Origin of the sequence: Vibrio sp. S234-5 (assembly GCF_000960595.1) — a bacterium.
Taxonomy (GTDB): Bacteria; Pseudomonadota; Gammaproteobacteria; order Enterobacterales; family Vibrionaceae; genus Vibrio.
The window spans coordinates 57,258-114,928 of the sequence record NZ_JZAM01000195.1; the positions used below are offsets into that span (position 1 = coordinate 57,258).

The window sequence follows — 57,671 nt, forward strand, 5'->3', positions numbered from 1 at the left end:
CCCCTTTGAACTATCACGGTTTTCCTAAATCCATTTGTACCTCCATCAATCACATCGTTTGTCACGGTATTCCAGCCAGCAAAGATGAGATTGGTAGTAACGGTCAACTAAAACCTGCTGTGCTGAAAAACGGGGACATCCTCAACGTCGACATTACCGTCATCGTTCCTGACGACGAAAATGCGGATCTCTCAGTTCGACCACAAGGTTTCCACGGTGATACATCGAAAATGTTTCTAGTCGGTGAGGTTTCACCAGCCAACAAACGTCTATGTATGGTTGCTCAAGAAGCGCTGTATGTTGGGATGCGTCAAGTGAAACCTGGCGCAACGGTCGGTGATATCGGCACAGCGATTGAGAAGTACATTAAAGACAACAACAAGAACAATCCACGTAACAAGTTCTCTATTGTCAAAGATTTCTGTGGTCACGGCATTGGCGATGAGTTCCACGAAGATCCCCAAGTCGTGCACTACCGCAATAGTGACCGCCGCGTACTCAAAGAAGGGATGTGTTTCACTATTGAACCGATGATTAACGCAGGAAAGTTTGGTTGCACTGTCGATGCACAAGACGACTGGACAGTCTACACTGGCGATGGCAAAAATTCGGCGCAGTGGGAACACACCATTGTGGTGACCAAAGAAGGCTGCGAAGTACTCACTCTACGCAGCGAAGAAACCATTCCACGTTTGATGAAAAACGTCTGATCTCTCAATATCCCCGCCTCGCGGGGATATTTTTTATCGTCCGCAACTCTGTTACAGTCTCCTGCAGATGATGATTGCACGGACAGCACAGTATGCCTTTTCACTCTCCTTTAGCCTTCAGTGACGAACAACTGGTGGTGCCGGATTTAAAAAACCAGCTCGAACAGTTTGCCGAATCGCAAAAGCACGCCTTTCTCAACCACCATCCGGTCACCGATCTGGTCCTCGCCAGAGCGGAATACATGGATCTACTGCTGACTCGCTTGTGGCGCTACTACGGTTTTGCCAATATTCACAACATCGCTTTGGTGGCCGTTGGCGGATATGGACGAGGCGAACTCCATCCCTTATCGGATATCGATATTCTGGTGCTGTCCCAACACAAGCTCGCTAGCGAACTTGAAAGCAAAGTCAGTGAGTTCATCACCCTGCTGTGGGACTTGCGCTTGGAAGTGGGCCATGCGGTGCGAACGGTTGTAGAGTGTGCCAATGTTGGCCGAGAGGACCTCACCGTGGCCACCAACCTACAAGAAGCACGCCTCGTTTGTGGGTGTGAGAATACCTTTCAAGCGTTGAAAAAAGTCGTCCTGTCGGACTCTTTCTGGCCGAGCGAAACCTTTTACCAAGCGAAAATCCAAGAACAGCGTGAGCGGCATGCCCGCTACCACGACACCACCTATAATCTCGAACCAGACATCAAATCTACCCCTGGCGGACTGCGTGATATTCATACCCTCAGTTGGGTCGCGCGCCGCCATTTTGGTGCGACCTCTTTGCTTGAGATGAGCCGCTATGGTTTTCTCACCGACGCTGAGTATCGTGAACTGGTGGAATGTCAGGACTTTCTCTGGCGTGTGCGCTTTGCGCTGCACATTGAACTGAGACGTTATGACAACCGCCTGACATTTGCTCATCAGGCCCAAGTGGCCGAACATTTGGGTTTTCACGGCGAAGGCAATCGCGGTGTAGAAATGATGATGAAAGAGTTCTACCGCACGCTGCGTCGTGTCGCTGAACTCAATAAAATGCTGCTCAAACTGTTTGATCAAGCGATCATCAACGGTGGCGAGACGGAACCTGCCATCATTATTGATGAAGATTTTCAGCGCCGCGGACGCTTGATTGAAGCGCGTAAACCGGCCTTGTTCCAAGCCCGTCCTGAAACCATTCTCGACATGTTTTTGCACATCGCCAACGACTCCACCATTGATAGCGTCAGCCCTCCGACCTTACGCCAACTGCGCACCGCCAGACGCCGCCTGAACAAGTTTCTCCACACCTTACCCGAAGCTAGAGAGAAGTTCATGGAACTGGTGCGCCACCCCAACGCGCTGCACCGTGCCTTTAGTTTGATGCACAAACTCGGCGTGCTTGCCGCTTATTTACCGCAGTGGAGCCAGATCGTCGGGCAGATGCAGTTTGACCTGTTCCACGTTTACACCGTGGATGAGCACAGTATTCGCCTGCTTAACCACATCAATACCTTCGGCTACGCCAAAAATCACGAAAAGCATCCGATCTGCTGTGAAATATACCCAAGACTACAGAAAAAAGAGCTACTGATTCTCGCAGCGATTTTCCACGACATCGGTAAAGGGCGCGGCGGCGATCACTCTGAAATTGGTGAAACCGAATCCTACGAGTTCTGTATTGAACACGGCTTGTCCAAACCAGAGGCCAAGCTAGTCGCTTGGTTAGTACGTAATCACCTACTGATGTCCGTCACCGCACAGCGTCGTGACATTTATGATCCAGACGTGATCACCGAATTCGCCAAACAAGTGCGTGATGAAGAACGCTTGGAATATCTGGTGTGTCTGACAGTCGCGGATATCTGCGCCACCAATCCTGAGCTGTGGAACAGTTGGAAGCGTACTCTGCTTGCCGAACTGTTTTACTCCACCCAAAGAGCTTTGCGTCGTGGATTAGAAAATCCAGTCGATGTACGCGAGCGTATTCGTCACAATCAGCAACTCGCTTCAGCCTTGCTGCGCAAAGAAGGCTTCAGTGCGCGTGAAATCGAAGTGCTGTGGCAACGTTTCAAAGCGGACTACTTTTTGCGCCACACCCATCAGCAGATCGCTTGGCATTGCGAGCATATTTTACGTATGGAAGACCCCGAGCAACCCTTGGTGCTGATGAGTAAAAAAGCCACCCGCGGCGGCACGGAAGTGTTTGTGTATACCAAAGACCAACATGCCCTGTTTGCCACTGTGGTGGCCGAGCTGGATAGACGCAACTTTAACGTGCATGACGCGCAAATCATGAGCAGCAAAGATGGCTATGTACTTGATACCTTTATGGTACTGGATCAAAACGGCGAAGCGGTGGACGAAAACCGTCACAAAGCTGTGGTCAAACATCTCACTCATGTACTGACTGACGGACGGCCGACTAAGATCAAAACCCGCCGCATACCGCACAAGTTGCAACATTTTAAAGTCAAAACCAAAGTCGATTTTCTACCGACCAAGAGTAAAAAACGCACCTTAATGGAGTTGGTGGCACTCGATACCCCCGGGTTACTGGCTGTGGTTGGCGCAACCTTTGCCGACATGGGCTTTAATCTGCACGGGGCGAAAATCACCACCATTGGCGAGCGAGCGGAAGACTTGTTTATTCTTACCGGCGATTTGGGTGGTCGACTCAACGAAGAGCAGGAGCAATTGCTGCGCGAGAGACTGGTGCAAAATATTGCCGAGCTCGCACCTTAAACAGTTGCAATCATACGCTTCCCGTCGCATACACGGTGGGGAGCGTCCATCCTCAATCGAGCGCGATCTTGTCCACAAGTTAAACAATTTGGTGAGATATCAGCTATCTACTCTATGCACTGGCTGCTACATTGAAGCTTGTCAGTCATACATCAACAGAGGTCGCCTATGTATCCACACCTCACCGGATTAGGTATTCACGATCCAAACCAAATTGAACGTTACTCACTGCGTCAAGAAGCTCACAAAGACGTACTTAAGATCTATTTTCACAAGCAAAAAGGGGAACTGTTCGCCAAGAGCGTTAAGTTCAAATACCCGCGCCAGATAAAAAATGTGTTAGTGGATAGCGGCAGTCACCAATATAAAGAGGTGACGGAGATTAACCGTAATTTGACGTTGGTGATTGACGAGTTAAATCGCATCACCAAACCGCCGAAGCAGAGCGAAAGCGACATTAAGCAGAAAATCCTAACCGACCTAAAACACTTAGAAAAAGTCGTATCAAGCAAGATTGCCGAAATTGAAGCCGACTTAGAAAAGCTAAAGTAACCTGCCACTGAGAAGGGTTGACTGCTCAACCCTTGTTTGACTCACTAGGCCTTGTTAAGCACAGCTAAATCCCATGCAAATCGAGTAAATAACTGCTTCCACACCGCGTCAACGCCCGCGCGAATCACCACCATTTGCTGAGTAAACGGATGGACAAAACGCAGCTCTGAAGCGTGCAATAACAACCTTGGCGCTGCAAATTCCTCGCGAAACAGCTTGTTGTGCTTGCCATCACCGTGGGTAGTGTCACCGACGATCGGATGACGCAAGTGCGCCATATGGCGTCTCAGTTGATGCTTGCGCCCTGTCTTCGGTTTTAACGCCATCAAGCAATAACGCGTAGTGGGGAATTTTCCGGTCGAATAAGGCACCTCAACACGGCACAGCGGCTGATAGTGTGTAATCGCTTCCTGCGCTTCTTTTTCTTGAGAGGCAAACTTATCGGCAATTTTGTCCAGCTCGACTTTGAGTGGGTAATCGAGCTCGCCCCCTTCCTCAATCCAACCGCGCACAATCGCATGGTAAGTTTTCTCCATTGCTTGTCCGGCAAACATCGGCATCACCTGCGAGGCTACTTCAGAGGATAAAGCAAACATCAATACCCCCGATGTTGGGCGATCAAGACGATGCAACGGAAACACATGCTGACCCAGTTGATCACGCAGTGTCTGCATGACAAATTGCGTCTCATGCTTATCCAGCCAACTACGATGCACCAACATACCTGCGGGTTTGTTAACCGCCACAAAGTGCTCGTCCTGATAAATTATCTCCAACATTAACAGCTTACCTCATCAATTTTTCTCAGTACGTCAATCACTCGATTGTGCTCTGGCTGCGCTTGCCACACCTGTTCAAAATAAGGGGTGATAGCAAAACCCGTTGGCGTCGCGCTTTGTGCATCGAGCAGCGCCTGCATACGCGGGATAAAAATCCACTGCAACCATTGCTCAGGGGCCAAGGTATCCAGCGAAAAAGGTTCAACACTTTGCAACGCCTTGGCGGGCGGCATGCGTTCTTGCCACAGTGCGACGGTTTTCAGCTCCGCTTGCAACTCAACCAATAAAGAGAGCAAAAGTGTGCGACTGGTCATTAATCTTTCCATCCTCACCTTGAATTAGCCGCGAATGATACCATCTAATGGGGAAAGAAAGTTAGGACATCAGTGTTAATGGATACCATTCATACCCTTACTCAGTTGCTGCAAAACAGCCACTGCGAGTACACCGTCTTTGATTTAGGACGCCGAATCAAAACCATCACCAATCACGATTTCGCTCACATTGAGCAAGGCGCGGCGGCCTACCCTTATCCGCTGCAGAGAAAAGCGCATTTAGCCATTGCCTACTGGAACGAACAAAAACAACCGTGGGTGTGGTTTTTAAAGTTTGAACTCGATGAGCGCGGCTTGCTCAAACAAGCAGACATCGGCAACTTCATCAAATATATCATTGAGGCGATGGGTACTCGCTTATCGCAAGAAATGTCAGAAGAGCAGCAGCAAAAACTGGCGAATAACCCCTACACCTTCAAGCCAGCAGACGACAAAATGGCGGTATTTCATAGCCAACTTCGCGCTCAGCTCGACCTCCCAGCCAGCCAATACTATGAACACGCACAGGCTTATTTCGCCGGTTCATTGGGCTGGGATAATTGGCAAACTGTGGGTTTGCAAGGGATAACCGATCTCTGCGCCCGGCTGGATCGTGAGCAAAATGGCGTACTGGTGCGAAAAGCGCTCGCTCATCTGCCCAGTCAGCCACTGTACGCCTTGTTAGGTGCTTTGGAACACACTGAGCTACCCGACAAGCTGGCGGCCCGTTTAATTGACCTGACCCAATCGGCCCTTTCGCAGCCCAACCCAGATCTTTTTCTGATTTCCGCTTACGCCCGCGCCCTCGCAGGAGCGAGACCCTCAGAGATAAAACCGCTGTTGGAGACCATTTTATCCAGTGCCCGATTAAGCCACCAAGAAGTGTTAATTGGCATTGCTGGTCGCGCTTGGCACTGGCTCAGCGATAGCCAAACGGCGGAGCGCTTTTTGACCCGTTTGGCGCAAACAGGAAATCAGCTTCTGTTCAACCAGCTATTTGCTGATCTGGTGATGTTGCCAGAACTTCGCATGGTGCTATTGCCACTATTGCATTCAAGTCCAAGTGAAGAACTCTCCTCTGCACTACGCAAGCTGCAACAGGCAACGAAAGGATAACGTTAAATGATGGGTGATCTTTTGGCCATTCTCGGCTTAGCGCTCTTTTGCTTTCTGTTTTGGCAACAACGGCAACAGTCGGAGCTAGCCAAATCAGCGATTGTGCGCAAGTGTGAACAACTGGATTTGCAGCTCATCAGTGTGGCTTTTGGCGCGCATAAACTGAAAACGCCAGACGGTGTCTGGCGTTGGCATACAGTCTATCACTTTGAATTTTCATCGCTTGGTGATGATTGTTATCAAGGTCACCTCATCATGAGCGGTTTTAGGCCGCTGAACTTTTTCCTGCCACCACATCGGATGTAAACAGCATCTGCCATGCTTCTTCTCGCTGGCCGCTTTGTGGCTGGCGATAGAAACCGAGTTTACTCAGCAGCGCGATTGCCGCCTTGTTGCTCGGTTTAACCCAAGCAGTGACTTGTTCAAGTTGCAAATCGTATACCGCTTTGGGCAGAAACGCTTTCAAAGTTTCCGTCGCAATCCCTTGGCCCCAATAGGCTTTGTCAAATAGAAACCCAAGTGTCGGCTGAGAATCAAGATCAGCGATATACACATGTCCCATGTATTCGCGATTGTAGTTATCCAAGACCGCCATGGCATGAATGTTGGGATCATTGAGCACTTTATCAAACAGCAGTTTCGCATTCGCGACCGTATAGGGCCCGCCTAACTCAGCGCGATTCTTCGCACAGCAATTGAGCATGACAAACTCGAGCTTTAATGAATCATTGTAAGGAAGAAGCAGCGTTCTTCTGGTTACTATGGTCACATCGTATCCTTGATAGCCTTGACATCGGCACACTAAGCGGCCGTGAGTGTCAAAAGAGAGAAGCCGAAATTAAACCAACTTGCACAATAGGTTATTGATCCAGATTGTTTTTTAGACGTTGTTTGTGAATTTTTTATAAGAGGCCAAACCATTGGTTCGGCTTAAAGGGCTGGGGATAAGAAAAGCCCCGATACAGAGTATCGGGGCTATAGTCTTACTCGCAGCAGTCCGGCTACTAATAATGCTCCCTGCATCATCCATAATAGTGGCTGAATCCTTCAGCTATTCCTTACGTCGCCGTCCTAGCGGTGTCCTGTGTCTTCCCGACTGCTAACATTCCTCGTTAGCGCACATCACTTGTTCCCTGAGCGGTGTCCCTTGCTTCATCCTGAAGCGGTCCTTACCTCAATCCTTAGAGGGGTCCATTGTCATTCCTTGCTCACTAACATCCTATTAGTGATTGCGTCCGTACAATGTCCTGCGCTCCTTGCTTGATTCCTCTTCCTGAGCAACCAAATCGTCATCCTGACGATAACCAAGTCCTTGGCGTTTCCTGTTCCGTGTCAGCATCCTTCCGACAAGGCCTAATTTACCTTTTTTCCTTATCGGAGCAATCGTTTAACTAAGAAAAAACACCATGATATCCATTACATTTCATTTACAACCTTTTATTATCAGTAAGTTACCATAGAACATTCATGAAATGACGTACGCTGAATTCGCTTTTTCTTACAAAGCGTGTGAGATATCTCTTACAAGCAATTACCGAAATTGCCATTCGCCAAACGCTAAACCTCAACGTATGATGAGGGATATATCGTTATTAGAGACCGATTATGTTAACTCAAGACGTTACCGAACAGTTGCAAGCCGTGCTGGAGCAGTTGCAACAACAAGGCAAAGAGCCTACCGTCGCCCTAGTGCGAGCGCGCATGAACACGTTAGTGCCGATGCCTGCCCTAATCGCCGCAATCAAAAGTTGGAAGAGTGCCCAGCGCGTACCCAAAGTGGAAGTGGCAGCGTCTCAAACAGAAACCGACCAAGCCGAACGTATTGCCCAATTGGAAAAAAACGTGGCCGAACTGGCCGCGCGTCTTACTTCTCTAGAGGCACAACTCAACACGGGGACAAGCGCATGAAACTTTGGGTTGATGCGGACGCCTGTCCGAAAGTGATTCGTGAGACCATCGTCCGCGCCGCAGAGCGCACCGGCGTTGAGTGCACCTTTATCGCCAATCATGTGGTGCCTGTACCCAAAAGGCAAAATATCCACTCCATTCAAGTTCCAGCTGGATTTGATATTGCTGACAATGAGATAGTCAAACGCACCGAAGCGGGTGATTTGGTGATTACGTCAGACATTCCACTGGCTGATGAGGTGATCAGTAAAGGCGCGCTGGCATTAAGCTCCAGAGGTGAGCTCTACACCAACGACACCATCAAGGCGCGGCTTAATATCCGCGATTTTATGGACACCATGCGCTCAAGCGGTATCCAAACGGGTGGACCAGCGGCACTGTCGCAAACCGAACGACGCGAGTTTGCCAATCATCTCGACAGAATTTTGGCCAAGCGCTGAATCAATGCGAAGCGCTGCTTCAATGAGAATAAAAAAAGCCTGCGAAATTGCAGGCTTTTTCTTTCGTTCAGCGCGTTAAGGCGTGTAGTACGTCGCTGCGCCCGGACCAACAGGCAGGCCAAAGACGAACACCCACACGTAGAAGAGCAAGCTCCAACCAACAATGAACACTAAGGAGTACGGCAGCATTACCGCAATCAAGGTACCGATGCCAAGGTTCTTCATATAGCGGGTGGCAACGGCAAGGATCAAGCCAAAGTAGCTCATCATTGGCGTGATGATGTTCGTGGTCGAGTCACCGATACGGTAAGCGGCCTGAATCACTTCTGGCGCATAACCCACCAGCATCAGCATAGGTACGAAAATGGGTGCAGTCACGGCCCATTGCGCAGAGGCTGAGCCAATCATCAGGTTGATAAAACCACACATCAAGATGAAGGCAAAAAACAGCATTGGACCGGTTAAGCCAATCTCTTGCAGGAATTCTGCGCCCGCAACGGCAAACACTTGACCAAAGTTAGTCCATTTAAAGAAGGCAACAAACTGCGCGGCAAAGAATACCAGCACGATGTACATGCCCATCGACGACATCGATTTCGACATCGCATTGATCACATCACGGTCGCTTTTCATCGTGCCGACGACTTTACCGTAGACAAATCCCGGTACGGCGAAGAAGACGAAAATGAACGCGACGATGCTTTTCAAAAATGGGGAGCCAGCAATCGTGCCCGCATCAGAGCGCAGAATGCCGTCGGCAGGAACCACGGTCCACGCCAAAAGTGCCGAGACCACCAGCGTTGCCAGACCTGCAAGCTTAAGGGCTTTTTTCTCCAGCGCCGTCAATGAGCCCATTTTGTCTTGGCTAAGATCTTCTGAGGCCTCTTCATCGTTGTATTTGCCCAGTTTTGGCTCGACGATTTTCTCTGTCACGAACGCGCCCAAACCCGCAATCACAAACGTCGAGACAAACATGAAGTACCAGTTGACTTCCGGACCAACGGTGTAACTCGGATCAATCATTTGTGCAGCGGTTTCGGTAATGCCCGACAGCAGTGGATCCACGGTACCAATCAACAGGTTTGCCGAGTAACCACCCGACACACCGGCAAATGCCGCAGCGAGGCCCGCCAATGGATGACGACCAAGAGAATGGAATAACATTGCTGCCAGTGGGATTAAGACCACGTAGCCAAGCTCAGAAGCGGTGTTGGAGATGATGCCCGCGAATACCACCGTGACCGTCACCATCCGCTTTGAGGCACCCATGACCAGACCACGCATTGCCGCAGACAATAAACCCGAATATTCGGCAATCGCCACACCCAGCATCGCCACCAGAACCGTCCCTAGTGGCGCAAAGCCAACAAAGTTTTTCACCAGATTGGTGACGATCAGTTCAAGACCATCCGCATTGAGCAGGCTGACCACGTGGATCATGCCATCGGCGGCGCGACCTTTCGCACCTTCTGGGCGAGGGTCGACAACAGAAACCTCGAAATAGCCGGCAATGCCAGATGAAATTAAGATCGCCAAACAGAAAAGGGCAAATAGAGTGATGGGATGGGGTAGCAAGTTCCCCAAATATTCCACCGAATCAAGAAAACGCGTAAACAGCGACTTCTTTGGTGAAGAGTGATTTATTGAAGCAGATGAACTCATCTGTTCCCTCCTTGTAGTTTTTCCTGAGCAAATGTGACAGAAATGTCAAAATCTGGCGCAGGGTACTTGAGCAAGGAGGGAAATAAAAATTACAAATGTTACAATTTATTGCAAAATAGCCGTATTTATAACCAGATTGTGACCCAAAAATGGTCGCATCATCTATAAAACAAATATTTACCAGAATTATAATCAAGAGAAAATCATTACTGCGTGCGATATCTGTTTACAACTAACCATTTGATACTTAGCCTACTTTTGCACCGCTTTAAAACGAGGATTGGATTTGCAAATCACATACAAGCGCCCTCTGCGTTTGACGATTTGGCAATCAGGGTGGCGGCTTTTGGCACTTTTCAGCGACGATAATACTTTCATGTTACTGCTCCGTTTCTTTGTTAAATTGGCCAAAACGACGGTTGAAATTCGCCACTCGACCCTCTTTTTGCACCACACGCTGCTTGCCGGTGTAAAACGGATGTGATTCCGATGACACCTCAATGGTGAAATAGGGGTACGTCTGGCCATCTTCCCACTCAATGGTGCGATCGGTTTGCAATGTTGACCCGATCAAGAAATATTTATCGACGCTGGTGTCATGAAACACCACTTGGCGGTATTGAGGATGGATTCCCGGTTTCATTTAATTTCCTTCGCAATTAAGTGTTACAATATAACATAACAAATGATAGTTATTATCAAAAAGAGTTGCAAGTAAAAAAGTGTGGTAGCTTTGCTCCATTCTCTATTCAGCCGCCACAAACGCTATGTACACCATCGAACCCATCGGTATTATCCAAAGCCCATATAAAGAAAAATTTGCCGTCCCTCGTCAGCCAAGGTTGGTGCCTGCAGCCAGTGCCAGAGTCAAACTGAGTGGCACGGCCAATAGCCCAGAAGCGGTCAGAGGAATAGAGCAGTTCTCACACCTTTGGCTGCTGTTTCTGTTTGATCAAAACCTTGAAGCTGGCTGGAAGCCGACTGTGCGTCCACCGCGTTTAGGGGGCAATGAACGGGTTGGCGTGTTTGCTTCGCGTTCAACGTTTCGCCCCAATGGCATCGGCATGTCAGCCGTCGAGCTTAAAGGCGTGAGCAAACAGGGCGAGCAGATCTATCTTGAGTTGGGGAGTGTCGATCTGGTTGATGGTACGCCAATTGTCGATATCAAACCCTACATCCCCTACTCCGATTCCATTCCCGAGGCACTGGGTGGGTACGCAGAACAAGCGCCCGAACAGGCTTTGGTGCAATTTAGCGCCCAGGCAGAACAGACGCTGCAAAAGAGAGCCACTGGCGCACACGAGCGTGACGTTATCGCTCAGGTTTTAGCGCAAGATCCGCGCCCGGCTTATAAGAAAAATCGCGCCGATGAGAAGCAATACGCGGTAAATTTGTTCGATTTGAACGTGAAATTTATCGTAACCGACAAGTTAGTGACGGTTACCTCTATCGAAGGCTTTTGACATTGAGCAATGGCTGATATCATAGTCAGCTTAATTTTACTCCCTCTTTGGTGAGGGGCTTTTAAACATGATGAAACGGATACCATAGAATGCGTACCAGTAAATATCTTCTTTCTACTCTGAAGGAGACTCCAAACGACGCAGAAGTAGTGAGCCACCAGCTCATGCTACGTGCAGGTATGATCCGTAAGCTGGCTTCAGGTCTATATACTTGGCTGCCTACCGGTCTGCGTGTGCTGCGTAAAGTCGAAAACATCGTTCGTCAAGAGATCGACAATGCAGGTGCAATCGAAACCTTGATGCCCGTTGTGCAGCCGTTTGAACTATGGGAAGAGACAGGCCGCTCTGAAAAAATGGGCCCGGAACTGCTTCGCTTTACTGATCGCCATGTTCGTCCGTTTGTCCTAAGCCCGACCGCAGAAGAAGTGATTACCGCGTTGGTTCGCAACGAAGTGAGCTCGTACAAGCAGCTTCCTCTCAATCTGTACCAGATCCAGACCAAATTCCGTGACGAACGTCGCCCTCGTTTTGGTGTGATGCGTGCACGTGAATTTTGCATGATGGATGCGTACAGCTTCGATATCGACAAAGCTGGCTTAGAAAAATCTTACCAAGCGATGCACGATGCTTACTGTAAAGCATTCGACCGCATGGGCCTTGAGTACCGTCCAGTACTCGCAGACTCAGGTGCGATCGGTGGTAACGGCTCTCAAGAGTTCCACGTACTGGCTGAAAGTGGTGAAGACCTCATCGCCTTCTCGACTGAATCCGATTACGCCGCCAACATCGAGAAAGCAGAAGCCGTCGCTCCTGCGGTTGAGCGTGCAGCGCCAACTCAAGAGATGACGCTAGTAGATACGCCAAACGCCAAAACCATCGCTGAACTGGTTGAACAGCACGGTATCGCAATCGAGAAAACCGTTAAGACGCTATTCGTTAAAGCGTCGGACGCAATTGAAGCGCCTATCGTTGCACTGATCATCCGTGGTGACCACGAACTCAACGAAATCAAAGCAGAAAACCTTGCTGAAGTTGCAACGCCTTTAGAGATGGCAACGGAAGAAGAGATGCGTGAACTGATTGGTGCCGGTGCAGGTTCTCTTGGCCCTGTCGGCCTTAAGTTACCATTTATCGTTGACCGCTCGGTTGCTGTCATGAGCGATTTCGGCGCGGGCGCAAACATCGATGGCAAACACTACTTCGGTATTAACTGGGGTCGTGATGTAGAGCTTGGCCAAGTTGCTGACCTCCGTAACGTCGTCGAAGGCGATCCAAGCCCATGTGGAAAAGGCACATTGATGCTCAAACGTGGTATCGAAGTGGGTCACATTTTCCAACTCGGCAATGTCTACTCTGAAGCGATGAACTGTGGCGTGCTCGATTCCAACGGTAAAAACGTCATCCTAGAGATGGGTTGTTACGGTATCGGTGTTTCTCGCGTTGTTGCAGCGGCTATCGAACAAAACAACGACAAATACGGCATCATTTGGCCAGACGCACTCGCGCCTTTCCAAGTCGCTATTGTACCAATGAACATGCACAAATCTGAGCGCGTTCAAGAAGCGGCTGAAAAGCTTTACGCTGAACTGACCGCTATGGGTATCGAAGTGCTGTTCGATGACCGTAAAGAGCGCCCAGGTGTGATGTTCTCTGATATGGAACTGATCGGTATCCCTCACACTATCGTGATTGGCGATCGCAGCATGGACGAAGGTCACTTCGAATATAAAAACCGTCGTTCTGGTGAAAAAACACCAGTAGCGATGGCCGATATCGTTGAGCACATCAAAGCGCAGCTGAAATAAGATTGCTGACGAAGAGTTGAGAAAAGGGGATTGGCCAAGCCACTCCCCTTTTTATTTGCCCGTTTGACGTCACCGATGAACCGGCGATATTTCTTAGTATCGTCACTCTCGGTTGTTCAATCTTTACCCGCCCCCACCTAAACGTTGCGCCAAGACAATTCTCTACTTTGAGTTTCAAAAGCGCTGTGTGTATAGTCGAGAGCAGTTATCATTTATTCAACATTGAGGAGAGAACCATGCAAGTATACGGTTGTTGTGAAATGGTTCGCGAGCTTTACGCGCAAATTGGCAGTGGCGATCAAGCCTACATTCCCCAAGCCATTGCTTGTGCGGTGAAAACGTTAAATGACATCGCGGCCGATGAAACCCTACCGAAAGAGACACGAGAGAAAGCGGCTTTTGCTGCCGCCAATTTACTGATCTCGGATTTTGAGGACAGCTAATCTCCCGCCTTTTTGCACACATTTGTTCGCTTGATGAGAGCCCTTTTCGCAAGCGAACAAACCTCTGGACGACCTATCTCACGGTAATATTGACAACACTGTCGCTGCGCGGATGCGCCACGCCCGAGGACAAAATGTTGTTGCTCCATAGCAGTTGGTTATTTTGATTCGCGGCAACGCGCACATAATATTTGCCGTTTTTCTTTAGTAAGCGGGTGTCGTATTGCAACTGGTAACTGGCTAAAAATCCCTCTTCATAACTCGCTTTGACTAAAGTGGAAGCGATCACTTTCGCTTCACCGCCATGGTTCAACTCTTCCAAGGTCACCACCGCAGGCACTTCAACAAAGGGCACTTCGCGGTTGGCGGGTTTAATTACACCTTGTAGTGTCACGATTTTATGCTGCATTTCAACCTGCGAATCCGCAGCCAATAGCGTAGATTCGGATGGTGCTTGTGAGCCACTTTGAACGGCATCATTCTCACAGCCGAGCAGCAAGAGTGCCAGCAAGCTCGGCAACCATAAATAGGATTTACGTTTCATTGTATCTTCTCTGATATTGCAGGGTGCAAGGCACCCTGCTTCGGTTTGCTCGGCCGACATTAACTGACGTTGTGGAAAATATTCGGCACCACGTTGGTATTACCGCTATAAGGCACACGGGTGCCCATCGCTTCTGCAAGCGTCGCCCAGATTCGTTGCTGGTCAACCTGACCACCCGTCGCCCAGTGGCTTCTGTCGGCATGCTGCTGAATGTTGTAATAACGTCCAGAGCCTGTGCCATGGTTGAGCAGCCCAGATGCGCCACCCACTAAGAGCATTGGCTGGTTATACTGATGCTCAGGCGCGCCATCAGACATTTCCGAAGTCACCACCACTAAGGTGTGTGCCAGCAAAGAATCAGAAGGCACATCTGGGTCTGAGTGACGAGCAAGCTCATCCAAAAACAGTTTTGCTTGGCGTGCGTACCATTTCCGGCTCTCTTTCCACTCTTGCTGGCTCTTGTAACGATGCGCCAAGTCATGAGGGTTGGCTTTCAAGCTGGCCTCTTTGATAACCACCTGGTCAGCAGAGCGTCCAACCTGTATCGTCGCTACCCGAGTAATTCCGCAGCTCAATGCCGTCGCTACAACTTGACTGTGGCTTGATTGCACTTGATTACGAAAATCCGCAGACATAATTGGGTTGTCTTCCGGTTTTATCGGGCTACATTCAGCCGTAACTGGCACCGTAGAGTCCATGTCATGAACCACTTGTTCAACAGAGTCTAAATGCGTATCCAGTTTTTGACGCTCTCGCCCAGAAAGGGCCGAACGTAGGGCTTGGATGTCATCGTTGATCGGGTCAAACAAATGAGTGCCATTATTATTTGCTGGTGAACTGGCTTTAGCTCCGCTGTAATTCGTACCAAAAATATTTTCAAACAACAAACGAGGGTTTCCTTGTGGCGTTCGCTTGTTTTTGCCATCCCAAGAGACATACCAGTTCACGCTGTCAGTTGCGTGTGGGCCGGCAAATATCGCTCGCTGCGATGGATCAGTTCCTGGCATCACATCGCCTAGCAACACATCTATCGAGCTATTATCCTTCTCTTTGTCTCGTAATACTTCTGCCCAGCCACCGTGGCCCGCATTACCATTACCAAGAATGATACCTTGTAAGTAAAGAGATTTTTCTCTGTAAGCTCCAAGCTCTTTACTTACTTCATTTAAAGTAAATTCTTCTGTATCTAAGGCACCAGCAAGATATGTGGTAGGAAACCACAAGCCTTTATTGTGTTGACCAGAGAAACTATCCGTTGCTAGCCCATCAGGGACGACAAAAAAGACGACTTTAGTTTTTGCCTGCCCCGTCGTGCCTGCATGGGCGATACGGCTTAAACCCGGTAGAGAAAGTGGAGCAAGCACACTTGCCCCTGCGGCCGCTTGTAGAAAACGTCGACGGCTTTTTAGAAAAGACATTAGTTACTCTCCTTTTTAAATTTAAACATTTGCGAGGTCGCGAGGACTTCAAGCATTTCACGTACAGAGCCCGTTTTTTCTAGTTGGGCAGTCATCTCTTGTACCCCGGCTAGCGAGTCTTCATCCACTTTTTGTCCCATCGCATAGCGGAAATAGCTGTCTGCCAAGCATTGCAGCACGGTGGCGTTGGTTGGGAAGTGGGCGGAAATATCCCGCGCGTTGTTAAACTCCAACCACACTTGCGAACCTGTGTTGTCGACCAGTGGACCTGAGGCATCAATCGCCAGTGTCACGCTCGGGTCGTTGTACGCTTGTTCTTGCACTCGCCATTGCCCAGTCTGGCTGTAGTTTTCCAGCGATGCTCCAGTGTCATTCATGAACTGGTGACATTGCCAACATTGACCATCGGACGCTTGCTCGCCGTTGATCGTGTCCCAACGCTCACGGGTAGTGATTGGCGTATCAGGCAGTTCAATCGAATCCGGATCCACATTCACTGGTACCCCAATGGTACGACACAGCAGATTCTGGCGAATCATCAGGCCACGTTTGACCAGCGAGGTTGCGGCATAATCTGAGTTCACCACTTGGGTTAAACCTTGATGCAACAAACCGCCGCGCTGACCGTTATCAACCGTCACTTTCTGGAACTCATCGCCTGTCACACCGGCAATACCGTAGTGCTGGGCCAGCGTGCCATTGACAAAAGTAAAGTTCGGATTGAACAATTCTTCAACTGTACCTTGTCCCTCAGTTAGGAAGTGGCGAATAAACTCCACCTGTTCTTGCACCATAGCTTCGACTACTTCGCTGGAAAGGCCCGGTTTTTCTGGCAACTCTTGCACTTGCGTATGCACATAATAGCCTATGAAATCGGTAAAGCGTTCAATCCCACGAGCGCTCTGCAGCATGTCGGCGACTTCATTGACGATCTGTTCATCAGTCGCCAGCTCACCACGCTGCGCTTTAGCCAGAAGCGAGGCACTTGGTGTGGTACCCAGGAAGCTGTATGAGAGCGCCGCCGCAACCTCATACTGAGAGAGCTCATACACGCCCGCTTGGTCCGTCACCTTACCCAGCTCAGAGCGGTAGAGATAATTGGGCGACAGCAGCATTGAGGCCACCAAGTCACGCACACCGTACTGATTCAAGAAGCCAGTAAATCGGCTCAGTTCATCAGCATTCAGTGGGCGACGGTAAATCTTAAGCCCCATATCGGCGACAAATTGACCTTTATCCACGTTGTCGCCATAGCCAATATTCTCGAGATTCAACGCTTGAGAAATCTCAACAGCCATGGAGTGATACAGCTTCATGTCATCTGCCAGAACCACACCTTGCTCCGACTGGCCGGCAAACTTAAACTCACGCTCGTACTTGTCTTTCGGCAACTTGTTTTTGTCGACCGTCAGGCCAAACAAATCTTTGATACTGTTGGCGTACTCGTAGCTGGTCAGCAATCTGATTTGGCGTTCCCCAAATGCTTCCTCTACGTTCAGATACTTATCCCACACTTCATCAAACAGATAGTCAGCAATAGATTTTGCACAAGTGACATCGCAATGCTCAGCAACCTTCATTTTTACAATCTGCTCAACTAAGAGATCGTAACCACTGTCATTCCACTTGTTTGCAATAGCCGGAGCATCAAAGTAATCAGATGAATGGCACGCGAAACATTGCCCCATCAAATCGCCGCCATTCTCGAAACCGATATACACCACGTTTAAAGTATGCTCTAGGCTTGATTCATTGACTTCCACGATTTGCATTGCAGGTTGCGGGTAGTGATTGTCCAGATACGGGAACCGGACCTTGTATTTTCCGTAACCCAATGTCTCTTCGACTTGGCTTCCCCAAGCTACTTCACGCTCAAATGTTTGTTTACTGGCTACGTCTTCGATGGTCAGCACTAAGCTCTCTTCACTTTCCCCAGTCGGTTTGGCGGGGGCGACAAACTTCACCACACCTTGCAGTTGCGGCATTTCCATGTACTTGAGCGTAATGCTTTCACTCGGATGTTGATCTGAGATGGTGATGTCAAATAGACGCTGCTCTGGAATGTAATCGCCCACGTCATTCAAACGCACTTTATACGTGCCGTTCTCTAGACCATCGATGTTCATCTCTGGTGCGCCCCAAGCGACATGGAATTTACTCTCATGACCATTAGGGTGGATCAACGCGCCGCTCACCAGTTGGTCGCTGACACTCTCATCCGGTGCTGGCGTGCTAGTCAAGGTCACTTGCTTGAGGTTTGCACCGCTTGGGTCATACGACACACGATAGAGCACATTGGCTTTATCATCGGAAACCAGCAACGAGCCATCTTGCAGTTCTAAAAATTCCGCTGGTCGGCCAATACAAGCGTCGGTTAAACAGGTGTAAGATTCCACTGCCGCGCGATCACGCATCCAGCCTGTCACCAGAGGACGTTCATGGATCACTTTGTCGCCATTTTCAATCGTCAACATGCGCAGTTCCAGACCCGGATGCTCAGCCTCACTGCTGCCGTGAGTGATGTAAATCAGATTTTGTACCTTGTCCGATGGCGAATACGCTGGCCAAAACTTCACCCCAAGCGGCGCACTGTTGGTAAAAATATTGAACTCTGCACCGGCAAAATCCGTCGGTTTGACCACGTCATAGTCGATTTGCGGCAAAATCGCTTTTGGCGGAATGATCGGGTGACGGCCCAGCAACATCTCTTGCCAATTAGCCATTTCCTTATCGGTTAAACCGCGCGTATCCTTACCAAAGAAGATTGGCGCGCCGAAGTTTTGATGACCTGGGTTAGAAATACGGTTGATCTCATCCGGGTTATCGAACTGCTGGCGGTTGTTGTCACTAAACCAGATCTCGCCTGTCTGCGGATGCCAGTCAAATCCGACTGAGTTACGAATACCGTTAGCCAGAATATCGTAGTCGCCCGTTGCCAGATCCAGCGCCAAAATGGTGCCATACAACTCCTCTTCCGGCGTAGTACAAATGTTACAAGGCAGGCCGATGGCGGTGTACAGTTTGTCATCGCTCGGGTCCAGTGGATTAAACTTAATCGGGTGCTTTTGGTGCTGCATGCGAGTCCACCATTGCTCATGGGGGATCGGCGTTTTGCTGCCATCGGCTGGGTAGGTAAAGATCTTCTCCGCTACCGGACGAGACTTGAACGTCTGGTTGATGTTGTCAATCTTGTACAACGCGCCTACCGTGCTGTAGTAAAGAGTTCCATCGCGATAAGCGACGCCATGCGGCTCTTCCCCTTCCGCAACGATGTAAGTCGCCACTGGTTGCTGAGTTTGCGGATCAAGTTGAATCGCATAAATAGCGCCCGCCAATGGCTCGCTATCGAGCATAATGGCCGACGAGCCAACGAAAATCATGTTGTCGCCCATCGCCATCGCGCGTGGTTGGTAGATCCCTTCAAGGAAAGTTTCTACCTTCACGCCCCCCAGCGGCAGCAGATCGTCTGTGGCGATCGGCGCACGATATAAGGCATCGACCTCCTTTTGCTGCTGATCTTGCGACTGGCTAAAGTCCACCACCCAAGGAGAGAAACGCGCCACGTAGCCGCTGAAGCCATCAAGATTCAGTTGATATTGGCACGCTTCCAGTTCATCGACGTGCACGGTTTCGCCCCAAGTGCCTTGAAACAGCTTGGTTGAACCATCCGTTGGACAATATAGCGAGCCCGTCAGGGTCTGATTCGCCAGCTCCGCAGGTGGGTTGAGCAGATCCTTATGGTCGAAGTTCGGGAACTGAATCGTCAAACGATTGCCAACAAAGGCTTTTTCAACCTGTAACGAGACTGTTTCTGAACGGGTCTGCGCGCCCTGATCATCGGTAGCCACTGCAAACACGCTATACTCCCCTTCTTCTAGACCGGAGTGGCCTAACGCGAAAGGAGCCTGAGTTACCGCGCCTTGCAATACACTTTCAAGGTAGTACTCCACCTGAGTCACCGAACCATCTTCGTCGCTTACCTCCGCGGTAAACGCAAATTCGTTACCAGCAATAACTTCAGGCAGTGTCAAACGGATGGTCGGCGGCAGATTCAGCTGCACATCACACGCGTTTTCCAGTTTCCAGGCATCTTTCCAATAATCGTTGCCATACCAGTCGACTCCAGGGGCATACGCCTCTTGGCCACACCAGCCAAACTGCTGACACACGTAGGTCGCACCATTGTTGCTCACTCTATCGCCCGCTTTGTACTGCACACCGTTTTGGTATAGGGGAGCATCACAATCAGCCGCGCCGCCAGATTCACCTTGCGACAAACTGTTAGCGGTAATGTTGATCACAGACGAGCGAGTAGTGTGCCCAGCTTGATCGAGCGCTTCAGCAACAACTTGTGTGGTTCCTTGCTGTGCCAGAATATTGACCTGGTAAGGCGCGCTCGCTTGGGTAGTCAGGAGTTGACCATTGGTGTAAAAACGCACCGCTTTCAAATCGCCATCTTGATCAGACGCTGCCGCTTGAAACAGCACCGATTCCCCTTGCAAAGTAGTCACATCCTTATTCGGCGAGACAATCGCCACCACTGGTGGATGCGTTTCTACCGCAGGTTCAACCACTTTAAGCTGCTGTGGCTGTGCTTCGGCGCGATTACCTTTGGCATCCACGGCAACCACATGAAAGGAATAGAGCCCCTCATTGGCCGGAGTAAACTGGAAGTTAAACGGTGCCTGCGTCTTACTGGCGAGCTTTTGCCCATCGACATAAAACTCAACCATAGATAAGTCACCATCGCTGTCTGTCGCAGTGGTAGTAACATGCAAAGTGTCACCTAAAGTCAACTCGCTTGCGCCAGTTGGTTGAGTGATGTTCACTTGCGGCGCATTGCCCTTGTCGGCTTGAACCGTGACAGTACGACTGACACTCTTAGTCACATTGCCTTTTTTATCATACGCTTGTGCGTAGATTGAGTGACTCCCCACCGCCAAGTCGAGTGCATTAAAGGCATATGGCGCAGTTTTGTCATCAGAAACCATGCGTCCCGCGACATAAAATTTTACTCCAGCCAAATCGCCATCTTGGTCTGCGGCGGAGGCGGCCATCGATAAAGGCTGCCCTTGTACAATCTCGAGGCTTTTACTTGGCTTGGTCAGTGTCACCGTCGGTGGATGACTCGGCTCTTCTACACTGCCGCCTTCACCGGCAAAAGTGAACGAGTTTTCCACCATGGCTTCCTCTAAAACACCGCCATAACCAAACGTCATGGTGATACTCTTGCCCGGCTGTAGCAGCAACGTCGAGCCGTTATTGGCATTAAAAACGAGGGTATTTTTGTACTGGCTCCCCTCTTTTACCGCCGATTTCAGGCGTAAGTCGGCGCCTTGAACTCCCCAAGGCGCACTGTAAAGGCCGATCGGCGTGCTGAAGCTAAGTTCTTGGTTATGCAGTTCAATGGCGTTACTCCCGTTGTTTTTCAGTGAAATTTGGTAACTGTTCCAGCTTTGGGAAACATTGTTCGGTGATATTAGGTCTGCAATCATATTATTCGGCAGCATTTGCGCCGAGTAAGCATTGGTTGCTAAAAAAACAGAACCTAAAAACATTGTTGTTCTGTACATACTTTCTCTGTTATTTAAAAAATAAATTATTAATATTCAATGCTCGATCAAATATAAAAATACGATGTGCTAGTGAATAGCTATTGGTTCTTAATAAAAAATCCAAATAAGCGTTCCTCTCTAGAAATTAGATTAATCACAAGTAAAGAAGGCAATTCTTTAGCAGAATAAATCTGTCGATTAAAACTCCTCTCATCGCTTCTTACACCTTGTCGGTAGGACTATAACGTCACTATAATGAATGAATACGAGGGAAGTAACAAAACGCAATCCGGGGGATTATCCCCCACCAGCGCTCACCAAGCCTCGCCAATACTGGTTTAAAGCTTAATAATCAAAGACATCGAGCAACCAAAACCATACAATTAAAGAATACATTGGCCCTAAACAGGGTGTTGCGGGGAAAACCCCCGCATATCGTTTTTTAGATTAAACCAATAACCGATATAGTTTGCGTCCATTATTCATCACGCAGGTAGGAAATCATTTTCCCTATCGCGTATATATCGGCATCCCTTATCAAGTTTGGGATTAAAACTGTAATAAATAAGAGTACGTATGAACTTAAATAAACTATCAGCAATTATTGGATTGGGTCTCGCCTCTTTCTCAACCTTTTCTTCTGCTAATGAAATGGTCAACCCTGAAAATAACGTGGTTGTCGGTTATTGGCATAACTGGTGTGATGGCGGCGGCTATCAAGGGGGCAATGCGCCTTGCGTTAGCCTTGAAGAGGTCAATCCTATGTACAACGTCGTCAATGTCTCCTTTATGAAGGTATACAACACCGCTGATGGCCGCATTCCCACATTCCACCTCGACCCCGCGACCGGGTTGACGGAACAGACGTTTATCCAGCAGATAGAAGATCTGAATAAACAAGGCCGGTCAGTGCTGTTAGCACTTGGCGGTGCCGATGCGCATGTTGAACTGCGCACTGGTGATGAGCACGCCTTTGCCAACGAGATCATTCGCTTGACCGATCACTATGGCTTTGACGGCTTAGACATTGACCTTGAGCAGTCGGCCGTCACCGCGGCGGACAACCAAACCGTGATTCCAGCGGCACTGCGCATTGTCAAAGATCACTACCGCGCGCAAGGCAAAAATTTTCTTATCACCATGGCACCGGAGTTTCCCTACCTGACTCAAGGTGGAAAATACGTACCGTATATCGATAATCTGGAAGGGTATTACGATTGGATCAACCCACAGTTTTACAACCAAGGCGGTGATGGCATTTGGGTCGATGGTGTTGGTTGGATCGCACAAAATAACGATGCACTGAAACAGGAGTTCATTTATTACATTTCCGATTCGTTGTCGAACGGCACGCGCGGTTTCCATAAGATTCCACACAACAAACTGGTGTTTGGTATTCCTTCAAGCATTGATGCCGCTGCCACAGGTTATGTGAAAGAGCCGCAAGATCTGTACCGTGCTTTTGAGCAGCTTGCTTCTCAAGGTCAACCGTTACGTGGTGTGATGACTTGGTCGGTCAACTGGGATATGGGCACCAATGCCGCAGGCCAAGCTTATAATGAACAATTCATTAAGGATTACGGTTCATTCGTTCATGGTCAAACACCGCCTGTAGCCAGCGGCGAGCCCGTGTTAAGTGGCGTCAATGATACGAGAGTTTTGCACAACTCCCACTTCAACCCAATGGCTGGTGTCAGTGCAACCGACCAAGAAGATGGCGATTTGACCAACCACATCCACGTTGAAGGGCACGTAGACACTCGCGCGGTCGGCAGCTATGCGCTGACCTACCATGTTGCTGACAGCGATGGCAACAACATCTCAGAGGTACGTTCAGTTGAGGTCTACAGTGCTAAGCCCGTACTCCAAGGGGTTAATAATAGCAAGATCACGCTCGATAGCCCCTTCGATGTCATGGCCGGAGTAAGCGCCTATGATGAAGAAGACGGCAATTTAACCGATAGCATCGAAGTCACGGGGTATGTCGATAGCGGCGTGGCGGGTGAGTACCAATTAACCTACCGAGTCACCGATAGCGCGCACCAAACCACCACGGCCAAACGCGATATTACGGTCCTTGCTGGCGATACAGACGAAACCTGTGAAAGCAATTGGAATGCTGCGACCACTTACGTCGAAGGCGATCGCGTGAGCCATGATGGCCAAACCTGGAGAGCGGGTTGGTGGACTCGCGGCGAAGAACCGGGCACCACTGGCGAGTATGGCGTGTGGCGCACCGCGTCCGATGCGGGCGACTGTGGTGGTTCAAGCGGCGGTGTAGATAACGGAGACAGTGGCGACAACGGCAGCAGCGAACCCGGCGAGGTGATTGAGTGGATTCCTGGACAAACGCAAGTCAATAACGGTGATACCGTCATCTACGGCGGCGAATGCTTTGTGGCGAAAAACAACCCAGGTGTGTGGGAGACGCCATCAACCAGCGCCACCTGGTTCTGGGATCAAGTCCCTTGCCCCTAAGCATTTGGGCTAAATCAACATGGCAATAAAATGATCAATTGAAAAGAGAGAAAACCACCGCTTCAATGCGGTGGTTTTTTATTGCGGGGCTTGGCGAAAGTTCATTGCTTGCTATCACTCAGAGAGTTCAGCTTCGTTCACAGCCGTTGCGTTGGCACAACAAGGCACGTTTTCTCCACCAGAAAAAATCACTTCATCAGCCGGACAGTGTTCCATCTCACCCATTTCTATAAAATATACGCTTTCACCTTTGTGTTGACTATGAGGAGTTTTGGCATGCAGATATGGATGCATTCGAATGGAAAATCACTTGGCTAAAATCGGGCGCGTACTCACTGGTTACTGATGGCCAAAGCTCACCAGAGCACGCTATCGTGAAAGGGGCACCAAGCTATGCACAAAGTTCAATCCAGCCGAAGAAGCTACTCATTGCACCAACCATTAATGTCGGCTTTGAAGTAGGGCAACCGGCTCGCTTGTGCTACAACATGAATCACTGGTAGAGATTCTCAACCACGTGGCCAAAGGAGGCAAAACAGGCATGATCATGTGGGATCTGTTTAAAGATGTACGCTTTGATCAAGACAACTGGCAAACGAGTTGGGCAACCCCTCAAGAGGTTCTCAAGCGCTCTTGCGAAATCATGGAGCTAAATGGAGATGGGTATGATTGCGATACGCAGATTTTAACACCGCCGCTGCAACACTAATCAATTATTAGCTATCTTTCCGCTGTACAAAAAACACTCTACGAAAAATGTCTTAGGCCAAAGTACCTAAGACATTTTTATTTCAGACATTCAATTTCACGCCCATCCTTTTCAGCTTGGCTCTGCTTCAACTAAAAAGGGGTTCAAACTAAAAAGGGTTTCAAACTAAAAGGAGCTTAGTCAACACTGGTTAGCTGGTAGTCAAACACCAACACACCAACATTGTCACTACCGTCCGGGTTTTTCTTTACTTTGAGAAAAGGCCCGACAAACTCCTTAAATGCCTGATGCATAGGGTCGTAGAATTTAGGGTCACTAATCGCAGGCTGACCAACGTAGTAATTCAAATCCCCTTGAGATAAAAAACTCACAATAAATGAGACATCGTACCCTTTTCCTACTCCTTCCCGACTAATATTACCATGTCCAACTTCGATGTTATGAATATATGGTTTTCCATAACGAGTACTATTACGCAACTCTAAAAATCGATGGATAATCTCTTCTCGCTGTGATTCGGTCACACTATCTTTTAGATCAAAAAAAACCACATGCCGAGTTAGCGCTGTTTTGTATTCAGGATCCGTTGTTTCCGCATACTTTTCTTTCTCAATCATTTGCGGATGGCTGGAAAATTCCGCATCATTATTGACATCTATTATATGAGCAGAAACACTAAACGGCAGAATTAGTGCCAGCAATAGATATTTCATATTCACCTCAATATATTTAAAAATAACAAATAGCACCCGTAATTATTATATTAACTGAAATCAGTCAAGATAATACAGTAGAGGCAAAGTTTCGGATTATCCAGATAAGAATAAAATCAACTTGAACAATATCAATAAACACACTCTGTTCCACTCTAAAATGAAACCGTTGGCACGATAAATGACTTGTCTTCAATGAAACAGCGCGCTCAATGAGAATATTGATTCTGTCTATGAAAAAATATTGTCTATATCCACCAGTCGATTGGCGGATATGGACCTGACTTTAATATACCATCATGAACTTAGTGACATGCGGCTGGGCCGATATTTACCCATACCGAATCGCTACCAGGCTCATTACCTTGGATCCACCATTTGGCTTGATAAACGAAACTGTTATGGCTAACCGTTTCGTTGGTATAAGTTTCGTTGGTATAAATAGTCGAGGCATCCCAAGCCGGATACTGCTCTGCGTTGGCATCGGTCGTGCTGCATTCATTGCCGCCTTCTTCCCCACCGCCACTTTGCATGCCCATCACTAAAACCTCAACAACATCATAAGCTTGCGCTTCACCAAGTATGTATCTGGATCAAGCGGGTCGCAATATTACTATGGAAGAGAGTACATAAACTCAATACCTGTAGACTCTCCTTTCAGATAAGTGCCGCTCACGTTAAGTGAACGGCAACGGCATAGCTTTTTTATATTGATCGTAACATTACGAGAGTGGCAACTGACGTATCATTCTTTGTACATCATTACCGTATTTGACGCGCTGGCGAGTTTCTTCCAGAGAATACAGCTGGTTTTTTCTCGCTTCAGGATTTGCACTTCTTCCTTCCGTCACCATACTCTCAGCTGATGACTTTCCGCTATCGAATCTTCCCGGGATAGTTTTGACTACTGACCAACCGAGACTGCCGATAGAACCAGCGGTCATGATGCCTTGGTAGATGGTGTAGCCACGCGCGCCTACTTTCACTTGGTCAAGCAGGATCTTAGTAAAGCCACCGTGAATCGGAGGAGGCGTATAAGTCATGGTTTTGCCACCTTGTACCATCTTGGTTACAATAACCCGACCTTCTGAACTACCGATCCTCATTGCTGGGTTTGTTTTGCGTGCCCATTCAAGGTTGTACTCACCGGATGGACGAATTTTGTTCCACAGTCGAGAACCAAGCCCCGGTTGAGTGACATCTTCTAAAGCCCCGCCTGCTCGTACCCAACGTAAGTTTTGTACCGATTTGTAAGCCGAATAGCCGCCACTGACCACGCCAATAATGTCAAATGGAATGGTGGCGATATCCAGTTTACGTGAGATGTCTCCGTCATCAATGATGCCTGATGCAAGCTGGAGCGCACCACTGGTCATGCCTGCGATGCCGCCGATGATACCAGCAGCAAGAACCAAGCTTGAGCCTCCGGTTGGCGCCGCAAGTGCAATCCCGACAATCCCCGCAATGATACCGAACGCACCAAACAGGATCTTACTGATATTCAAGTGGCCACTTGGGTCAGTAAAGTTAATTGGGTCGTTGTGACAGTAAATGTAAGCGTTGTGCACGCCCTCGCTAAATGGCGCTAGACTGTCTGGAGCGTTAAAGCGCATCAACTTCGGCTGGTAGACACGATAACCTTGACCTAGGTGATAACCCTCAAGTACCGGATCCAACCATTCGCCGTTAAAGCCTAAGTGTGAAGGGGAGACCGTCATCGATTGTGCCATTGCAAGACGCACAGAAGTTGGCAGTAATGAAATGCCACCAGCCACTGCACTGGTTTGGCCGATTTTAATCAGAAACTCACGTCGATTAAGCGGAGTAATGAATACAGAATCTTTATTGCTCATTGGTATTTCCCACCTGTTCGCGTTGTCCATATGGAGAGTAGCGGTACATCGAGCCAGTTTGACCAGCTTTGTTGGAAGCGATGACAGAACCGTTTTGATCGGTTGCTAGCATAGAGACAACAGAACCTTGCTCTGACCATTTCGGCACGCCATCATCGTAGATGTAGTGAGTGACGCTGCCATTTTCTTCGATAGACGCGATGTCACTCCACAAGTACTCAAATTGACGACTTTCGGAGCCAGAATGTTGTCTGATTAGGCGATCATTGCTGTCGTATGAGTATTGCCATTCTGTATTGCCGGACAGCACGCTAGTGAGTTTGTCGAAGTGGTCGTAACGAAGCTCTCGACCTTCGGCATCCTGAATCATGTTTCCGTTCTGGTCATATTTCAGTACGGTTTGACTAGGAAGCTGAGGATGCGTGTGAGTGATGCGTGTTAACTGAGTTGGATCATCCGCTTCGTAGTAGTAATTCGCGAAGTCTTGAGACTCGTTGGTTACGCAGTGTTGAGTCAACATATTGCCTAAGTCATCGTGGCTCCATTCAAGGAATACGATAGGTTTCCCCCATTCGCTGAGTGGGCCGTTGCCTAAGAAATCGACACGCCTTAATTGCGAGAGTGAATCATAGGTGTACGTCTCCGTTACCTTGCCCAACTCCGCGCATTCTTTTTCGCGAGAGCGAAGCAAACCAAGTTCGTTGTAGGCTTGAGACTGCTCAAAGATATAAACGTCGTTGAGTGCCACCGCGCGGTTTACTTCGCGGCTGTATTCATCCCATTCAATTTCGGTGGTTTGTGTGTGATTCCCGGATGTCAAACGCTCTAATGTGATGCGATCAAACTGATCGTATTCGTATTCGACAGTGGCGTTGTCCGTACTTAATTTGACCAGTCGGCCAAGCTCATCGTAACCAAACTGACGGCTATCACGCGCACCTTGAATTGATGCAATCACGCCGCCTTTTGAGTAAGTGTACTGGCGGATATTTCCGTCATGCAGCTCAAACTCAGGTAGGCCGGTCGAGGAATACGTGATCGTGCTACGACTGCCGTTGTTATCTTGGCTGCCAGTTGGTAAGCCAGAAACGGGATCGTATTGGTATGTCGTTAACTGATCGCCGGATTCTTTCTCGTTGAGAACACCCAATTGATCATCACGAGTAAAGCGTCTTGTTGGCGCAGACAAGCTGGTTTCAGTTGCTGGAATATTACTGCTGTCTACGTACGTCCACGCTAAAGAAGCTTGATTGCTAGCCCCTCGACGAAGCTCAAGAGGTCGTCCCAACCCGTCGACGTCGCGCTGACCAACGATCTGCGAACCGATCTCTAGTTTCGTGACTTGCGTTTGATCAGTATGTGCTGCGTAGGTGATTTGCTGAGCCACATTGTTAGCTTGAGTAATATGAATCGCGCGATCAAATTTGTCGTATTTATAGCTTTTCGATTGACTCGCAGGATCGGTTTCTTTTTTTAGGCGGCCCCAAGCGTCGTATTCATAATGCCAAACACGATCACCCTGTTGCTTCCTGTCTTCTAATCCCCAGTTGTTTAAATGGCTAACTGTTAACGCTAATCCCTCAATACCGTGTGTTTTTTGGCGGCTTGCGAGGTTGTTAAACGCAATGTGACGATTGCCATTCGGCAGCGTAGTGGCTTTAACCTGACCCCAATCGTCGTATTCATAACTTTCGGTTTGGGTGACAGAAATTGAGCGTGCATTTTTATCGGGAAGATCATCAAATGAGCTCTTGCTTTCTAAGCGGCCGAGCGCGTCGTACTCTTTTTTCCAAATGGTTGTGTTGCCTAGTTTCGCTTCTAACTCTCTGCCTTGGCCATCCCAACTCTGTTCGCATAGGTTGCCTTTACAGTCCGTCAACACCAAGGTTTGTCTAGCTTGGGTTGTGTCGACAAGGTATTGGTATGAGCGTGCCGCACTGCCATCAATACGTTCGGTTTTAGTACGACGTAGCGAGTCATATTCAAAGCTACAGCGAACACCATCTGCGTCCACGTGATGAGCGATTTCGCCGATATCAAAATAATGGCCGACAACGACGTTAGTTTTGGTGTTGTCGTGGCACACCAGTTCTTCATGTTCCTCGACCGTCTCATTGCTTAAGGTGTACTGATAGCTTGATGTCTTTGAAAAGGTACCTTCTGCATGCATGAGATCGTTCTTAATTGAAGCTAAACGGCCTAAAGAAAACGCCTCGCTTTTATCCTCGTGGTAGCTGTAATAGCTTTGGTAGCGGTCATGAGCATTTTCCAAGCGTAGCACGACATCCTTTTGGTTGTTGAAACCAGTGGTTTCACCGTACTCATAGGAGATCTTACGTTCTTCAGAGCCATTAGTTAGAGTGCGAGACTTCACAAAGTTCACCATGCCAGAAGGTGAAGCAGGGCAGCCAGATTCACCTTTTGACGAGTAATATTCATAGTACTCTGTGATGTTGTTTTCATCTTTGAAAGACAACATGTTACCGTATTGATCGTATTCCCAATGACGAGTTTGCAGATGACTATCTTCACCCGATGACCAAGTCTGATCTTCTTTGTTGATTAAGGCATACTGAGCAGGCTGGTTGGCAAAACTCTCATTGTTACGCGCTGGATAGCCAAGCGTCTTGAGGTGAACAAGTTTATTGTTGACCAAACGTGCTTCTTCAACCAGCAAGTGGAATTGGTTGTAGGTTTGAATGGTCTTAATCGTACCGCCTTCCACTTTTTGTACTCGGTATGTGTATTCGAACCCACGTTCAAGAAGGTTATCGATGCCTTCACCTAAACTACCGCCCGGAACGTTGTAACCCATAAAGTTGCGGCTATCGGAATTTACGCTGTCATATTCCGTCGTAATGATGGGAGAGTTTCGAGTCAGTACATGATGAGAAGTCACCGCTGGGAGATAAGTGTTGGTGTTGACTCTTATCCCATTTGCTTCATAAGCAAGTTGCTCAAGCATCCCACAAGGATGGGTGACACTCTGAATCAGGTTATAAGCCCCAATCGTTTTGTAGCCAAAGTCATAGCTACCTGCATCTTCAGATAGGTTACATTGGACAAGGTTATTATTGTTTAAGATAAGGCTGAAATACGCTTCGTGTGCACTGCCAATGTTGGTGAAAATATTCACTCTGCCCGGATTCGCGTGGACGATAAGCAAGAGTGGTTGGCTCTCGGATGTGCGGTCATCCCAGACTTTGTTCAGACGTTTTTCTGAGCCAATGTTTAACCAAGAAAAATGCAAAGCATGGCCATCACTTTGAATGATTTTAATTAGGTTACCGTGATCATCTAAGATGTCTTTACGACCATTTCGATAAGCAATTGCATAACCGCTGGCATCGCCTTTTACGGAGAAGTCGAGCAGCTTTTTGTAGCGGAGAGCAAGTTTGTAGTTTGCACCTAATTCAGCTCGGTAAAACTGCCCATTCGCAAGATGCAGTTGCTTATTTTTTAGATCGTATCTTGGAATGTTTAGCTTCCAACCTTTGCCGAAGCCTAGGTTATCTGTCGAGTAGGGAGAAAATTGCAGAGCGATATCAAGGTTAGGGCCTTTTAGCCAGTTGCCGACTAAGGAACCTAGAAGAATTTGATAGGAGTAGCTTCTTGTTCTTTGGTCTACGCCCCCTGAACAAAAACTATCAAAGTTAAACGCATTTGAAGTCCAATTAGACATAGTGTCTCCTTTAAATAAAGCGAAAGTTAGCCCAACGAGTGTGGGCTAACGTTTTTCTAAGGCCGAGAAATTATTGGTTAACTAGGTTCCATTTGGTGTAGTCCCACTTCTGACCACCGCCGCTAAATTGGCTTTGAGGGTAAGTCAGTTTAAGACGCGCTTTGTTTCCGTACTGGTCATAAGCGGTGAAGCGGTACTCGTTTTGAGAGTCATTAATTGAAGTGTTGCCAGAGAAAAGCAGCTGACTTAGTGTCACAGAACGCAGCTTTTGGTTAACGCGCCACGTTGCTGTGCGACCTTGGCCAGCAGCGCTGTTCCATACGTATTCGTCTGAAACCGTGCGCTCTCGGCCTGGCTCAAAGATGTAGCCTTTTACTGAGCGGACTCCGTTTGGACAATTGCTGTAACAGCCAAGCCATTCGTCTCGTAAAAAGACCTTGTCGTTGTTCGACTCTTCCCAGTTATCCATGGCAACTTTGGTCATGGTGATGGAAGTGTCTGTTGGTGTGATGTAGAAGTTACGAACTTCTGCCTTTTCAAAGTAGAAGCCGTCACCGTCGTCTTTCCAAACTCTTTCACCTGTACCAATGTCGGCAAACTCAGAAGCGCTGTACTCTTTAGGTTGCACACCTTGGTAGAGAGCACTTTCATCGTATGGGTAAGCACAGCTGTCGTAAACGTTGCCATCCTCGAACTGGATTTGTGCACAAACTTGGCGGTATTGAGCCGTTTCGTTGCCATATACCCAAGCTGTCAGCTTGTTAGATGCCGTTGAAAGAACGCGTGAGTTAGGAAGGCTTTCAGCACTGCGATACACGCCGCTGATTTGGTGTGCGTAGTCATTCTCGTTGTATGTGTAGCCCCAACAATCTCGGCCATAGCTACAGTCTTTGTCTCTGCCTAGTTGGACATCATTGCTCTTTAGGTAAAACGAAATCGAATTCTTTACTTCGTCGTTGCTTACCGTCACCGGCTGACCGTATCGGTCAGCGAAAGCAACCGTGACATTCAGCTTTGATTGCATTTTCCCATTCGCATAAAAAGGCATCGGGGCACCAAGGCTTTCATTGTGATCAGCTGAGAGCATGATCGATAAAACCTCATAATCGCTATTGATTGCTGAAAATGTTGATGTTGAAAGCAAGGTTAACGGTAGCGTGAGTAAGTGTTTTTTTAAATGATTCATTATTATTTCCTTATGGATGGTGAATATATATTTTTATATCTAAAGAACTGAACTTTTATATTTAAATTGAGATTGTTTTTAATGCCTATCCTGGTTGCTAAACTCATAAACTCTTCTTTAAGCTGTAATTCCTCCATTATGATGAATATTTCACTGTCACTTTATTCAAGTGAATTATAATACTTTCACATAAGCTAATGGCTAATGTGGTTTTTTCTAACTCTTATCATATTCATAATTCGTGCTTAAGACATTGTATGATTGGAATTCAATGTCCGCCGAGTTTATAATGAGTGGCGACTTTTCTGTAATTACTCGCGGTAATTTCTGATAAAATCCAACACCTACCTTTCGCATTAACTATTGGCATCACTTATGTTCATACAGGAAACGTATTTCGGAGTTTGATATTTTCTGCGCAATATCTATCTGTTCACTTTCGTATGAATAATAAGTACTAGTTATATATGAACAATTAAAAACACCTAGAAAGTAAGAACAGGAGGGGGACGGCCGTTCATCGATGGCGGTTTCTTTCCAAATATCCTGCAGTGAAACTTCAATTTCGTAATCGCCAAAATTAATTGTGTCTTTATCTTTTAAAGCGATATCTATTCTATTTTCCACATGACTTACTGAGCTGTTAATAAATAAACCATTAATTGATAGATATCTTAATAAAAAGTCATTTCCAAAATTTGATATCTCACCATGCACGACTGAAATAATGCGTTCAGGATCGGGAAGAACCCAGTAACAAGAATCAGCACGACCAAATTTAATTGAGCAATGTTCCTCTGCAGAAGATAAAGTAAAAACTCTGTAGCTCTGGTGTGAACTTGTGAAAACTAGTAATGGAAAGCACTACGCCCATATCAACCTCTAGCCATTGTCTATTTTATACTTTTTTAATTTCCAAGCATCACGCGCAAAATACAGTGACTCTGTGGCATTATTGACATACAAATCAACAGTTCGGAAACAATTATTAATATTTACAAATAATTAATTTTTAATTCAATTCAAAGTTTCTACATAAAACAAAATCTAGAACCCAGATCAAATTTTTAATATTTTGCATTTTGTTAATAGTTAATTTGCTGTTAATTGCATCGAACTTTAGTTCATCACTCTTATATTTATTCGAAGTTTTTGGATATAGTAATGACCATTTTTAGCTAAGAGTCTAATCAACATAAATGATCCGTCATTCCGCAGCTAATTCCAGAATTCAAATAGTGTGATCTAGCGAACATTTGTTAATAAAAACGACGACACCATCTTGACCACGATCGACAGTTTTGATTTATTGCTGTTATTTGACGCTCTCAAAATATGTCTACTAAGCCTGTTATTAAACGCTTAGATCACCTTGGTCTCATTGCCGCCTTTTGTCACGAAATTGGCCTGCTACGGATGATAGATGCCGTTATCCCAAAATATTCTGACCACAATGTTTCTCATGGTGACGCGGTACTGAGGGATCCCCTCATAAATCACCCAGCGCATAACCATATTGGTGAAGTTGCCGTGTGAGCTCTGCCCCTGCATATAGTCGTTCTAACGTTGTGATTTCGTAGTTTGACCTTCGTAGAACTTCCATACCCAAGCGAACGGTTGATAATACATTCCTTGTTCGCACGGTATTCGCCTGGAAGTGCCTGTCCCAGCCTTGCTTTTGAGCATGCAAACCCGCTAGCCAAAACATGAGTTGTAACATGAGTGCGATCAGTAAAATAATGTCGAAGCGCTCTGGGCTGTTAGTTCGGCTTTGTCTTAGACCTAGCCCGTAAACTGGACTCTTTAAGTCACGGAAGGTTTCTTCAATTTGCATGCGTTTAGCATAAAGATTGACCAGTTGCTTTGGTGTCCGGGTTGATGGGGGGAAGGTCCGTCGCAAGCACCCAAGGCTCCTTGGTCGCGGCAGAGTATATTTTCGGTGATGGATGGTGGCAGTTAGTTCGTGTCGAGCGTTGGTTTTTTCTGCCTTTAGGTAACGACTTATAGAGTGCCATGTGGCAATGGATTGGATTGGATTGCTCTTAGTGAGTTTTTTGTCGCCTAAAGTTTTAGGTCTACTGGATGCCTGAGCATGCAACTCACTGATTGAAATCCAGTTTTCAGAGCCCAGTTCAGCAAACTGAACCTTGCCACGTATTCGACTTAACCAAAACTAACCATACTTTTCAACGGATTTGAACCAAGGCAACTTAAATCCAGCATCGCTGACGATGAGAGGTGTGACATTAGGCGGTAAAATGTTGGCCAAATCCGCTAGAAACTGGTCATGTGCTGATTTCGAGCATTGCTCAGATAAAGGAAACGCTTTTTCATAGAGAGTGATAGAGCGGCCATGCAGTACAATGGATGCCCGTAACGCCATCAATCGTTTGTGTTCACGAATATCAGACCAATCGACTAAGACCACGGGCATGGGATTCCCTGAACAAACAAAGCGGGCGTGTCATCGATAGACAGCAAGACGTTCTTTGTGTAGGTGTAGGTGTCGGTTGCCGAGTAATCGGTCCATGCGTTTAATGTTGTGCTTTGTTCTCGCTTGGTTGGGCAAGTTGCGGCCAAGTTCAGTGAGTGTCAGCGTCTTGCTATCGAGCAAAGCACGACAGGCTAACATTAAGCGATTGAGTCGCTTTAAGTGGAGTTCAGGGCAGAATTGGTAAAGAGAATCGTGTAGGATATTGAGTTCGCACATCTTGTTGTCTGGTTGTTGTTTTTTGGCGAAATCATTTGATCACATGACAAGGTGTGCATCCAGCTTAAATTAATGATTTTTTTTCTAAAAATCATTAGGGGATTCCTCAGCGCAGAATTAGCGTTTAACGAGTTCAAGAAACAATGCGACTTACTGGGGCCAGTTGATCTTTGCTGTACATATTTCGCTCAACAATACATCGGCAGCCACATTATCGTAAACGCCAGTGATACCATACTGGCGTAATTTCTTGCTAACTTATCATATCTCGTTGATATCGCTCGGAAGTGCTTAATTCTCGCGAAAGCATTCTCTACCAAATGTCGATACTTATAGAGACACCAATCCATGCTTTCTTTGTCGATATCTTGTCCATAATTTCGCTTCGGTATAACGGTTTCACCACCTTTAGAGTCAACATAAGCCCTTAAAGCTTCACTGTCATAGCCTTTATCAGCGATAAATACGTTGACCTCCTTAAGGTTGTCAACAAGGCTCTCGGCACGAGCAATATCATTTCTCTGGCCTTCTGATAGCTCAAAATAGATTGGTAATCCGCCGCTATCCACAACCAAATGAATTTTCGTTGAGTTACCGCCGCGACTCTTTCCAATACACTCATTATCTGGTGTCGCTGCTCCTGTACTATGCTGATGAGCTTTGACTATTGAGCCGTCTGCAAACACCCAGTCATAATCGGAAAGTTTTGATAACTCTTTGAATAAGATATCTAACAGGCCTTTCTTCGACCACAGGTTAAAGCGACGATAAACCGTGTTCCAGTCCCCAAACTCTTTGGGAAGATCACGCCATGTAACTCCTGTCCGCATGCGGTAAAGAATCCCTTCAAAGGTCATTCTATGTTCAGATTTATTATAAATGCGGCCAGTGTTTTTCATTACTTGAAGTAGCTTTTGCCACCGCTTATCAGTTAGCATTAGTCTCGGCATGGTATGGAGTTACAGTTTATTTTTGGCGAAACAAATTATAACGCCTTACCATGCTGCTCAAAAAGCCATCACGAAAGGTCAACACGCCCTAGGTTTAAAACCGACTTTATGTAACACATTACTCAAGTCACGAAACGGTTTTCAATTTCGGATCGGGTTCGCTCATAAAACCAACGAACTCTAAGTAGTTTTCGGCCACCTCCTTAAACATCTTCTGTCGCGGATTCGCTTTATGAAATGACAAATAGACAGGGATACAGATCTCACTGACAGATTTGACCAACTGTAACTCAATACCTCGCATCGCAAACTCGCGTTCTGCAACTCGATTTAATAACAACAACGAAGGAACAGACTTCGATAAGCAGCAAAGACTCTCGATGTCAGGCAGCAAGATTGGCGATAGCTTTCCAAGTTCAGCGCAAGCGGCGTTACAAAATAGGTCTTCGATAAAATGAGTCGCTTCCAACTCAGTCCCTGAACTCAAGGTCGCAAGATGATGAATATCAACACCAAGCTTCTGCCCAGCTTGAAAGTGTTCTTTATGCATGTAAAACGCGTAGCAATCGGTATAAATGTGGCGATTTTCAATCGATCGCGATGAAAATCGGTGGTAGGAAAGTACCACATCTAAATCCCCCACTTGCAGCTGTCGATGTATTTCTAGCTCATCAAGAGATTCGCAACTCACCATAACGGATATACGACTATCCAATATTTTTTCTGCATATTGAGACAGGATGTCACCGCATATGCCTGCTTTAACCTGCGGTGCAACGTGAAGTTTTAACGTTTGCCGACTTTGGTACTGTTGAAACTCATAGTTCAGTTTTACCAGTAACCCACTGACATCCACTTCTCGACGAAGGCGCTCACCTTCTTTGGTAAGAGAGAAAGTATTGCAATCTGAATATATCAGTTTCCTCTCTAAAATATTTTCAAGCTGATCGATTGAACGAGAAAGGCGAGTGAGAGGGATTCCCATCTTTTTTGCAGTCGCTCTTAAACCTCGACATCGACAAACCAAATCAAAATGTACGAGCAAAGTCGTGACAACAGAAATATGTTCTTGCGACATTTGATGCTTCTGATCCATAAAATCACCTATTTTCATTGCCCACTTATTGACCAATAAGATAAATAAAAATACAAACTTATCCCAACTCTAAACCAGAAACAGTATGTTCCAATTAATAGTAAATAGAAGATAAAATAAATAAACCAATAAAAATCAATTCAATACTTATTTATTTGTAATAAAATTAAGATATGAACAATTCTAGCTGTTAAGATAACCGAAGCGTGGATTAGGTTAATCAATACAAGCCAGAAAATGAAAAGCCCAGTCTAGTTTATTAATTTAACAATCAAATCATTAAAGGAAAATATGAGAATAGTTGCATCACAATTAGAATTTATAGAGACTTTAAAAACAAGAAATAAATATATCTTCGTGAAGAAAAATTACATTACATCTCTGTCGCTACTATGGAAACTTGTCTTTTAATAATATTTTGAATTCCGGCTTAGCAAACTGCTCAATAAATTCCTCTGTTCGTTGTTGTATATGTGGACTGTCACATTTTATTTTCAAAAGTGAGCGAGCGATATCAATCTCCCCTGAGACAATACTCGCCATCAAGGCTGTATTGCCGCGATAATCGACCAGACAAGGGTCAGCGTTGGCTTCCAGAAGCATGTCTACAATCGGTTTTTGCCCACGAAACGCAGCCACCATTATTGCGCTGTACCCTTGCCCATTTTGGAAATTAAGATTCACTTTGGCATCAATAAAAGTTTGCATCATTTCAACATCACCAGTGCGAGCGGCATGAAAAAATGCCAGCGCCAATTGTTCCTGAGACTGTTCCTGAGACAAGAGTTCAGGACTAGATACATCGCCATAGCTTATAGCTGGTTTACTCGCCTCCGTTGATTCAGCGAACACGCCATGGCTAACCACACCCAGCGTAAACATCATTAACCAGATAAACAGCATAATATACCGTTTTAAGCTTAGAGAGGTTATGTCCCCTCGCCAAGATCTTTTTTGTTGCATAATCAGTTCCCTAACTAGTCCATTTTTAGAGTTGAATGGAGTGAAAATTAGCGATTGGAAAGCGGCAGGCAATGGCCCAAAACACGGATAACTAAACTTTCCAACCGCTAAAGCGAAATTAATGCATTCCCATCATATCTTGAGTGTAAGCTTTCGGATCCAGTCCAAGAGCCTCTCCAACTCTCTGCCCATACTCTTTGTCAGCAAGGTAGAAATAGTTAACCATGGTGTTTTTAACTTGCTCTGAATGTACCTGACTCAACGCATCCCTGAGATTATTCACCAAATTCGTCCGTTCTTGTGGCGTAAACGAGCGATACAAAATACCTGCTTGATAAAAGTTACGCGGCTGCTTGATCTCTTCTCGGGTCAGATATCCTCGCACCATGTCACTATCATCCTTTTCAGTCATCACTTTCTGCTCTTTGACTTGGCTTGGGTTGTAGTTGACCTCTCCTGGCAACTCAGCCGTATTCATTAAGCCATCAATATGATAGTTGTTCACTTCAACCAGCGGTTTGTTGGCCGGCAGTTGCTGATAATTCGCCCCTAAGCGATACATCTGCGCATCGGCATAAGAAAAGAGGCGTCCTTGCAACATTTTGTCTGGCGTAGCAGCAATACCCGAAATCATACGAGAAGGTGCATAAGCGGCCATTTCAGTGTACTGAAAAAAGTTTGGTGGTATTTTATCTAGAACTAAAGTACCGAGCTTTTGTTCTGGTACGTCAAACCACTGTTTGGTATCGTCAAAAATATTAAAGTCAAACTTTTTGAGATCCTTGGGTTCAATCACCTTAACCATCAGATCCCATTTCGGATAATTCCCTTGAGCGATGTTCTCATAGAGATCACGCGTCATATGGCTGAAGTCTTTACCTTGTATTTCTTGCGCTTCTTGGCTAGTCAGGTTCTTTATACCTTGCTGAGATTTCCAATGAAACTTGACAAATCTAATATCACCTTCTGCATTGATAAACTTAAATGTGTTCACACCAAAACCTTCCATCGTCCGAAATGAAGCGGGCGTTCCGATATCCGAAAACAACCAAGTCAGCGTTTGTGTTGATTCTGGTGTTTTAGAGAAAAAGTCGAAGAAACGGTTTGGATCTTGAAGATTAGTGACTGGAGACGGCTTGTTAGCGTGAGTAAAATCGGGAAACTTAATCGCATCACGGATAAAAAATGTTGGTAGATGGTTGCCAACCAAATCCCAGTTACCTGTTTGTGTATAAAATTTTACCGCAAACCCGCGAGGATCACGCGCAGTTTCGGGTGAACCTTTCGAATGGATAACGCTAGAAAAACGTACCAAGACAGGCGTTTTTAAGTCTTTCTTACTAAATAGCGAAGCCGCTGTTAACTGAGAGTGGTCATCTGAGGAAATAAAATATCCTTGAGCTCCCGTACCGCGTGGGTGCATAACCCTTTCAGGAATACGCTCACGAACAAAACGCTGCAATTTTTCAATCAACTGCACGTCTTGCAAAAGAACAGGCCCACTATTTCCTATTGTCAATGAGTTGAAATCATCTAATACAGGGCTACCACCATCTTCCGTGAGAATAAATTCATTCGAATTACTTTCACTAGCCTGAGTAATAAATGAAAGTGTTATCATTGACACCACCGAAGCACTGATCGCCATCAAAGCGACCTTATTTTTAGACATTGTGATCATATTGACTATATTCATAAATAAACTTCCATTAGATAAAATATCCATACATCAACATAACAGAACAACTGTTATGCTTGAATAATAAATACCACCATTAATTAAACCAATTGTTTATTCCTATCAGATGAATAGGCAAAGATTTTATTAACCCCCAAGAAAAGTAAAATTAAAAAAAACACTCAAAACGCTAAGTAAAAACATGACCAAAAATTAACAAAGCCGAATAAGGAGATAAAATAATACACTTTATTATCAGTTGGTTAACAGGAGCAGCACGGGGATTGATTAGAAATAAAAAATGCCGTTCCTGTGCCTTTTTCGATCTATTAGACCACATAAGACATCAAGTACGGCATACTTATTTAATGGAAACACAACGTTTCTGAAATTTACCTTATGATGGCACGCTTTTTAATAACACTTGAATTATTGGTGATATATCAATCCAAACTTTATATATCAACAAGGATAATATAACCATCAGTACAGTCGTTAACCATTTAGTCAATCGAGATAATGCAGGAGATAACCAAACTAGTGGTAACGCTAATGGACCAACAACAAACAGCAGGGTTAAAACGAACCCTGCTCGATAAAACCATGGAAAAGATGAACTACGATGTTGCTTATAATTCATAACTTATCTCATCCCCTTAAAAATCATTTAATCATATTAAAACCAATGCCAAAAATCAGCTAGGAAAAAATGTTTTAGGTGACGCTGGTACCCTATCATATAATAAAAATCTAGGGTCACTGCTACTCGGTTTAATCAATAACATAAAGTGAGGGCTTTCGAATGAGTGCAGATCATGACTATAAACAGATCTCTCAGAATACGCAATAACCGGACGTCTCAGAGTATCTGATAACTCCTGTGCAGCACCACGCTCTGCATAACAACTAACCAAGTGAAGAGGATCTCTGCGTTGAAAAAGATCTATTCCAAACTCCTTATTTAAATACGCTGGTATATATCTTGGTTCAATATACAACCCTTGTTTAGTACTCCATTTACCGTTGAGATACTGAGGAAGTTCTCCAACCACTAGTTGCCCATTTTTGGTTCCATGAAGAACAATTGCTTCTCGCCTAGTTGAGCGAAAGTTATCTGTATACCCAAGAGAAAAAAGTTTTTGTCGTCGTCGATCCCACTCGGAACTGACTACAGTTATTGACCAACGTGTATATGTTCTATTTTTCGTGCTTATCGCTTTTAAGGCTTTACCAAAACCAAAAGCACTTAAACCAACCAAAGAACCAATGCCCGCATTAATACCGGCTTGCTTTACTGGCACACCAGCAGCTACGTTTAGGCCAAAATCCGCGCCTCCGGATATTAGCCCATCAGCCAGTGCAAGCCCTGCCTGGACACTGGTCTTCGCTCCCTGAGCAACAGTGCCAAATCCACCACTGATAAACCCCAACGCAGCACCGATACCAACTTGCTTCCAGTCAAACTTGTGCTTTGGATCAATCGCAACTTGAATACCTTCCCCTACTGCTGACAGAGCCGCTCCAACCAGCGCACCAACTATTGCACCGATCAGTAGACTTAATAGAGCAAAATGGCCACTGGGATCATGACGATTAACCGGATCGCCCAAACAGTAGGCGTAGCCATTTACGCCACCTTTACCGAAAGGGCTAAGACTATCTTGCGCATGAAAGCGCATTAAACTCGGACTATAAGCACGATAACCATTACCCAGTGGATAAAGATGGGTGACTACATCTTGCCGCTGACCGTTATAGCCCAGCGGATTTTTCTGCAAAGGAGAATCTTTCAATCGATTTGTAGAGAAAAGAGAAGAAGCAATAACTCGATGGGATACGGGAATAGCAAGCCCGGTCGAAACAGCACTGCCTGCTGTTGTGATAAACTGACGCCGTGTGATTTTCATAATATTTCATCCAGACTGTTATTTCGCGAATACGTCGTAAGATTGAGGTCTATTCTCCCAACGATTTTCGACCGAGACAGAGTTTACTGGCAATTTCTGCTTGCTGTAAAAGTTCCTATAACGACTGACATGGTAGCCACTAGAATAAGGTGGATAATCTGCAAATGCATATCCTTTATGTGAACCAGAATAATCAACAAATAAATCCGCATTACTCTTACTCTTTATTCTCACCTGATCAATAAAATAATACTGACCATAGCTTAAATATCTTTTTATTGGAGTAAAATCTATCTTCCACTGTTGAGAATTGGTAACCGATATTGGAGAACAATCGGAATTCTTAACCCAAGACCAACTAGTATTTATCTCACTATCAAAACAAGAAGAATAAGCCTGTCCATATTCTGGCTCTCGGATAGAAAAAATTGACATTGAATGAGCATTGTAATAGATATTACGATAGAAATCTTTTCTCAGTGCAACCCAATCAGAATACGGTGCTAAGTATTCAAACTGATCACCATCGTAGTTGTAGAGTACACTATTATCATCACCATTGCTGTAGAAATATGGCTTAATATTCAACTCAAACTGATACAATGGATCAGTCATATTTCTTATGATTTCATAGTAATTATCTACTTTGTATACAACACCATAATCATTCTTCAAAATATCTTCACCATTCACCATAACTCTATATTCTTCATTTCCAGAGTTTACTTTTCTAAAAAACCACTTCTGCTTGCCATCATTACTGTTACATATTTTCATAACCATTTCATCTGGGTAACCGTTATAGGTTAGGCAAAAATAATTTTTTCTTCCCTTGCTATCCTTCATCACTTGTATAAATTGTCCTTGGGATGTATATACCCATTCCCTTTGCTTACCTTCTACATCAGAGCAATAATTTATATGTGCTGATGCTTCCGCTGTTGGATTAGAAAGACTGCTATTGGTACGCAAGCACAAAAGACCAGTTTGATAGTCACTAGTTAAAACTATGTTATGTGGCTTAAGACATTCTTGAATGCTTCTTTGACAGGTTGGCTGGAAAACATCATTCGGATCTATACCTAGTAAATCTGAAGAAACTTGATCGACCATCGAGTTGACCAGCGATGCAATCGTATTTCTATCCTCTCGACTTCGGAACCATTCGCCAAAAATAAGATCTTCACTAAGAGGAGTGCCATTACTCAATTGACCTAGATGACTGCTATCAAAACTAGCATTACTTTCTTCACCCACAACAACCATATCATCTTCTTCTTGTGTAGAATCTAGCCTGTAAGTCGTAACACTAACAATTCTATCGCTAGTTATTTGTCCCGAAGCAACAATTTCTCCTTCATGACCAAATCCGGGCTCTGTATCACTGTAATCATCACTTTCTGCCTCACTATCTTCGATATTTCCAATTGCTCTTCTGAGTAAATTATTTTCAACCGAACTAAAATGGCCACTATCGATCGCTGATTGAAAAGAATCGACAACACTATAAAAGTCTTCATTAGGAATAATCTCGTACACATAAACTAAGTCCGTTTCGTGTTCGTCAAGGTACAGATAATCACGGGCCCATTGCACGGCAATTGTTCTATCATGCGTTGTTGCAACATAATTCGAACGTTCTTCATAGGATTCTAGCTCTGGACGGTTTTCAACAACATGGTGGTACAAGGAAGGGTTTGAACCTTGTGGTGTAAACCCATACTGGAAAATTTCTTCAGGAGGGCGAGAATCAAACCTGTAAACAGATGTATACTGGGCGATATACGAAAAAGCTGAGTTCGATACTAAAATAAATAGTAAAGATACCATTTTAACACTAAGAAACATTTTATATATTTTCATATTACTTAATCCATTAATAACCATAAGTTCCGAGTAGATATATCTCCGTTAATAAAAATATATCGATTTACAGCTTACAACGGTAAATCAGTTTCATTTTGACTTCTATAAAAACAATATGGATCAAGGTGTTTTGAATATTAGATTCTCTCCCAAATCAAAGCATTCAACACTAATGACTACAATATCAACGCAATTATTTGTAATTCCTAGTTTAATAATCTTTAAGTAAAATTTCAAAATCAGGGATATATAATCCCTGATTTTCATTGATAGGTGAATATTGTTTTTCAGATATTCTAAATGAGTTTCCTTTAGGCACACGCTGAACTGAGCGACAAACTGGCTCAGAAGAAGGATTACTGCTATCTGATACACACGCCTCTACCCTATCAGAACTAGACGCTGAAGTGGAGACGCAAGGGGATCACGTGAAATTCGTTTACCATAAGGATGGAGGCGGCACACACGCGATGCGCTTTGCTCATGGTAATGAAAGTGCGGAGAACAATTACGGTTACTGGGTTACTCCGGACATCGCAAGTTGGTATCAATTGAAAGGGGGGGAGTCTCAATAACAGCTCGATGAGAAACTTACTCAATCATTTTGATTATGGTAAAGCCGTCATTCCTATAAAAGACAATAACTTTCTGACTAATATTAACCGCGATAAACCATCCAACTACCCTAAATTCAATCAAAATGATATAGAAAATTCATATTAATTATTTATCGTAAATAACAATCTACATAAATGAGCTCTAAGACTCATTTATGTTCAGCTTGATATTTACACTTACGAAGCTTTTTTGTTAAACGACTCTGCAACACTTTTTTCCGCATATTGCTTGTAGTGGCGTTTAATTTTCTCTGCAATGTAAGTGGTAGCAGACGATTTTGTTGCTGGTCGGTGTAACAACACGTGGCTAGTAAACCATGAGTCATTGATGAAATCACATTTCAATGGCGATATATGCGCCAGCAAATCAGGGGTCACAGCCACATAGGGTAAGTATGTCCACCCTTTGACTTTTAAGCAGGAGAGAAGTAAACCTTTGGAGGAAAAAACCTGAAAATTTGTCGGCAACCCTCCGGTAATCACCTTGGTATCCTCTATATCACCGTCATAGATCAAACGATCTTCATAGGTTAGATCCGCCATCGACACCAAATCCAACTCCTGAAGAGGAGAGCTGTTTCTAGCGAATATGGTACCTTTTAAATTGCCCAAAAAGCATACACTCAATCCTGCTGGTGGATGAAAACCAGAGTGCGATGAAAGATGTTGGATAACCGCGATATCAGCATCGCCTTTGGACAAAGAAGCAATCGAACCTTGGTTGGTACTATGAGCCCAGTGAATGGTTAAGTTAGGAAAAGTCTCAGAAATATCCTGCTCAATAATGGTGACAATTTCATCAGGAAAGTGCTTATCTAACATGACATTTATGTGCTTAACCTCTTTCTCAGACAGTGAGTTGGCTAAGTTATTTAAGGTATCGGCACCAAGTAGCAAAGATCGAGCACCACGCAAAATCACCTCTCCATGCTCAGTGAGCGTAATTCGCTTTCCCTCTTTGCTAAGTAAAGTAAGATTGAAATCAATTTCTAAGTTTTCGATATGCTCGCGAAGCGTTGTTCTATCCTTGCGGAGAACTCTTGCAGCTTCAGTATACGATCCCGTATGGGCGACCACCACGAAAGCCCTAAGTTGATCCAAGGTGTAATAGCTCTTGGTTTTACCCAACATTTCGAGATACCCAGTCATACAAATCACCAATCGAAGCAATAAAAATCAATATAAAATATGAATGCCAACTAAGTATCTGTCAATAACGTCAATAATTTTATTTTTATAATTTTTTCTATTTAAAGTATAGAGTTATTAATTTATTGTGCAAATAGTAATGTATCCCTATCATAGAAATTATCCTATGGTGCACAAAGATGCATACTATAAAAAATTAATTTAACTAATTAATATTAGAAAAAAATATGATTTTAGAATCGAGATGATGGTTTGAATCACTATCTAAAATGAATAGGTCTCATTATATCCATCATCCACCGACGTGATACCTTTAAATGAGAACACTCCCATCTCATGCATCACTTGTGTGGAAGGGTAGATAGTGTCTATTACCTCAGAAAGCGGTTCTTGATGAACGGTAGCTTGCTGATAGATAGAGTAATTATCAATATTCTCAGAGGCCACTAACGGATTAAACGCGCGGCTTTGTGTCCTCGGTGCCATGTTTTCCATTGGTCCATTCATAAGAGACGTGTTTGAGAACAAAATATCTCTTTCGCTGGTTTGTTGATCTTCAGATGAAGGATCATCTTGCAGATATGCGAACGCCGAATAAGCGTTTTGTGCTACAAACATCAGGGCTATCGCACAGAGAAAAGTGTTTATTTTTGCTTTGTTCATTATATTACGCCGCCAAATAGATCAATATCGTTACCAAATACTTCTAGACTGAATGCTCAGAATCAGCGTTCGTTACTTAAAAAAGTGAATAACTCATCATCTTCATAGCTTGATAATAAGTTCATCATGGCACGTACTGCATCTGATCGATTGAGCCTTAATTTTTTATCATTCTTACGGCTGAAAATGTTAAATCTATCGATGATAAAATTCAGAGTTTCTAGTTCTGAATCAGTTAGTGATATTGATACCGGTTTGGCGTTCTTTTTATTGTATGACATAAACTCACTCTTGCTCTTGATTGGAAATGGATACTAGAATATTTTCGCTCTAAAATTCTGATGAATTCGAATTTTGGTTATAGCGCTGACTTTCAAGAACTCCATTTCTTACTTTATAAGTTGATCCTCCTCGTTTAAATGTGTGATTGCTCCATTTTGACTGTGACCTAACGATTAAGTCCTCCAAGCAGCGAGCATCAGAAATACGTTGTCTTCTTGCATAATCCCTGTCTTCTAGTTCCTTAAAAGTTCGGTTGCTACTCATTATTTATTCAGGTGATGCATAGCTTCACCTTTCTCTCCTGTTGGTTGTAATCAGTTGACAGGGCGAATTCTGAATTAACTGAACCGAGATCACAAACCGCTCAGAGGGGGGAATCCCCTCAAAAAAGTTTAACCCTAAAAAAAATCGCCTCTGAGAGGTGAACGGCTAGCGCCTATTCGCTCTTAGAAAATTTAAATTGTTAAAATTCAATGCAATAGAGTCAAAGCTAATATTGAGTTTGGTAAGGAAAGGCCGCTTTTTTAAATAAAAAAATGCGGCCTAAGGGGGAAAAGCCGCAGAATATTCAACGCTAGACTCTAAGAGGCAGTGGTATCTATCACACATCTTAGCTTTCAAGTGAGCAACTACTTTAAGTCTAACGCTCAACAAATCTTATTGATTTATATTTAGACATGAATTTGTTTACTTTTTCTGTTGAATGAAAATAGTCAAAATAGAAAAACTCGCCATTATCTAGTGATTCTAATTTTCATCCATTAATATACTTAGATGTCAGTTCCCCCTTAAATAGAAGATCTTTCATGTTAACTTCCCCATTTACTACATTACCAGGCAAGATTTCTTTTATCCTTAGTGAAATAGCACTCCGATACAGTGTGCATTTCTTGAACAATACCGATAAGTTGCACATTTCCCGGATCGAACACACTCATACGAATAGCCAGTAATTCTTGAAGATAGACTACAGCCTGTCGCACTGTTTCAGCATCTTGTGAAACTTGGTAGGTAGTAGCGAGAATTTTTTTCTAAGCGCATTGCATCTCCTTGTGCTTGAGTCATGCCCTAATTAATTAGTCTCGGTTTACCAACTAACGATGTATGCAATTTCTTTTACCTCAAAACAATAATGTTAACCTTCGTTCATAACCAGCAGGAATTGGGGAACAGCGTGTTCCGCAAAATATCGACATTGAACAAAAAAAAGCGGCCACAGAGGGCCGCTTTTTACTATTCTTCATATATTTAAGAAAATGTTACTCTTTAAGAAAATGTTACGCAGGATGCGTAGTGATTGTTGGTTGGGTTATTACTACTGGTGTAATGGTCATCCAAATACACATAGTAGTAATAGTAAGGGCCTGCATTGTTGGTGTTCGACCAGTAGCCAACCAGCGTTGGCCAATCTAACACATCCTTAAGCATTTTATCTGGGTATGCATGATAGAGCGCCGACAGCTCTTCTTTGGTCGCCAAGCGCGAACCCAACTTATTACACATCGCCACCGCTTGCGATTGAGTATATCGTGGCCAAGCTTCGCCCATTTCCCACTTTGTCGTACTGTAGGCTACACCCAACTGATCGGCTTGTGCCTGCGTTAAGGGTTTAATGAACAGGCCGACACCGGGCAGCTCAACAGCACTCTTATTGATCGTTTGATGCAATAGCACCTCTTGCGAGCTCTCCTTCATGTCATCCAGTGAATAGCTACTATTGACATCTCGATCGATACTTTCTGCTAACGTTTCAACGTCCAAGCCATGCTGAGTTTGCGAATTTTGCAGATCATTAAGCACTGTATTTTCAAGCGAATCCGTTCCGCTAGAGGAATGCACACTGCCATTTTCCCAACCACACGCCATCAGTAGCATGCTCATTATCAGTGGCGCAGCTTGCGCAACGCGTTTTTTATTGATTGTCATGATCATTATTTTTACTCGCTCAGCCCAACTCAATTTTGGCTTAGTTAACTCAGTTTTAAGTGTCGGTAAGTTGTCCAAATTAGTGTGATTTCGCGCTTTTACACGCAACAATCAAGCGCTTTAATGCTTGTTTTTTCATTGCTTTTTTCTTGTTCATTGGTACGTTCGCTCTGCTGTTGTAAACCATCACAAAGGCGATGACGTTGTGGCCACTCTAGTCATCTAGCCATCGCTGCAGCAGATAGTGAAAGAACGTAAGTAAGATCACAAATCGCTTGCGGGGGGGAATTCCCACACGCGCTACGGATGCTTAACCTTGAGCAAAACTGCTTACTCGTGCACTTCCCGCTCATCTCCACACTATCCAATTGAACCAATTGAATTAATCAGTTTAACGGCTGGTTTGCTTCACCGATGTTTTAGGCTGCCAGTCAATCAAAAAGCGTTTAATCAAACCCAGTAACAAACCGATGACCAACATCCCCATCCCCACCGCGACAGCGATCGCAGCGAAAAGATCGGGCGCTTTCATTAAGGTGGTCATTAACGATTCCTGATAAGAGAACATCCATTGGTGATCGCTTGGAAACACCCATTCGTGGAGGGTATAGAAAACTCGAGTTGGCCCAATCCAGATCAGCCAGGAGACAGCAACAAACATGGCACTTACTCGCCAGAACCATCGGTGTTTTAAACCCTTGTGTACCACAAACGTCCGCTTTCTTGGCATCAAAGCCAAATAGAACAAACTAGCCAAGAAAAATGCGCCACACCATAGCCCGGCGAAATAGAAAAGATCGATGAGATGGCGAACATCCAGCAGGTGGATGACTTCCGGACGACGCAGTAGGGTTTCCCATTTCACTCCATTAAAATAAGAAATTTCTCCGAACAAAACGCAGCGATGCTGTACACCACTCACTATCTCGCTAAACAGGTGAAAACGTTCACTGTCACTAGTGAGCGCAAAGCCGCTTTTGTACAGATTTTGCGGCGCAAACTGGTCGATATGACTTGAGATATCGAGCAAGGTGTAGAAAAACGGATAAAAAAAATCGGCTAAACTGCATAGATGCCAGCTCAATAGCAGGGCAAACATCCATTGGGTAATCACACTCATCAACTTCATTTTCACTTCTCTTCCATCATCGAACACCAGGTTTTCGCTCTCCACTTGCGAGCAAAGATCCGTTCGATAAGTTCACTGCAACATGGCATCCACTCACTAAAAGGGATTTGGTGGTTCAGGCCAAGAGCGGATTTGTCGGGGCGGGTGAGCCACGGCTGCCCCCACGGCCTCAGGCAGCGGCTGGTAGTCAGTCGCGAAGTTGACCTCTGGCAGGCGGTTTACTAACGCTCGTTTGTCTAAGATCATTTGAGTTGCTAACGAACGACCAAGCAGTGTTACCTCGACCACTTGTTGTGCTTGTTGACCCAGATGGCTATTGTGCCCTTGCCAAAACAGGCAAAACGCCCTCATCAACATCAACCGAGGCGTAGCTTGTAACCCACGTAATAATGCCAGCGATATATTTACTCTTTTCATTATTCCCTAACCGTATCTCTGTACTTTCTCAATCTGTACTTTCTCAATGGCATAGCCACTCTTTATTATTTTTTCCTAGCATCATGGATAATGAGTTGTTTATTCAACGGAACAGATTGTTTCGTCGTATAAATTATTAACACTCGCAGAAGATGCTGCTTGCGAAGAGCTCCAGTGAAATCTTTTCGAACGCATCTTAACGGATGAGTGTGAAGCAAATAAAAAGAGTGATATAAAACAAGAAGCCATCCGACATTTAATAAATTGCTAAATTCTGCGCTCGGATGTGTAAGAAAAACAAGCCGTTCTATCTCGATAGGTTACTTGAAGGAAAATTTAGAGTTATATTTAAATACATTTAAATAAAGTACATTGATGTGTTGAATTGCTGTCTGCCTTCTAATATTTAAAAAGGTAAACACCTAGAAAAATAGTTTATTTACTTTCATACAAAATATCCTCATATACAAAATCAACTTAAAAAAACACACTAAAAAAGCAATAAAGCTTTCGCTATCACACTCATTATCCGGTGAATTATGCTTTTATTATCCAAGCAGCAATCTCCATTCACGAAACAACAGCGAGGCAGGTGCATGGAAAGCTAGGTTCTAGGTCCTAGGGAAGAGCAGGGACGAGGAAAAACTAAGGGACGAGATTGCTAGGGGCGAGGTGACGAGGAAGAGCAAAGCGAGCTGCTCTTCGTGCTTTTCCTGCTCTTCCTAGTACCTAGCAACCTGCTTTTCAGCAACCTGCTCTTCCGCCCTTCCCCTACTCTTGCTCTTTTGCGGTGATCGGTAAATTGACTGGGATCTGCCCCACCGCAACCACCTCTTTACTGGCAATCTCTTGCACTGTGTATTTTAAGCCGGTAACCACTTGGGGCTCCGTTAGGTAAATAAAGGTCGTCTCCTCCCCTTCACCAACATATTCCGCCGAGTCACGCCCTTCGCCACAAATGTACGAACTGTGTCCACAGGTGGGGCGGATAAAAATATAAGACGGCTTCGCCACGTTGTAGCGAAAGGTCACATGGATATTGGACTGGGTAGTCATTTCTCCCCCTACACGCTCAATATCGACCATTTTTTTACTCGGCGCACTTAAACAAGCGCAGCCTGTAAGCAGCAGCACCGATAGGTATGTCATGGATAAATTGGTAAATTGCATACTTATTCCTCTGAATTATTTCATTACTGTTGTATAGGGAAAGAAGGTTCTAGGTTCTAGGTTCTAGAGAAGAGCAGGGACTAGGAAGAGCGGAAGAAATGGTCCTGTGGTCCTAGGAAAGGCAGGTCCTAGGGAAGAGCAGGGACTAGGAAGAGCGGGTCCTATGGTCCTATGGTAAAAGATAAGAGCGGGGCGAGGAAAAAACTCAGGGACGAGATTGCTAGGGACGAGGGTACTAGGAAGAGCAAAGCGAGCCGCTCTTCCCTCGCTTTTCCTGCTCTTCCTAGTACCTAGAACCTAGAAAACTAGCAACCTGCTTTTGAAAACCAAAGGCCCCGGGCAAGTACATTCTCGCTCAGGGCCTTTTTTGCTTTTACTAGAATCTCGAAACCTATTCTCGCCTAGGACCAAGGACCGCTCTTGCTCTTCCCAGGACCATAGGACCGCTCTTAACCGCTTTTCCTGCTCTTCCTAGTACCTAGAACCTAGAACCTAGTACCTCGCAACCTCCGTTCCCTAAGAACCTGACACGCACGAGGCATTTCGGAGGTTATTCGAGGCACTGCTGCCGGTGCTGCCGCCACCCAGGTGTATGTTATAGTAGTTGGGCCCATTTGCCGTACTAGTCCAGTAGTTGATGTTGGTCGGCCAACCCGAAACCGTTTTCAACGTGTGGTTCGGGTGCTCAGCATACAACGCCAACAACTCGTCTTTAGTCGCTAAACGATAGGCCAGTTGGGAGCACATCGCTTCGGCCTGCGGCTGGGTGTAATGCGGCCACGTTTCCCCAAGCTCAGTATACGAAGTAGAGTACGACACGCCGAGGCTGTCTGCCTGCGTGGTGGTCAGGGGTTTGGTAAACACGCCGATTCCCGGCACTTCGATGGAACCCTCTGGGTACGGTGGCGGCGTCACGGTCAAGATAGTGGTTTTCGTTACCCCCTCAAACGGGCCGTGACCTGTTGCGGTGATAGTCACCACCACCTCTTCGCTGCCGGTTACACCGCTGGTGTCGACCATGCCGTTTTCATCCACCGTTACGCCCGAATCTTCTGGGCTGACTGTCCAGGTGACGTACTCGCTGTCGGTGGTGGTGTAGCTGCTGCCATCCTCAAAGTGGAATTCCGCTTCAACCTTGACTTCGCTGCCTTTCGGCACGTCCAGCGCGCTTTCGTGACTTGTCGTGCCATCCACCGTGGTCACCACTTGCGTTGCGCCACCATCCACCGCTGAGGCCGTCAGGGTAAAGTCTTTTTGCATGCCCGTGACGCCCGCAAACAGACCGCCTGCATCAAAGTTCGCCACCACGGTGATATGCGGGTCACTCTGCGTTAAGCCCAACGTCTCTGTCGTCATCTCGGTGCTCACCTTGCCTTCAGCATCCACACTAAGCCCGTTTTCCTGTGGGTCCAACTGCCAAGTGATGTTCCCCGCATCCGCCATATCGGCACTGCTGATGATTACCCCAGGCTGCTCCTCTAGCTCAAACTCCACCGTCGCTTGGTTGCTCAGGTTGAGGTTCACGCTCTCGTGCTCCAGCATCAGCGCCACGCTATTGGCGTTCACTGTGCCCTGCGCTACGCTCACCGCCACCTCGCCCGACACCGTGTCGCTTTGCGCCGTCATGGTGGTGCTGCCGACCCCTTGCGAGGCCACCGCTACCGACTCAATATTACCGTCGTACCCCTCGCTCGGGCCCTCAACCGTCGCGATGGCTTCATCCCCAGAGGTCCAATCCAGTAAGCCGGTGATGTTTTTACTCTGACCATTGTCAAACGTGCCCGTCGCCGTCAGCTCGCCGCCCAGTGGTTTGTACAGCGTCAGTGGGTCTGGCGACACCGTGATGCTGCTCAGCTGAGCGCCGTTTTCATCTATCGAGCCCTTTTCCGCCGGAGAGACGTACAAACCATCACAGTCCGGGGTGTGGTCTTCGCCCGCTTCACACACGCCGTTCCCGTTACCGTTACCATTGCCACCGTTGGACCCATAGCCACAGTCTTCTGAGCCCTCTTCCTCCGGTAGCGTACAAAAACCATCACAATCTTCCGTGCCTTCTTCGCCTACTGCACAAAAACCGTTAAACATCGGCGGGTTGCCGCCACCGCCATTGCCATTGCCTATCCCCTGATTGGGCAAACCACTGTCTTCGCCACCACACGCCATCAGCAGCAAGCTCATCATCAAGGGCGCGACTTTCATCGCGTGTTTCTTCTTCATTTTAAATTGCGTTCTTTTCATAAAATAGGTCCTACATCGATTGCGCAGTAAAGTGCGCTTATTCTTGGTCACTGCGCGTGCTGTGACTGCTCATCGCTTCCGGAGAGACAATCTCCACTCGGCGGTTTTGCGCTCGGCCGCTCACCGTGTCGTTACTCGCCACCGGCAGGCTCTCGCCATAACCGACCACGCGGGTGATGCGCTCTGGGTCTACCCCTTTGCTGATGAGGTAGTTGGCCACCGATTGCGCGCGCTGCTCAGACAGGCGCTGGTTAAGCGTGTCACTGCCTTTCGAATCGGTGTGGCCGCTGATTTCCACTACCGTCTCGGGGTACTGTTTTAAGCGCGCCAACAGCGGTTGCAGTTGCAGCATCAGCGACGGGCTTAAGGTGGTGCTGCCCGTTTCAAACAGCGCTTCACCAAAGGCGCTGCTCACCACTTGGGTGTAAGTCTCAATCACTTGTGGCTCTGGCTCGGCCACAGTTTCCATCACTGGCTCGGGTTCGCTCATCACCACCTCGTCCACCGGACGCACGTCCATCGGCTCACTCATCGCCGTTTGCGCTGCGCCGCCAAAGCGGTAATCCAGCCCCACGCCGATAAAGTGAATGTCGGAGCCGCCCGTCTTCTCACCGCCCACTTCGTTGAAGTACTGGTACTCCAAGCGCGTGTTCCAGTGCTCGGTCAAGCGGTACTCCACCCCCGCGCCCAGCATCAGGGAGCTGCCGTCTTCTTCTTGGTTCACGCTGCCAAGGCCCGGCTCACTGCCGCTTTTCTCCACTTGCCACAGCAAGGTGCCCGCTTTGGCAAACAGACCCGCGCGCTCAGTCAGCGCGTAATCCGCTTTCAGACCCAGCTCAATGCCTTGTACCGTGGCGTCGTAATGCGCCACCTCGCCCGGCTTCATCAGCGCCGAGTAATCGGCTTTCGATTTGCCAAGGGAGTCGTAACCCACTTCCACCGCCAGCCAGTCCAGCGCTTGGTAACCGCCGTACACGCCAAAGCCTTCGCTCTGCTCTTCGCAGTCCAGGCTGTTCGTGCCACATTCGTCGGAAAATTGGGTCAGCCCCGCTTTACCGCCGACGTAAAATTCGCCCACTTGGTTGCTGGCCAGCGCCATTGATGCCTGACCCGCCAGCACAAGCCCTACCCACAGGGCTAAAGTCTGTTTTTTCATTCTCATCTGTTTTTTCATTCGTCACTGCCTCTTGCTTGACTGGGTTGCACTCAGGCCAAACCGCCCTTGGCAACCGGTGTTGTTTTCCAGGTGCGATGTCCGTCGTGGAACCTCGCAGAAGTAAAGAAAAGTGATGAACGCTCCTCTTGGTTACTGGGTTATGTGTTGTGATGGTGACTGTGTCATTTGCCATGACTGCTGCCGCTAGCATTAGGGACACCGTTTCCCGATTCAACGAAACAGCGCGTTTCCTCCGCTTTGACCCAAAGCCCACCCATCATGACCAAACGCTGACCGGCTTCTGCTAGCACCAAGCATTGGTGGGGTAATGGCCTCACTCGCTGTTCGATGGGTGCATTGTATGGATATTGGAAGAGCAGGAAATGAGGAGGGTTTTAAAGCGGGCAGCCGAGCGACGTTTATTATTTTATTAATGGGAAAAGGGGGGAGGAAGAGCAGGTTCTAGGGAAGAGCAGGGGCTAGGAAGAGCAGGTCCTAGGGAAGAGCAGGGACTAGGAAGAGCAGGGACTAGGAAGAGAAGGTGTTAGGTGCTAGGTGCTAGGTGCTAGGTGCTAGGAAAATAAGGGACTAGGAAAAGAAGGTGTTAGGTGCTAGGAAAATAAGGGACTAGGAAGAGCACTTTTCCCTTGGATATTAAGTTGATCTTGAATATTAAGTTTTGCTTAAATATTAAGCATAAAAACGGCCCTCTCGGGCCGTTTTGCTCAGGTTAAACATCAAATCAGGTTAAACATCAGAAATGCACGAGGCGTAGAGCTTGGTCTGTGTCTCGGCGCCCTCATAAAAGCCGTAGCTGAGGAACACTCGATAGTAGTGACCAAATTCTAACCCGCCGGTGCTCGACCAGTAACCCGCCTTGGTGGTTGGCCAGTGAAACTCGCTATTGAGCCGATCCGTTGGGTAGGCGTTATACAGTGCCACCAGCTCATCTTTGCTTGCTAAGCGATAGCCACGTTGGCTGCACATCGCCTGCGCCTGAGATTGAGTAAAGCTCGCCCACGTTAGGCCCAGCTCACTGGTGGTTAAGCTGTAGCTCGCGCCCAACGCATCCGCTTGCGCTTTGGTCGGCGGGCTGTAGAACACGCCCACACCGGGTAAAGTGATCTGTGCCTGCGCTTCTCCGTGCACACTCACCATTTCCTCCAACGCTGGCCCTTGCACCTGCGCCTGGTTAGACGGCGTGACCGTTAAAGTGTAGTTGCCCACCTCATCTAAGCTGATGGCGGCAATGGCACCGCCGCTGGTGTCCCCCTGCTGGAGCAGCACTCCCGCCGAGGTTTTCCATTGGTAATGGACCTTCTCCCCCGGCGCGCCGAGGTTTTGCTGCCAAGTGTAACTGGCCGAAACAGTTTGCCCTGGCTGAATATCGCTGGCCGAGAGCGTTAAGCTGCTCAGGGTCGGCACGTTTTTCACCGTCGGGTCGCTGCCTTGCTGGTATTCGTCCAAGTTACTCACGCCATCGCCGTCGGCATCCCCATCTGGGTTGTAATCTGCGTCTGCGCCATTGGGCGTGCCATCACTATCCAGATCTTCATTACCAAACGGGATCGGGCTATTGGCATCACGCGGGTCACTGCCATCGATGTACTCGACCTGGTTGTGAATTCCGTCGCCATCAAAATCGCCATTCGGCTGGTAATCCAGATCGGCGCCATTGACTATGCCATCACCATCGAGGTCTTGATCGCCCGCATAGAGCGGATCATTGCCATCGTTAGGATCAGAGCCCGCCCGATACTCCGCTTCGTTGCTCACGCCATCGTTGTCTTGATCGCCGCTGCGCTGGTAATCCTCATCACGGCCATTGACTATCCCATCGCCGTCGAGATCCTGATCGCCGGCATAGAGCGGATCGTTGCCATCGCTTGGGTTACTGCCCGAGCTGTACTCTGCGCCGTTACTCAGCCCGTCGCCATCGGCATCCGCATCATGCTGGTAATCGCCGTCGCTGCCGTTGGGCGTGCCATCACCGTCGAGATCTTGACTGCCCGCATACACTGGGCTGTTTGGGTTGGCCGGATCGCTACCACCACGGTACTCGCTTTCATTGCTCAGACCATCGCCATCATAATCGCCGTTTGGATTGTAATCTGAGTCAATGCCGTTGGGCTTTCCGTCACCATCGAGGTCCGCATCGCCAGCAAAAATCGGCGAATTGGCATCGAGTGGATCGCTGCCCGCGAGGTTTTCCTCGCCGTTGCTCAAGCCATCACCATCGGCATCCGCGTCTGGGTTGTAATCTGGGTCAATGCCATTGGGCACGCCATCGCCATCGTCGTCTTCACTGCCACCGAGCAGCGGATCATGCCCATCGGCCGGGTCGCTGCCTTGGCGGTATTCGCTTTCATTGCTCAGGCCATCTCCGTCAAAGTCGTCTTCACCGTGATAATCGCTGTCACTGCCGTTAGGGGTGCCATCGCTGTCCAAATCTTGATTGCCAGCATACACCGGGCTGTTGGCATCGGCCGGGTTGCTCCCTTGGCGGTATTCAGTTTCGTTGCTCAGGCCATCGCCATCAAAATCGCCATTGCTATCGTAATCTGCATCACTGCCGTTGGGCGTGCCGTCTTTATCCAAGTCGCGATCGCCGGCGTACACTGGGCTATTGGCATCGGCTGGGTTACTGCCCGCCGCGTACTCACTCTCATTACTTTGACCATCGCCATCGCTGTCGTGGCTTGGGGCGTAATCGGGGTCGACGCCGTTCACCACACCGTCACCGTCGTGATCTTTATCGCCAAAGCGCACCGGATCATCCGGGTTTGACGGGTTACTGCCTGCGCCATATTCCGCGCCGTTACTGCGGCCATCGCCATCTGCATCACCAGCGGAGTGATAATCTGGGTCGATACCGTTCACCAAGCCGTCGCCATCTAGGTCGCTTGCGCCCCCTTCCACCGGATCATTGGGGTTGAGCGGATCGCTGCCGGATTGATACTCCTCGCCATTACTGCGCCCATCACCGTCTTCATCCTCGCCTGGCTGGTAATCTTCATCCACCCCATTGGGCATGCCGTCTTTATCGAGATCACCCGCGCCACCGCTCACCGGATCGTTCGGGTTGCTCGGGCTACTGCCCGCAGCATGCTCCTCACCGTTGCTTAAGCCATCGCCATCGGCATCACCGTCTGGGTGGTAGTCGCCGTCTGCGCCGTTGGGCGTGCCGTCGTTATCGTCGTCTTTGTCACCGCCTGCCATCGGATCGTTCGGGTCACGCGGATCAGAGCCTGCGCGATATTCCGCTTCGTTGGTTAAGCCATCGCCATCAAAATCGTCGCTACCGCGATAGCCAGCATCGCTGCCATTGACCACCCCGTTGTTATCCAAGTCTTGGTCACCCGCATACACCGGATCATTGGCATCGGTCGGCGAAGAGCCATCACGATACTCCACCCAGTTGCTCAGGCCATCGCTATCGGCATCGCCATCTGGGTCGTAGTCGCTATCAATTCCGTTGACTATACCGTCCGCGTCGAGGTCCTTATCCCCCGCTTTCACCGGCACGTTAGGGTTGGTTGGGTTGCTGGAAGCTTGATACTCTTCGCGGTTACTCCAACCGTCGCCATCGGCGTCCCCTTCTGGGTCGTAATCCTCATCAATACCGTTAGCAATGCCATCGCCGTCAAGGTCGCCACCGCCGCCGATCATCGGCGCATTCGGATCGTGCGGGTCACTGCCATTTTGGTGCT

The 57,671-nt window shown here is 46.8% G+C and carries 45 protein-coding genes and 2 pseudogenes (2 of these 47 cut by a window edge); 15 read left to right on the forward strand and 32 right to left on the reverse strand.

What is annotated here, in order from left to right; all coding sequences use genetic code 11:
- The 3 genes from map to UF06_RS09500 form a co-directional block, all read left to right on the forward strand.
- Nucleotides 1-710 carry the 3' portion of a type I methionyl aminopeptidase gene (gene map / locus UF06_RS09490; protein WP_045570231.1) on the forward strand. The gene continues 169 nt to the left of window position 1, outside the view, so only the last 710 of its 879 coding nucleotides appear in the window; its start codon lies beyond the left edge, outside the window; the stop codon is at nucleotides 708-710.
- A 92-nt stretch (nucleotides 711-802) separates the two neighbouring features.
- Entirely contained in the window at nucleotides 803-3,424 is a 2,622-nt protein-coding gene (gene glnD, locus UF06_RS09495; RefSeq protein ID WP_045570232.1) for a bifunctional uridylyltransferase/uridylyl-removing protein GlnD, read from the forward strand.
- 168 nt (nucleotides 3,425-3,592) lie between these two features.
- Entirely contained in the window at nucleotides 3,593-3,976 is a 384-nt protein-coding gene (locus UF06_RS09500) for a DUF3461 family protein (protein WP_039430299.1), read from the forward strand.
- Between the two features lie 44 nt (nucleotides 3,977-4,020).
- Here the strand turns inward: UF06_RS09500 and truC are convergent, their stop codons facing one another.
- Nucleotides 4,021-4,755: a tRNA pseudouridine(65) synthase TruC gene (gene truC / locus UF06_RS09505; RefSeq protein WP_045570233.1), complete on the reverse strand. Its 735-nt coding sequence runs from the start codon at nucleotides 4,753-4,755 to the stop codon at nucleotides 4,021-4,023.
- The gene (locus UF06_RS09510) at nucleotides 4,755-5,069 is read right to left on the reverse strand and encodes a YqcC family protein (RefSeq protein ID WP_045570234.1); all 315 of its coding nucleotides are present in this window, start codon (nucleotides 5,067-5,069) and stop codon (nucleotides 4,755-4,757) included. The genes truC and UF06_RS09510 overlap by 1 nt, the downstream gene beginning before the upstream one ends.
- A gap of 78 nt (nucleotides 5,070-5,147) precedes the next feature.
- On the opposite strand from UF06_RS09510, the gene UF06_RS09515 reads away from it, so the two are divergent.
- The gene (locus UF06_RS09515) at nucleotides 5,148-6,185 is read left to right on the forward strand and encodes a DUF3549 family protein (RefSeq protein WP_045570235.1); all 1,038 of its coding nucleotides are present in this window, start codon (nucleotides 5,148-5,150) and stop codon (nucleotides 6,183-6,185) included.
- 6 nt (nucleotides 6,186-6,191) lie between these two features.
- Nucleotides 6,192-6,491, forward strand: coding sequence for a DUF3301 domain-containing protein (locus UF06_RS09520; RefSeq protein ID WP_045570236.1), 300 nt, complete (start codon nucleotides 6,192-6,194; stop codon nucleotides 6,489-6,491).
- Here the strand turns inward: UF06_RS09520 and UF06_RS09525 are convergent.
- Nucleotides 6,451-6,954, reverse strand: coding sequence for a GNAT family N-acetyltransferase (locus UF06_RS09525; protein WP_045570237.1), 504 nt, complete (start codon nucleotides 6,952-6,954; stop codon nucleotides 6,451-6,453). The two genes, UF06_RS09520 and UF06_RS09525, sit on opposite strands and share 41 nt — an antisense overlap.
- A gap of 836 nt (nucleotides 6,955-7,790) precedes the next feature.
- Between UF06_RS09525 and UF06_RS09530 the strand changes: the two genes are divergently transcribed.
- Nucleotides 7,791-8,093 carry a hypothetical protein gene (locus tag UF06_RS09530; protein WP_045570238.1) on the forward strand — a complete coding sequence of 101 codons (303 nt, stop codon included), beginning with the start codon at nucleotides 7,791-7,793 and terminating at the stop codon, nucleotides 8,091-8,093.
- Nucleotides 8,090-8,533, forward strand: coding sequence for a YaiI/YqxD family protein (locus UF06_RS09535; RefSeq protein ID WP_045570239.1), 444 nt, complete (start codon nucleotides 8,090-8,092; stop codon nucleotides 8,531-8,533). The genes UF06_RS09530 and UF06_RS09535 overlap by 4 nt, the downstream gene beginning before the upstream one ends.
- 75 nt (nucleotides 8,534-8,608) lie before the next feature.
- Here UF06_RS09535 and UF06_RS09540 read toward each other — a convergent pair whose 3' ends face one another.
- From UF06_RS09540 to UF06_RS09550, 3 genes are all read right to left on the reverse strand, one after another.
- The gene (locus UF06_RS09540; protein ID WP_045570240.1) at nucleotides 8,609-10,195 is read right to left on the reverse strand and encodes an AbgT family transporter; all 1,587 of its coding nucleotides are present in this window, start codon (nucleotides 10,193-10,195) and stop codon (nucleotides 8,609-8,611) included.
- 252 nt (nucleotides 10,196-10,447) lie between these two features.
- Nucleotides 10,448-10,573: a type B 50S ribosomal protein L36 gene (ykgO, locus tag UF06_RS09545; RefSeq protein WP_039430308.1), complete on the reverse strand. Its 126-nt coding sequence runs from the start codon at nucleotides 10,571-10,573 to the stop codon at nucleotides 10,448-10,450.
- Between the two features lies 1 nt (nucleotide 10,574).
- Nucleotides 10,575-10,838, reverse strand: coding sequence for a type B 50S ribosomal protein L31 (locus UF06_RS09550; protein WP_039439800.1), 264 nt, complete (start codon nucleotides 10,836-10,838; stop codon nucleotides 10,575-10,577).
- A gap of 124 nt (nucleotides 10,839-10,962) precedes the next feature.
- Here UF06_RS09550 and tsaA point away from each other — a divergent pair, with 124 nt between their 5' ends.
- The 3 genes from tsaA (at nucleotide 10,963) to UF06_RS09565 (ending at nucleotide 13,906) form a co-directional block, all read left to right on the forward strand.
- Nucleotides 10,963-11,658: a tRNA (N6-threonylcarbamoyladenosine(37)-N6)-methyltransferase TrmO gene (gene tsaA / locus UF06_RS09555; protein ID WP_045570241.1), complete on the forward strand. Its 696-nt coding sequence runs from the start codon at nucleotides 10,963-10,965 to the stop codon at nucleotides 11,656-11,658.
- 89 nt (nucleotides 11,659-11,747) lie between these two features.
- Nucleotides 11,748-13,463: a proline--tRNA ligase gene (locus tag UF06_RS09560; protein WP_045570242.1), complete on the forward strand. Its 1,716-nt coding sequence runs from the start codon at nucleotides 11,748-11,750 to the stop codon at nucleotides 13,461-13,463.
- A 236-nt stretch (nucleotides 13,464-13,699) separates the two neighbouring features.
- Nucleotides 13,700-13,906, forward strand: coding sequence for a YaeP family protein (locus UF06_RS09565; RefSeq protein ID WP_045570243.1), 207 nt, complete (start codon nucleotides 13,700-13,702; stop codon nucleotides 13,904-13,906).
- 73 nt (nucleotides 13,907-13,979) lie between these two features.
- On the opposite strand, the gene UF06_RS09570 is transcribed toward UF06_RS09565, so the two are convergent.
- Genes UF06_RS09570 through UF06_RS09580 form a run of 3 tightly spaced genes read right to left on the reverse strand, consistent with a single transcriptional unit; the run spans nucleotide 13,980 to nucleotide 21,441 of the window.
- Nucleotides 13,980-14,450, reverse strand: coding sequence for a hypothetical protein (locus UF06_RS09570; protein ID WP_045570244.1), 471 nt, complete (start codon nucleotides 14,448-14,450; stop codon nucleotides 13,980-13,982).
- A 59-nt stretch (nucleotides 14,451-14,509) separates the two neighbouring features.
- Entirely contained in the window at nucleotides 14,510-15,868 is a 1,359-nt protein-coding gene (locus UF06_RS09575) for a DUF1552 domain-containing protein (RefSeq protein WP_045570245.1), read from the reverse strand.
- Nucleotides 15,868-21,441, reverse strand: coding sequence for an Ig-like domain-containing protein (locus UF06_RS09580; RefSeq protein WP_045570246.1), 5,574 nt, complete (start codon nucleotides 21,439-21,441; stop codon nucleotides 15,868-15,870). Before UF06_RS09580 ends, UF06_RS09575 begins: the two co-directional genes overlap by 1 nt.
- 558 nt (nucleotides 21,442-21,999) lie before the next feature.
- On the opposite strand from UF06_RS09580, the gene UF06_RS09585 reads away from it, so the two are divergent.
- The 3 genes from UF06_RS09585 to UF06_RS25990 all read left to right on the forward strand — a co-directional run bounded on the left by UF06_RS09585 (nucleotide 22,000) and on the right by UF06_RS25990 (nucleotide 24,610).
- The gene (locus tag UF06_RS09585) at nucleotides 22,000-23,901 is read left to right on the forward strand and encodes an immunoglobulin-like domain-containing protein (RefSeq protein ID WP_045570247.1); all 1,902 of its coding nucleotides are present in this window, start codon (nucleotides 22,000-22,002) and stop codon (nucleotides 23,899-23,901) included.
- Nucleotides 23,902-24,185: 284 nt separating this feature from the next.
- Nucleotides 24,186-24,404, forward strand: coding sequence for a hypothetical protein (locus UF06_RS09590; RefSeq protein WP_045570248.1), 219 nt, complete (start codon nucleotides 24,186-24,188; stop codon nucleotides 24,402-24,404).
- A complete protein-coding gene (locus UF06_RS25990) occupies nucleotides 24,380-24,610 on the forward strand; it encodes a hypothetical protein (RefSeq protein WP_139046317.1) in 231 nt (76 codons plus the stop codon). Before UF06_RS09590 ends, UF06_RS25990 begins: the two co-directional genes overlap by 25 nt.
- A gap of 176 nt (nucleotides 24,611-24,786) precedes the next feature.
- Here the strand turns inward: UF06_RS25990 and UF06_RS09595 are convergent, their stop codons facing one another.
- The 6 genes from UF06_RS09595 to UF06_RS24215 all read right to left on the reverse strand — a co-directional run bounded on the left by UF06_RS09595 (nucleotide 24,787) and on the right by UF06_RS24215 (nucleotide 32,827).
- Nucleotides 24,787-25,323 (reverse strand): Dabb family protein, encoded by a 537-nt coding sequence (locus UF06_RS09595; protein WP_045570249.1) that lies wholly within the window; start codon nucleotides 25,321-25,323, stop codon nucleotides 24,787-24,789.
- A gap of 305 nt (nucleotides 25,324-25,628) precedes the next feature.
- Nucleotides 25,629-25,862 (reverse strand): hypothetical protein, encoded by a 234-nt coding sequence (locus tag UF06_RS09600; RefSeq protein WP_045570250.1) that lies wholly within the window; start codon nucleotides 25,860-25,862, stop codon nucleotides 25,629-25,631.
- 183 nt (nucleotides 25,863-26,045) lie between these two features.
- Nucleotides 26,046-27,176 (reverse strand): RHS repeat-associated core domain-containing protein, encoded by a 1,131-nt coding sequence (locus tag UF06_RS09605; protein ID WP_045570251.1) that lies wholly within the window; start codon nucleotides 27,174-27,176, stop codon nucleotides 26,046-26,048.
- Nucleotides 27,166-30,858, reverse strand: coding sequence for an RHS repeat protein (locus UF06_RS09610; protein WP_045570252.1), 3,693 nt, complete (start codon nucleotides 30,856-30,858; stop codon nucleotides 27,166-27,168). The genes UF06_RS09605 and UF06_RS09610 overlap by 11 nt, the downstream gene beginning before the upstream one ends.
- Before the next feature lie 70 nt (nucleotides 30,859-30,928).
- Nucleotides 30,929-32,044 (reverse strand): hypothetical protein, encoded by a 1,116-nt coding sequence (locus UF06_RS09615; RefSeq protein WP_045570253.1) that lies wholly within the window; start codon nucleotides 32,042-32,044, stop codon nucleotides 30,929-30,931.
- 369 nt (nucleotides 32,045-32,413) lie between these two features.
- Nucleotides 32,414-32,827, reverse strand: a complete 414-nt coding sequence (locus UF06_RS24215) for an FHA domain-containing protein (protein ID WP_082069657.1) — start codon at nucleotides 32,825-32,827, stop codon at nucleotides 32,414-32,416.
- Between the two features lie 552 nt (nucleotides 32,828-33,379).
- Between UF06_RS24215 and UF06_RS24220 the strand changes: the two are divergent.
- Nucleotides 33,380-33,523 (forward strand): annotated as a pseudogene (locus tag UF06_RS24220) (DUF4277 domain-containing protein); the annotation flags it as partial.
- A gap of 10 nt (nucleotides 33,524-33,533) precedes the next feature.
- Here the strand turns inward: UF06_RS24220 and UF06_RS27680 are convergent.
- The 7 genes and pseudogenes from UF06_RS27680 to UF06_RS09655 all read right to left on the reverse strand — a co-directional run bounded on the left by UF06_RS27680 (nucleotide 33,534) and on the right by UF06_RS09655 (nucleotide 43,211).
- Nucleotides 33,534-34,754: pseudogene (locus UF06_RS27680) on the reverse strand (IS4 family transposase).
- A 188-nt stretch (nucleotides 34,755-34,942) separates the two neighbouring features.
- Nucleotides 34,943-35,704: an IS5 family transposase gene (locus UF06_RS09630; RefSeq protein ID WP_045570255.1), complete on the reverse strand. Its 762-nt coding sequence runs from the start codon at nucleotides 35,702-35,704 to the stop codon at nucleotides 34,943-34,945.
- Nucleotides 35,705-35,831: 127 nt separating this feature from the next.
- Nucleotides 35,832-36,800, reverse strand: coding sequence for a LysR family transcriptional regulator (locus UF06_RS09635; RefSeq protein WP_045570256.1), 969 nt, complete (start codon nucleotides 36,798-36,800; stop codon nucleotides 35,832-35,834).
- Between the two features lie 390 nt (nucleotides 36,801-37,190).
- Nucleotides 37,191-37,763, reverse strand: a complete 573-nt coding sequence (locus tag UF06_RS09640) for an ankyrin repeat domain-containing protein (RefSeq protein WP_052702539.1) — start codon at nucleotides 37,761-37,763, stop codon at nucleotides 37,191-37,193.
- 118 nt (nucleotides 37,764-37,881) lie between these two features.
- Complete coding sequence (locus UF06_RS09645) at nucleotides 37,882-39,411, reverse strand: catalase (RefSeq protein ID WP_045570291.1); 1,530 nt, start codon at nucleotides 39,409-39,411, stop codon at nucleotides 37,882-37,884.
- Between the two features lie 725 nt (nucleotides 39,412-40,136).
- Nucleotides 40,137-41,348 (reverse strand): RHS repeat-associated core domain-containing protein, encoded by a 1,212-nt coding sequence (locus tag UF06_RS23160; RefSeq protein WP_052702540.1) that lies wholly within the window; start codon nucleotides 41,346-41,348, stop codon nucleotides 40,137-40,139.
- Nucleotides 41,349-41,366: 18 nt separating this feature from the next.
- Nucleotides 41,367-43,211 (reverse strand): hypothetical protein, encoded by a 1,845-nt coding sequence (locus UF06_RS09655; RefSeq protein ID WP_045570257.1) that lies wholly within the window; start codon nucleotides 43,209-43,211, stop codon nucleotides 41,367-41,369.
- Between the two features lie 410 nt (nucleotides 43,212-43,621).
- Here UF06_RS09655 and UF06_RS25995 point away from each other — a divergent pair, with 410 nt between their 5' ends.
- Nucleotides 43,622-43,789 carry an NPP1 family protein gene (locus UF06_RS25995; protein ID WP_277914540.1) on the forward strand — a complete coding sequence of 56 codons (168 nt, stop codon included), beginning with the start codon at nucleotides 43,622-43,624 and terminating at the stop codon, nucleotides 43,787-43,789.
- A 219-nt stretch (nucleotides 43,790-44,008) separates the two neighbouring features.
- Here UF06_RS25995 and UF06_RS09665 read toward each other — a convergent pair whose 3' ends face one another.
- The 10 genes from UF06_RS09665 to UF06_RS09710 all read right to left on the reverse strand — a co-directional run.
- Nucleotides 44,009-44,980, reverse strand: coding sequence for a LysR family transcriptional regulator (locus UF06_RS09665; RefSeq protein ID WP_045570259.1), 972 nt, complete (start codon nucleotides 44,978-44,980; stop codon nucleotides 44,009-44,011).
- 264 nt (nucleotides 44,981-45,244) lie between these two features.
- Entirely contained in the window at nucleotides 45,245-45,643 is a 399-nt protein-coding gene (locus UF06_RS09670; protein WP_045570260.1) for a hypothetical protein, read from the reverse strand.
- 62 nt (nucleotides 45,644-45,705) lie between these two features.
- A complete protein-coding gene (locus tag UF06_RS09675; RefSeq protein WP_045570261.1) occupies nucleotides 45,706-45,924 on the reverse strand; it encodes a hypothetical protein in 219 nt (72 codons plus the stop codon).
- A gap of 1,267 nt (nucleotides 45,925-47,191) precedes the next feature.
- Nucleotides 47,192-47,857, reverse strand: a complete 666-nt coding sequence (locus UF06_RS09680) for a DUF823 domain-containing adhesin (protein ID WP_045570262.1) — start codon at nucleotides 47,855-47,857, stop codon at nucleotides 47,192-47,194.
- A 385-nt stretch (nucleotides 47,858-48,242) separates the two neighbouring features.
- Nucleotides 48,243-48,980, reverse strand: a complete 738-nt coding sequence (locus tag UF06_RS09685) for a DUF1461 domain-containing protein (protein WP_045570293.1) — start codon at nucleotides 48,978-48,980, stop codon at nucleotides 48,243-48,245.
- 96 nt (nucleotides 48,981-49,076) lie between these two features.
- Nucleotides 49,077-49,397: a hypothetical protein gene (locus tag UF06_RS09690; RefSeq protein WP_139046320.1), complete on the reverse strand. Its 321-nt coding sequence runs from the start codon at nucleotides 49,395-49,397 to the stop codon at nucleotides 49,077-49,079.
- Between the two features lie 771 nt (nucleotides 49,398-50,168).
- Entirely contained in the window at nucleotides 50,169-50,567 is a 399-nt protein-coding gene (locus UF06_RS09695; protein ID WP_045570264.1) for a hypothetical protein, read from the reverse strand.
- A 516-nt stretch (nucleotides 50,568-51,083) separates the two neighbouring features.
- A complete protein-coding gene (locus UF06_RS09700) occupies nucleotides 51,084-52,805 on the reverse strand; it encodes a DUF823 domain-containing adhesin (protein WP_082069662.1) in 1,722 nt (573 codons plus the stop codon).
- 37 nt (nucleotides 52,806-52,842) lie between these two features.
- Entirely contained in the window at nucleotides 52,843-53,961 is a 1,119-nt protein-coding gene (locus UF06_RS09705; RefSeq protein ID WP_045570294.1) for an outer membrane beta-barrel protein, read from the reverse strand.
- A 747-nt stretch (nucleotides 53,962-54,708) separates the two neighbouring features.
- Nucleotides 54,709-57,671: the 3' portion of a DUF823 domain-containing adhesin gene (locus tag UF06_RS09710; RefSeq protein WP_082069663.1), read on the reverse strand. It continues 943 nt past the right edge of the window; the window shows 2,963 of its 3,906 coding nt (coding positions 944-3,906); its start codon lies beyond the right edge, outside the window; the stop codon is at nucleotides 54,709-54,711.

What these genes read in the sequence shown, in the direction of transcription:
- UF06_RS23160 (WP_052702540.1), bottom strand. Translation starts at nt 41,348, where the DNA reads ATGAAAATCACACGGCGTCAGTTTATCACAACAGCAGGCAGTGCTGTT.
- UF06_RS09665 (WP_045570259.1), bottom strand. Translation starts at nt 44,980, where the DNA reads ATGACTGGGTATCTCGAAATGTTGGGTAAAACCAAGAGCTATTACACC.
- UF06_RS09600 (WP_045570250.1), bottom strand. Translation starts at nt 25,862, where the DNA reads ATGGGCATGCAAAGTGGCGGTGGGGAAGAAGGCGGCAATGAATGCAGC.
- UF06_RS09615 (WP_045570253.1), bottom strand. Translation starts at nt 32,044, where the DNA reads ATGAATCATTTAAAAAAACACTTACTCACGCTACCGTTAACCTTGCTT.
- UF06_RS09645 (WP_045570291.1), bottom strand. Translation starts at nt 39,411, where the DNA reads ATGGCGATCAGTGCTTCGGTGGTGTCAATGATAACACTTTCATTTATT.
- UF06_RS09690 (WP_139046320.1), bottom strand. Translation starts at nt 49,397, where the DNA reads ATGAAAAGAGTAAATATATCGCTGGCATTATTACGTGGGTTACAAGCT.
- UF06_RS09540 (WP_045570240.1), bottom strand. Translation starts at nt 10,195, where the DNA reads ATGAGTTCATCTGCTTCAATAAATCACTCTTCACCAAAGAAGTCGCTG.
- UF06_RS09640 (WP_052702539.1), bottom strand. Translation starts at nt 37,763, where the DNA reads ATGCAACAAAAAAGATCTTGGCGAGGGGACATAACCTCTCTAAGCTTA.
- UF06_RS09595 (WP_045570249.1), bottom strand. Translation starts at nt 25,323, where the DNA reads ATGAAATATCTATTGCTGGCACTAATTCTGCCGTTTAGTGTTTCTGCT.
- UF06_RS09590 (WP_045570248.1), top strand. Translation starts at nt 24,186, where the DNA reads ATGGATGCATTCGAATGGAAAATCACTTGGCTAAAATCGGGCGCGTAC.
- UF06_RS09565 (WP_045570243.1), top strand. Translation starts at nt 13,700, where the DNA reads ATGCAAGTATACGGTTGTTGTGAAATGGTTCGCGAGCTTTACGCGCAA.
- UF06_RS09685 (WP_045570293.1), bottom strand. Translation starts at nt 48,980, where the DNA reads ATGAAGTTGATGAGTGTGATTACCCAATGGATGTTTGCCCTGCTATTG.
- ykgO (WP_039430308.1), bottom strand. Translation starts at nt 10,573, where the DNA reads ATGAAAGTATTATCGTCGCTGAAAAGTGCCAAAAGCCGCCACCCTGAT.
- UF06_RS09585 (WP_045570247.1), top strand. Translation starts at nt 22,000, where the DNA reads ATGAACTTAAATAAACTATCAGCAATTATTGGATTGGGTCTCGCCTCT.
- UF06_RS09530 (WP_045570238.1), top strand. Translation starts at nt 7,791, where the DNA reads ATGTTAACTCAAGACGTTACCGAACAGTTGCAAGCCGTGCTGGAGCAG.
- UF06_RS09575 (WP_045570245.1), bottom strand. Translation starts at nt 15,868, where the DNA reads ATGTCTTTTCTAAAAAGCCGTCGACGTTTTCTACAAGCGGCCGCAGGG.
- UF06_RS09535 (WP_045570239.1), top strand. Translation starts at nt 8,090, where the DNA reads ATGAAACTTTGGGTTGATGCGGACGCCTGTCCGAAAGTGATTCGTGAG.
- UF06_RS09520 (WP_045570236.1), top strand. Translation starts at nt 6,192, where the DNA reads ATGATGGGTGATCTTTTGGCCATTCTCGGCTTAGCGCTCTTTTGCTTT.
- UF06_RS09635 (WP_045570256.1), bottom strand. Translation starts at nt 36,800, where the DNA reads ATGGATCAGAAGCATCAAATGTCGCAAGAACATATTTCTGTTGTCACG.
- UF06_RS09570 (WP_045570244.1), bottom strand. Translation starts at nt 14,450, where the DNA reads ATGAAACGTAAATCCTATTTATGGTTGCCGAGCTTGCTGGCACTCTTG.
- UF06_RS09560 (WP_045570242.1), top strand. Translation starts at nt 11,748, where the DNA reads ATGCGTACCAGTAAATATCTTCTTTCTACTCTGAAGGAGACTCCAAAC.
- UF06_RS09510 (WP_045570234.1), bottom strand. Translation starts at nt 5,069, where the DNA reads ATGACCAGTCGCACACTTTTGCTCTCTTTATTGGTTGAGTTGCAAGCG.
- tsaA (WP_045570241.1), top strand. Translation starts at nt 10,963, where the DNA reads ATGTACACCATCGAACCCATCGGTATTATCCAAAGCCCATATAAAGAA.
- UF06_RS09605 (WP_045570251.1), bottom strand. Translation starts at nt 27,176, where the DNA reads ATGAGCAATAAAGATTCTGTATTCATTACTCCGCTTAATCGACGTGAG.
- UF06_RS09705 (WP_045570294.1), bottom strand. Translation starts at nt 53,961, where the DNA reads ATGAAAAAACAGACTTTAGCCCTGTGGGTAGGGCTTGTGCTGGCGGGT.
- UF06_RS09630 (WP_045570255.1), bottom strand. Translation starts at nt 35,704, where the DNA reads ATGCCGAGACTAATGCTAACTGATAAGCGGTGGCAAAAGCTACTTCAA.
- UF06_RS09610 (WP_045570252.1), bottom strand. Translation starts at nt 30,858, where the DNA reads ATGTCTAATTGGACTTCAAATGCGTTTAACTTTGATAGTTTTTGTTCA.
- UF06_RS09580 (WP_045570246.1), bottom strand. Translation starts at nt 21,441, where the DNA reads ATGTACAGAACAACAATGTTTTTAGGTTCTGTTTTTTTAGCAACCAAT.
- UF06_RS09675 (WP_045570261.1), bottom strand. Translation starts at nt 45,924, where the DNA reads ATGTCATACAATAAAAAGAACGCCAAACCGGTATCAATATCACTAACT.
- UF06_RS09655 (WP_045570257.1), bottom strand. Translation starts at nt 43,211, where the DNA reads ATGAAAATATATAAAATGTTTCTTAGTGTTAAAATGGTATCTTTACTA.
- UF06_RS09695 (WP_045570264.1), bottom strand. Translation starts at nt 50,567, where the DNA reads ATGCAATTTACCAATTTATCCATGACATACCTATCGGTGCTGCTGCTT.
- UF06_RS09515 (WP_045570235.1), top strand. Translation starts at nt 5,148, where the DNA reads ATGGATACCATTCATACCCTTACTCAGTTGCTGCAAAACAGCCACTGC.
- UF06_RS09500 (WP_039430299.1), top strand. Translation starts at nt 3,593, where the DNA reads ATGTATCCACACCTCACCGGATTAGGTATTCACGATCCAAACCAAATT.
- UF06_RS09550 (WP_039439800.1), bottom strand. Translation starts at nt 10,838, where the DNA reads ATGAAACCGGGAATCCATCCTCAATACCGCCAAGTGGTGTTTCATGAC.
- UF06_RS09670 (WP_045570260.1), bottom strand. Translation starts at nt 45,643, where the DNA reads ATGAACAAAGCAAAAATAAACACTTTTCTCTGTGCGATAGCCCTGATG.
- UF06_RS09700 (WP_082069662.1), bottom strand. Translation starts at nt 52,805, where the DNA reads ATGAAAAGAACGCAATTTAAAATGAAGAAGAAACACGCGATGAAAGTC.
- glnD (WP_045570232.1), top strand. Translation starts at nt 803, where the DNA reads ATGCCTTTTCACTCTCCTTTAGCCTTCAGTGACGAACAACTGGTGGTG.
- truC (WP_045570233.1), bottom strand. Translation starts at nt 4,755, where the DNA reads ATGTTGGAGATAATTTATCAGGACGAGCACTTTGTGGCGGTTAACAAA.
- UF06_RS09680 (WP_045570262.1), bottom strand. Translation starts at nt 47,857, where the DNA reads ATGATCATGACAATCAATAAAAAACGCGTTGCGCAAGCTGCGCCACTG.